Annotated in this window: 42 protein-coding genes; 24 read left to right on the plus strand and 18 right to left on the minus strand. The window is 50.9% G+C overall.

Annotated features, from left to right (window positions below; translation table 11 throughout):
- Positions 1-139: 139 nt before the first annotated feature.
- The 11 genes from AXW11_RS13295 to AXW11_RS13345 all read right to left on the minus strand — a co-directional run bounded on the left by AXW11_RS13295 (position 140) and on the right by AXW11_RS13345 (position 10493).
- A complete protein-coding gene (locus AXW11_RS13295) occupies positions 140-1837 on the minus strand; it encodes a hypothetical protein (RefSeq protein ID WP_091643581.1) in 1698 nt (565 codons plus the stop codon).
- Positions 1834-3444 (minus strand): hypothetical protein, encoded by a 1611-nt coding sequence (locus AXW11_RS13300; RefSeq protein ID WP_220387389.1) that lies wholly within the window; start codon positions 3442-3444, stop codon positions 1834-1836. The genes AXW11_RS13295 and AXW11_RS13300 overlap by 4 nt, the downstream gene beginning before the upstream one ends.
- 172 nt (positions 3445-3616) lie before the next feature.
- Entirely contained in the window at positions 3617-4123 is a 507-nt protein-coding gene (locus AXW11_RS13305) for a hypothetical protein (RefSeq protein WP_091643586.1), read from the minus strand.
- Between the two features lie 698 nt (positions 4124-4821).
- Positions 4822-5502: an antitoxin Xre/MbcA/ParS toxin-binding domain-containing protein gene (locus AXW11_RS13310; RefSeq protein WP_143071167.1), complete on the minus strand. Its 681-nt coding sequence runs from the start codon at positions 5500-5502 to the stop codon at positions 4822-4824.
- A complete protein-coding gene (locus AXW11_RS13315) occupies positions 5459-5845 on the minus strand; it encodes a type II toxin-antitoxin system TacA family antitoxin (protein WP_228210970.1) in 387 nt (128 codons plus the stop codon). The genes AXW11_RS13310 and AXW11_RS13315 overlap by 44 nt, the downstream gene beginning before the upstream one ends.
- Positions 5846-6095: 250 nt before the next feature.
- Positions 6096-7346 (minus strand): replication initiation protein, encoded by a 1251-nt coding sequence (locus AXW11_RS13320; protein WP_091643594.1) that lies wholly within the window; start codon positions 7344-7346, stop codon positions 6096-6098.
- 224 nt (positions 7347-7570) lie between these two features.
- A complete protein-coding gene (locus AXW11_RS13325) occupies positions 7571-7894 on the minus strand; it encodes a HigA family addiction module antitoxin (RefSeq protein WP_158254302.1) in 324 nt (107 codons plus the stop codon).
- Positions 7895-8049: 155 nt separating this feature from the next.
- Positions 8050-8433 carry a hypothetical protein gene (locus tag AXW11_RS13330; protein WP_091643599.1) on the minus strand — a complete coding sequence of 128 codons (384 nt, stop codon included), beginning with the start codon at positions 8431-8433 and terminating at the stop codon, positions 8050-8052.
- A 103-nt stretch (positions 8434-8536) separates the two neighbouring features.
- Positions 8537-9139 (minus strand): helix-turn-helix transcriptional regulator, encoded by a 603-nt coding sequence (locus tag AXW11_RS13335; protein ID WP_091643602.1) that lies wholly within the window; start codon positions 9137-9139, stop codon positions 8537-8539.
- Positions 9127-10107, minus strand: a complete 981-nt coding sequence (locus tag AXW11_RS13340; RefSeq protein WP_091643606.1) for a response regulator — start codon at positions 10105-10107, stop codon at positions 9127-9129. Before AXW11_RS13340 ends, AXW11_RS13335 begins: the two co-directional genes overlap by 13 nt.
- Complete coding sequence (locus AXW11_RS13345) at positions 10104-10493, minus strand: hypothetical protein (protein ID WP_143071168.1); 390 nt, start codon at positions 10491-10493, stop codon at positions 10104-10106. Before AXW11_RS13345 ends, AXW11_RS13340 begins: the two co-directional genes overlap by 4 nt.
- 140 nt (positions 10494-10633) lie before the next feature.
- Between AXW11_RS13345 and AXW11_RS13350 the strand changes: the two genes are divergently transcribed.
- The 23 genes from AXW11_RS13350 (at position 10634) to AXW11_RS13460 (ending at position 35872) form a co-directional block, all read left to right on the plus strand.
- A complete protein-coding gene (locus tag AXW11_RS13350; RefSeq protein ID WP_091643611.1) occupies positions 10634-11536 on the plus strand; it encodes an alpha/beta fold hydrolase in 903 nt (300 codons plus the stop codon).
- Positions 11514-14534: an ATP-binding protein gene (locus AXW11_RS13355; protein ID WP_177190647.1), complete on the plus strand. Its 3021-nt coding sequence runs from the start codon at positions 11514-11516 to the stop codon at positions 14532-14534. The genes AXW11_RS13350 and AXW11_RS13355 overlap by 23 nt, the downstream gene beginning before the upstream one ends.
- Before the next feature lie 178 nt (positions 14535-14712).
- The gene (locus tag AXW11_RS13360; RefSeq protein WP_091643616.1) at positions 14713-15024 is read left to right on the plus strand and encodes a hypothetical protein; all 312 of its coding nucleotides are present in this window, start codon (positions 14713-14715) and stop codon (positions 15022-15024) included.
- 141 nt (positions 15025-15165) lie between these two features.
- Complete coding sequence (locus AXW11_RS13365) at positions 15166-15477, plus strand: hypothetical protein (protein ID WP_091643619.1); 312 nt, start codon at positions 15166-15168, stop codon at positions 15475-15477.
- A 319-nt stretch (positions 15478-15796) separates the two neighbouring features.
- Positions 15797-16498, plus strand: a complete 702-nt coding sequence (locus tag AXW11_RS13370) for a DsbC family protein (protein ID WP_170005834.1) — start codon at positions 15797-15799, stop codon at positions 16496-16498.
- A gap of 2 nt (positions 16499-16500) precedes the next feature.
- Entirely contained in the window at positions 16501-16866 is a 366-nt protein-coding gene (locus AXW11_RS13375; protein ID WP_220387390.1) for a hypothetical protein, read from the plus strand.
- 24 nt (positions 16867-16890) lie between these two features.
- Positions 16891-17160 (plus strand): type IV conjugative transfer system protein TraL, encoded by a 270-nt coding sequence (locus AXW11_RS13380; RefSeq protein WP_091643629.1) that lies wholly within the window; start codon positions 16891-16893, stop codon positions 17158-17160.
- A 3-nt stretch (positions 17161-17163) separates the two neighbouring features.
- Positions 17164-17745 carry a TraE/TraK family type IV conjugative transfer system protein gene (locus tag AXW11_RS13385; protein WP_091643631.1) on the plus strand — a complete coding sequence of 194 codons (582 nt, stop codon included), beginning with the start codon at positions 17164-17166 and terminating at the stop codon, positions 17743-17745.
- Positions 17738-18490 carry a TraK domain-containing protein gene (locus AXW11_RS13390; RefSeq protein ID WP_091643634.1) on the plus strand — a complete coding sequence of 251 codons (753 nt, stop codon included), beginning with the start codon at positions 17738-17740 and terminating at the stop codon, positions 18488-18490. The genes AXW11_RS13385 and AXW11_RS13390 overlap by 8 nt, the downstream gene beginning before the upstream one ends.
- Entirely contained in the window at positions 18490-19665 is a 1176-nt protein-coding gene (locus tag AXW11_RS13395; RefSeq protein ID WP_091643636.1) for a TraB/VirB10 family protein, read from the plus strand. Before AXW11_RS13390 ends, AXW11_RS13395 begins: the two co-directional genes overlap by 1 nt.
- Entirely contained in the window at positions 19665-20255 is a 591-nt protein-coding gene (locus AXW11_RS13400) for a TraV family lipoprotein (protein ID WP_091643639.1), read from the plus strand. Before AXW11_RS13395 ends, AXW11_RS13400 begins: the two co-directional genes overlap by 1 nt.
- Positions 20252-22753 carry a TraC family protein gene (locus AXW11_RS13405; RefSeq protein ID WP_091643642.1) on the plus strand — a complete coding sequence of 834 codons (2502 nt, stop codon included), beginning with the start codon at positions 20252-20254 and terminating at the stop codon, positions 22751-22753. Before AXW11_RS13400 ends, AXW11_RS13405 begins: the two co-directional genes overlap by 4 nt.
- The gene (locus AXW11_RS13410) at positions 22753-24687 is read left to right on the plus strand and encodes a hypothetical protein (RefSeq protein ID WP_091643644.1); all 1935 of its coding nucleotides are present in this window, start codon (positions 22753-22755) and stop codon (positions 24685-24687) included. The genes AXW11_RS13405 and AXW11_RS13410 overlap by 1 nt, the downstream gene beginning before the upstream one ends.
- Positions 24657-26129, plus strand: a complete 1473-nt coding sequence (gene traN, locus AXW11_RS13415; RefSeq protein ID WP_091643647.1) for a conjugal transfer protein TraN — start codon at positions 24657-24659, stop codon at positions 26127-26129. The genes AXW11_RS13410 and traN overlap by 31 nt, the downstream gene beginning before the upstream one ends.
- Positions 26095-26673, plus strand: a complete 579-nt coding sequence (locus AXW11_RS13420) for a hypothetical protein (RefSeq protein WP_091643649.1) — start codon at positions 26095-26097, stop codon at positions 26671-26673. Before traN ends, AXW11_RS13420 begins: the two co-directional genes overlap by 35 nt.
- A 72-nt stretch (positions 26674-26745) precedes the next feature.
- Positions 26746-27732, plus strand: coding sequence for a TraU family protein (locus tag AXW11_RS13425; RefSeq protein WP_198412809.1), 987 nt, complete (start codon positions 26746-26748; stop codon positions 27730-27732).
- Complete coding sequence (locus AXW11_RS13430; RefSeq protein WP_143071169.1) at positions 27719-28486, plus strand: type-F conjugative transfer system pilin assembly protein TrbC; 768 nt, start codon at positions 27719-27721, stop codon at positions 28484-28486. Before AXW11_RS13425 ends, AXW11_RS13430 begins: the two co-directional genes overlap by 14 nt.
- On the plus strand, positions 28476-28943 hold the full coding sequence (locus tag AXW11_RS13435; protein ID WP_091643655.1) for a S26 family signal peptidase: 468 nt from the start codon (positions 28476-28478) through the stop codon (positions 28941-28943). The genes AXW11_RS13430 and AXW11_RS13435 overlap by 11 nt, the downstream gene beginning before the upstream one ends.
- An 11-nt stretch (positions 28944-28954) precedes the next feature.
- On the plus strand, positions 28955-29785 hold the full coding sequence (locus AXW11_RS13440) for a conjugal transfer protein TraF (RefSeq protein ID WP_091643658.1): 831 nt from the start codon (positions 28955-28957) through the stop codon (positions 29783-29785).
- Positions 29785-31164 carry a conjugal transfer protein TraH gene (locus AXW11_RS13445; protein ID WP_091643661.1) on the plus strand — a complete coding sequence of 460 codons (1380 nt, stop codon included), beginning with the start codon at positions 29785-29787 and terminating at the stop codon, positions 31162-31164. The genes AXW11_RS13440 and AXW11_RS13445 overlap by 1 nt, the downstream gene beginning before the upstream one ends.
- Positions 31161-34424: a conjugal transfer protein TraG N-terminal domain-containing protein gene (locus tag AXW11_RS13450; RefSeq protein ID WP_091643663.1), complete on the plus strand. Its 3264-nt coding sequence runs from the start codon at positions 31161-31163 to the stop codon at positions 34422-34424. Before AXW11_RS13445 ends, AXW11_RS13450 begins: the two co-directional genes overlap by 4 nt.
- Positions 34421-34888: a lytic transglycosylase domain-containing protein gene (locus AXW11_RS13455; protein WP_091643666.1), complete on the plus strand. Its 468-nt coding sequence runs from the start codon at positions 34421-34423 to the stop codon at positions 34886-34888. The genes AXW11_RS13450 and AXW11_RS13455 overlap by 4 nt, the downstream gene beginning before the upstream one ends.
- 3 nt (positions 34889-34891) lie before the next feature.
- Positions 34892-35872 (plus strand): S49 family peptidase, encoded by a 981-nt coding sequence (locus tag AXW11_RS13460; protein WP_091643668.1) that lies wholly within the window; start codon positions 34892-34894, stop codon positions 35870-35872.
- Here AXW11_RS13460 and AXW11_RS13465 read toward each other — a convergent pair whose 3' ends face one another.
- Genes AXW11_RS13465 through AXW11_RS13485 form a run of 5 tightly spaced genes read right to left on the minus strand, consistent with a single transcriptional unit; the run spans position 35873 to position 41625 of the window.
- A complete protein-coding gene (locus AXW11_RS13465) occupies positions 35873-36238 on the minus strand; it encodes a hypothetical protein (RefSeq protein ID WP_091643671.1) in 366 nt (121 codons plus the stop codon).
- Positions 36239-36242: 4 nt separating this feature from the next.
- The gene (locus AXW11_RS13470; RefSeq protein ID WP_091643674.1) at positions 36243-36707 is read right to left on the minus strand and encodes a hypothetical protein; all 465 of its coding nucleotides are present in this window, start codon (positions 36705-36707) and stop codon (positions 36243-36245) included.
- Between the two features lie 11 nt (positions 36708-36718).
- Positions 36719-39508: a MobF family relaxase gene (mobF, locus tag AXW11_RS13475; RefSeq protein ID WP_091643676.1), complete on the minus strand. Its 2790-nt coding sequence runs from the start codon at positions 39506-39508 to the stop codon at positions 36719-36721.
- Complete coding sequence (gene traD, locus AXW11_RS13480) at positions 39508-41343, minus strand: type IV conjugative transfer system coupling protein TraD (RefSeq protein ID WP_091643679.1); 1836 nt, start codon at positions 41341-41343, stop codon at positions 39508-39510. The genes mobF and traD overlap by 1 nt, the downstream gene beginning before the upstream one ends.
- Entirely contained in the window at positions 41344-41625 is a 282-nt protein-coding gene (locus tag AXW11_RS13485) for a hypothetical protein (RefSeq protein WP_091643682.1), read from the minus strand.
- A gap of 303 nt (positions 41626-41928) precedes the next feature.
- Between AXW11_RS13485 and AXW11_RS13490 the strand changes: the two genes are divergently transcribed.
- On the plus strand, positions 41929-42210 hold the full coding sequence (locus AXW11_RS13490) for a hypothetical protein (RefSeq protein ID WP_091643685.1): 282 nt from the start codon (positions 41929-41931) through the stop codon (positions 42208-42210).
- A gap of 87 nt (positions 42211-42297) precedes the next feature.
- On the opposite strand, the gene AXW11_RS13495 is transcribed toward AXW11_RS13490, so the two are convergent.
- Together AXW11_RS13495 and AXW11_RS13500 are read right to left on the minus strand one after the other, a co-directional pair.
- Complete coding sequence (locus AXW11_RS13495) at positions 42298-43164, minus strand: ArdC family protein (protein WP_091643687.1); 867 nt, start codon at positions 43162-43164, stop codon at positions 42298-42300.
- Positions 43165-43262: 98 nt separating this feature from the next.
- On the minus strand, positions 43263-43462 hold a 200-nt coding region (locus AXW11_RS13500; RefSeq protein ID WP_286792358.1), incomplete at its 5' end, for a hypothetical protein.

The raw sequence follows: 43462 nt of genomic DNA on the forward strand, positions 1-43462 counted from the left end.
ATCACCATCATTATGAGCGCAGCGAGTAATTGATCGGTATGCAGCACCTTGTTTCGCATTTATGTATATCTTGGCTAACAGGAAAGCTTTTGAAATGCCCAGGCATTAAACCGGGCCAACGAAGCATCGTTCCTTTTTCCTACCTTTCTAAAAGCCAAAAATTTGGAGGTATGGGCAATCGGTAGTGTCTACACGCAGTCAAAAACAAGGGGACTAGGCCAGCCTTAATTGCGCTAATTTCACTTATCGCCGTACAAGTCTCAATAGCTTTATTTAGTGTATCCACCAATGCTTCATGGCCATCATGAGGTGACACATCGGTCACACAAATTCCATGATATGTCTCGCCACACCAAATAAGATCATCAGAGTCTTCATCCGGAAACCATGCCTGATGGGTGCAGTTCGGTATCTTTTTCTTTAGCCGTTCTGTGAACTCCGTTGTCTCTTTCTCATTGGCCATGTACTGCATCCAGAAATAGACATAGGGATATAAAATACTCCCCACACATGCTTCATCAAGGTACGATTGATCTGAATTTTCTGGGTGTGCCAGAAGGTCGGCATAGTCCCTCAGACATGTTGGATACTGGGAGTTTATGATAAGAGCAAAAGTTGTTCGGTAGGAGATGGATTTTAGCCAAGGTAGGAAACGAGACTCTGACTGGGTTAGCTGAGCAAGATACATGACTAATGCAATCTCAATCATGTGATCATCTCGAATTGGCGAACTGAGAGTCGGATTAGAATTGATAACGGACACCATCGTATCCAGCGTGTGTTTAGTGCTCTCTGCTAAAGATTTCGAAAAATCCGGGTCGGCCTCCGGTAAACCCCTAGAGAAAAGATCGGTCCAAATACCGCGCATTGCCAATCTACCCAAGAGTTCAAACATCGCCAGATTAACATCAACAGACTCCCTTGATCGCACAGCTACAGATAGTGCGTGCGGTGTCCGACCATGGGTGTATGCCGTTTTCTGAAAGTACATCTCCGATGCTGTGAGGTACAGTTTCAGGAACTGATCCAAAACGAACATCAAGGACTCGTCATGCTTAGTCGGCCTTTTCTTTTGTTTTCTCTTTCGAATTGTATTCCAGCAAAACAGCATGCCAAGCTCGGAAACCTTGTAAGTGCTCTCCAGGTTTTCAGCCTCAATCGCCCAAGCTATCACTGCGTGCAAACAGATAAAGGATTGGCGTAACCTGAGAAGTTGGTCTTTGTCAGTGCAATGCTCTTCTGACAGGAGATTTCCGAGAAAGGCGCGCGCGTACTCGTAACAAGCATTAGGTTCATTGACCATTGCCACAGCCTTTTGAAAGTTCCGCCTCGGGTCCTCATCCAAAAGCTCACGGGCTAGGAGAGATCGCATCATGAGGTCAGCTAGTCGATCTCCATTCCACTCTTCGTAGCTGACTTTTTCCGTCGTGTACCGATCAGTGTATCCCGCCCAATTCATAAGAGCTGTTTCCTCCAGCTCTCCTCCGCAGCACAGGCAAATCTTGATCGGAAGGTCTGCGTACTCTCGCGCTATGTTGCTCCTTAGATAAACGTCTCTGATCTCATCCAGTTCTGGACGGACAGCCTGAATTCCAGTTGACCAATCGCTACGCGAAATGTTTCCCGCTTTGATACAGAATAGATATAGATATCTCTGTTTATCCTCGCCTTTTATCTTTCCAACCGCTGCTATATCTACACCGTTCTGCCTCGTCCCTATCATTGGCGTATTCAGTACGCGCAGTCCAATTTCAGAAAGTAAATTGGGCAAAACCGATTTATCTAAATCGCCGCGCTCCCTAAGCGACGCGAGGTACTCTTTCAAAATTATCTTCATTGCGAAACCTTTCGCTCAACTCGGAAAGCCATGAGCATTTCCTGAAAACCTACAGGGTCGATTACGGAAAGCCTGGGTAATTCAGCGCTGTAAGAGATCTCTGATAATGGCGTTATGTTGGGAAGTTTCTTTCCTCCTTCTCCCTGAATTATGGAAAGCGTTTTCTTGCCGTAAAGAAGCGTTTGGTGGGAAATCAATTGGGAGAATATTGACATCCTGTGTGCTTGTTTTTGGATATCCTTATTGCGCTCACGATCCTTCATCGCTGCGGCACGGCGCTGCGCAATTGTAGGAAGAAATTCGACCAGGTGTTCTGTTTGTTCAAGACCCGCAAGATAAGCGTCATGACGTTTTATGAGGCGCGCAATGCAGTCAGAGACCCGCTGTGATGGGTTTTTCACCTGTTCTTCAAGGAAATCTCGAAGATCACCACTGTAGCTAAGCAATAGCGGGTCATATAATAGTTTCTCTGCCTCTTCTCGCGCGGTCTTTTTTCCGTTTCTCACGATACTCAATAGAATTGAGGCGGCTGTTACCTCATGAAACCATAGAAAACCAACGCACTTCCGTGCCATGAAAAGCTGATCGACCAATTCACTCGGTAAAATCGCACTAGGAATGTCAACAGTTGTGTTTTTCTTGCCGCCTTCTCCAACCATACTCGCGAGAAATGCGCATAACTCATACTGACCACTATTAAGCCAACTGGAAAAAAGCTGAGCCGAATTGCCTGGATCCTCCCAAATCCATTGAGAAAAGTTGTAAAGCATGTTCGGCTCAATTGATTCCTCCAGCTTCGGGATTTGCGCAGCGAGGATATCTATTACTTTAGCAAGATCGCAGTCTCTTCTCTTGGAATGTAAAACGTGATCCAGCCAATGAAGGATTGCACGGGGATTCGAAACCTCTCCAGCGAGAGCCCCCAAAATTTGATCAATGCTCTCTGCTGCCAAGCCTTTTGGGTGATAAAACAGAGCAGCTGATATCTGAACTAACTCGTCACCCTCGTTTGCATTGATAACAGCTTCAAGGAACTCTTGTTGCCGGTATGATTCCGCCGGATCAAGCTTTTCCCATGTTATGAAAGCGGTTTCGATAGCGGAAGACCTGACGTTTTGATCGAAATTCAGTTTTATGGCTTGGCAGCATTCGTCTATGACGCGCTTTGCAACTACTTCGTTGTCTATATCAAGCCTCCCAAGAGCACCCAGCCCCACCGCGACAACGCTTTTGTTTGGGTGCTCCAGCAACTCGAAAGCAAGCGCTGTGCTCCCAAGGCCTTGGATTGCAAATACACAATGTGAAAGACACAATTCGTCGCAAGATTTAGCCTCCTCGACGATCAGCTTGGCCTTTTCAGGATTAGTTTCACACCATCTAACCAGTGAAGTATTTGGTAAGCCTGCTGCGCCGTCTGATCCCGCTTTACTTACAAGGGTGTGGACCAAGTTCAGTATCTCTTGATACGAACAATCTAGTTCGGGGATCGCCTGGTCAAACACATGTACAATCGACCAATAATCATTGTGAGAGAGGGCCTCAATAGCGGCCAGAGTGTCATCTGAAACCAGCGATATTTTTCCTGAATTATGAAGTTTGCATAACATAGGGCCGCATTCCCGCCTACGAATACGACTCTCAAAGGAAAGAATACAAGAGATCAACTCACCACGATGACCAGCATCTTCCAGTAGCTTGTGGATAGCGGATAGGGTTGTCACTAATCAATCACTTTAGTCGTCTACTCTTCGTGGGCAACGGGATAGCATAACGTTTTGCTTATGCTTTTCCTTTCAACCTGTCTATTTCAGAGTTGGCCTTTCGAATGATTTGTTCTTCGGTTGCGTGTCCGGCCGTCGTGACCAAATGCATCAAACTATCCGAAATGCCATTGTGAATCGATTTGGCCATATTACGGAAAACTAGTAATTTTTTAGCAAACTCGTCCCTGCCATGATCTGTATACAAATCCTGTCCATTCTCCCTCATCGAATTATGAACAACCCATTTTCTTAACGAGTTGAATTCTTTGAGATCGGAGAGCATTGAGTTTTGGACACGCCCAGTTCGCTCCAGCAAACCGATAAGCTGGCCCAAGGTTTTCCGACTAACTTTTTTCTGGTTCATTTCGGCATTTTCTCTGGTGATCCCATCGCAACCAAAGTGAATGCAGATAATAATGTAGAACTTGCAGAGAGAATCTTCGACATATTGCAGTTGCCAGATAGCCTCACCCGTAGCTCTATAGAAAAAGCCCAGCTCCGCAGAGTTAATCTCTCTTCTCATTTCTGCTCTCTACTTCCGCATAATGCAAAGTGAAGCGGCTCTCGTCAGGGGCGTCCGCCTTACGCGATCATTACTTGTATCCTATACTTTGGCGTGAAGCCTGATTCTGAGTCAAAAAAATACCGCTTTTCTTTTTCCTGATTCGCTTATCCAAGATCGCCTTGTTCCACTATTTCATAAATTTCATATGACTTGTAAGCCCTGTAAAGTTCCGTCGACGAAGTTTGTTGACAACTGTCGTCGATCTCCGCAAGTCAGGAAAGCTCGCAAATAGACACTGAGAACCAAATCTGAATGTTCGCTTTTGTTTAAAAACCGGACAGTTGCAGGCAGACTGAACCAGGCATGGGTTCAGCAGATCTAACTTACTGTTTTAAAGAACTTTGTCGGGAATCGAGAAAGTACCAAGGCCCAATCGAACAACTTCCGACTCGTTACGACCTTTTTCAATACGACGGCGGCCTGCACGAAAGGTACTGGCTCAATGGCTCTGGCAACTGCTATCGCTGGCTGGTACACGGGCCATGTCGTCTGTGACACAGGAGATCACGTGGCCAAGAGGGGGGGGGAAACTGGTACACAACCTGGTTTCGAAACTTGATCCAGACGCTGAGCATGTCATTTCCCCCGATAGCGTAAAAACAGCTCTGGAAGCTGAAACTGATCTGTAAATAAGAATCAGAGCTGAGGCGCCGCCTTCAGCTCTCATAGATCGCATCTTCCAGAATGCCGACGCCACCGACGACATCAATCATCTTTCGGGGCGACAGGCCACCGAACAGTGAATCAGGTGTATCAAACCAACGCTCAGCTTTCGTTCTGGAGCCGAATTTTTCCTCAGCCCCCAGGAGCAGATCCGCTTCAATCATCTGCCGGATTTTTCTCATCGGCAAATAGAGAGTTTCTTGACCATGGAACGAGCGCCCAATTTCCTGAAAATCATATTTCCGGAAAAAGTCTTCACTTTTCTGGGTTAACGGGTCAACGACTACGGCAACACCTAGCTGAGTGTGGGTAAAAAGCTCCCAGGACTGAAGCAGTGCCTCCACTAGCAGTTCTTCACCAACGCGCATTGGCGTGCCCTGATATTCATTATGAACACCGAACCAGGCTAACTTAAAAGCGGGTAATGGATAGTGGGGGTAGTTCCCCTGGATGTCTGTATGAGCCACCGTACAACTGGTTAGAGTGTAAAACCCAACTATTGGCGCTGGATGGCGATCCACCATTTCATCATCGAGTGCCACCCAGGTTCGATTGATGGATTGCTGGGCTTGCCGACTCGCCCGCTTTTTCAGGAATTCATTGACGTCAGCAAGCCCACAATCAAACGCTTTACGGTCGTGAAGTTTCTTGTTCAGTTCTTCTATAAAAAGCACTTTCCTGTTTCCGTTTATGTCGGCGGCGCATGGCTGCTGACAACGCTTCATTTGCTGTCTCTGGTGACTCGCATGTCGCCTTAAAGGCAGCAAAGGCCTCGCTGTTCAACCGCACAACTTCTGCTTCCTCGATTGCTCGACTGGCTTTTTCGCGAATTGCTTGCACTACAAAATCGCTCAAAGTTTTCGAGCCCACTAAAGCAGAAGCCCGCGCCGCAAGGTTCTTGATGTCTGGATCCAATCGTAGGTCCAGCCTTGCGACTTTATGCTGCATTTTTCCATCTGCTGGGAATTGCTCTGTAAAAGAGTTTTCCTCAGCATCTCCCGTTGTTGTGTTAGACAATATTTCTCTCTTTCTCCCGTGCCTTTGAAAGACACACATGAATTGTACGGATAATTACCGTACAGAGCAAGAAGCCATTTATTGTTTGAAGGATAGACCGCGCTCCTCAGCCTGTAACACACACCAGGCAGGTTCCAGTTCTCATAGCAGCGCCGAATCGAAACCAAGTCAGGCAACAACACCCTTCTACCCCACTTTCTAACACAATGGTAAAACGGTGTTGGACATGCCCCGTCCACGTGAACACAACCTAACTGGTGTCCAAGCCCATACCGTTGTCCCCTTCAGACACACTTACTAAAGCAGGTTCGATTGTAAGAATCCGCGACGGCACTAGGTAACAACCACGATCAAAAAGCAAAGGAACCGAAAGCCGAGCAGCTATCTGATAGACAGCATTTTTAACATTAGATTTGTTGGCGTTGAGCCGCTGCTTTTCCGAGAGAAAATCGACAACATTGCGGCCGGTGGGCGTGAGTAGGTGTTTGTGTTTTGCAACGGTTTGGCGGGAAAGTCCTGAAGCTTCTGCAACTGCCTTCTGTGTCAGTGCAACTCCCTGAGCTTCGAGATTGGTGACGGCTGTGCGAATCTTCTCCTCGGTTTTCTTGACGCGCTCTTTGTGCGTGTACCTGGCTGCTAAACGCTGCTTTTCTGGAAGCGGCATTGCGCGGTCTAACAGCATGGTGCCACGAGCGCAATCGGCGGCGCCGTAATACTTTGACCAGGTCCAGCGAGTAATTGACTTTACCGTCGCACGAACCTGGCTCTGGCGAAGCTTGCTCGATTTGTAGTGACGCCCGGAAAACCGATTTTTGCTCCGTGCGTACTGCTCTACCCTCTTTATAAAAGAGCTTTCAGAGCCCTGTTCGCGTTCCTGCCGCACGATCGCGTAGGCATAAAATCGAACCTGTTCGAACAACGTGCAATGTCGAGAATGGCTGACGGTTTCCAGGTCTGGAACACCTCGCCAGGGCGGCTCATATTCAAGCTCGCTCGCTGGCTGCAGCTCGCCAAGCGAATATTCGAAATTATGAAGCTCAGTAGTCTCCCACCAAGGGTGGCCTGGCGTCTTTGCCACAGGACCGCTGTATGCGAGATCCGCCCGTAACTTCTGTGCCAAGGAGCGATACACCGCTTTCATGAAATCAACCGGCTTCTGTCGAGCTCCTGGGCCGGAAAGAACCGGAGTGATCGCGTAGTAGAGGTGGGCACTGCTGGTTTTTGGGTTTCGCACGATCAGATTCGGGGGCGGCAATGCTGCGTCCTCCCAAATCATCGGATTATCATGGTCTAGATCGAAAACCAGCCAGGACACGACGTTCTTGCGATTGACCTGCATGTACGGCCAATTAACCGCATTAGCCCGCGGCTTAACGTAAGCTGCCGTTTTATTGTCGGAGCATCGACAAAGGTACGGCGCCTCGTTGAAGACACGAAATAAAGAGGAGCCTGGCTTCGAAAACGCCTCGTTCTCAGGCCTTTTATTAGGTGATGTCGCCACGCTGCATTTCCCTTTCCATGGGCAAACAGAGCGTGTAGAGAGGTGCTGTCGTCATTCTCTACCCTTATTTCTTGCAAAAGGGAGCTATGACGCGCTAATATGAAGGCTGTTCGTGTGGTCCTTCGTTTAGCGCGGAGCTCGCACATCAGGCACTCAAGTTGCAGCTTGGTGCCCATTTTTCTTGAAAGGCCCGATTTACCAGATCGGGCCTTTTCTTTTGCCTATTAGAAAATCATATTTAATTCCTGCTGAGGCTTGGATTCGGGCTCTACCAACCGAGGGATTCGGGAAACATCCGAACCCGTCTTTTCGTTTCGCCATCGATCATAATCTGCCTGCATCTCTAGCCATTTCACCGCTGGAACCCCGAAACCCGCTTCCAGGCGCAACGCCAAATCAACGGTTATATCGGCTTCACCCTTAATCAGACGGTAAAGAGTCATCCTTCCAATTTGGAGCGATTCGGCGGTCTGGCGCTTGCTCAATTCATGGCGCTCAACTTCGTGTCCCAGATGAATACCGGGGTGGATCGGGGCGGCGCTGTTCATTATTGCGGTTCCTCCGATGACAACCTTTCTGAAGTGTACCATACGCGATACACCGCGCAAGAATGTCTCAGAGAAACAACCCAAAGAAGGTTTGTCACAACCAGATGACGGCCCGCAGCAACCCAAAAACGGTGAAGAGCAACCCAATGACGGCCCTAAGCGCTTAGTTTTGTTGGCTCCATCACCGTGTTTAAACTGATTTCGCGAGCCCAATCTTTGACAACCTCGCAGGGCAGATTTCCGCCCTCCTCTGGCATGGTTGAAAGCACTTGATCAGCGAACAACTGATGGAGGCTCACAGCAATTGTTGAGCAGCGTCCAACTGGGAGCTCTATCTCTTCTCCAGGAAAGGCAATTGCCAGAATATTCAGTGCGATCGAATTCAGAACGTCGTTACTTCGGTTAGGCGTGCTAAACGATACCGAGGGATCCACCGAGACCGCTTGATAAAAATTGGTGGTGAACCCGCCCGTCTTCGCGTCCCGAAGACAGACAAACAGCGAGGTTGATACTGCGCGTCCTTTCGTCAGTGCAATCATCTTCATGCTTCCTTCAATATATGTCCGTATATACTGGAGAAGTCTATGTTACGGATTGTAAAGTGTCTGTAGTAAGAAACAGGCAAATCCTGCCTTAAAAAACCTACAGCGTTTTATCTCTCAGCCGGTGGCTCAGTAGAAAAATCCCGTTACGTGACTCCACACCGAGCTTTTCACAGAGGCGATTCACATAGGAACTAACGGTTTGCTGTTTCACTCCCAAAAAGTCACATATTTCCTTATTCGTCATGCCATCCCAAATCAGTTTTAGGGTTTGGCTTTCCCGCTGTGAAAGGGTATCCAAGGTGCTTTCACTGGACGACTTGGAGCTCGACAAAATACCCCCGGTCGCACCTCTGCCAACTCTGGTAATCAGGTGGAGAGCCTCGTCAAATCCTCGATGAAGGTCAATGTAACCAGCACAACCTTTCATTATCAGCACTTCAGGCGCCGACACTATGCCAATCACAATTATGTGTACGCCGGGAAAGCTAGCCATGATTTTCCGAATGTCTCTGAAACAAGATTGTTTGAGAAGATCGGCATCCACCAGGATTAAATCGGTCTCTTCCACGCTTTCCCAGAGTTCCACCAGCGATTCAACTTGGTTCGAAACGTAAAAGTCCGGTAGCTTGTTGATGCTGGAGCTAAACGCATCTGCAAGTATGCGAAAGGGATAGACGATAGTGACGCTTACATAGCCCATGTCGCCCTCCCTGATTCGGGCCCCATCAGGAGATCCCCTTTGAACCTTGCGTTGTCTGGCACCAGGAGTAGGCTGCCACCTAGCGGTTGGAGCTCCTGGATAACCAAAAGAAGAAGAGCGTTTCGCCGTATGGTTTTAGGATCCCGATCACCACACGGATCAAAAATGCTGTCCCCAAAAGGGGCGCCAGCATCAAAAGACAGAGATATCGTCCCGTTCGCGTGGCACTGTTTGAAAAAACTACTTCCCTGCCCTTCTGGGCATGCTTTGAGTAGCATCCACCAGTAAAAAAGCGCGCGTCGGCATGGATCGTTAAACTCTGACCCGAGCAACATCAAAGATTCGATGGATGAAAGAAAGTCGAGGATCAGCTCCTGTTCAGATGACGAATCTATCAGCAGCAAATCAGACCAATCGAATGGCCTGAAGAAGGCAGAAAGCTCCAAGGCCTGATAAAAAGAAGTTTGTACCGTGGAATTGAAACCCAAGGCCTCGCACATTTGTGCAACGCCTGAGATCCTGGACTTTTGAATAGATGACCAGCGATCGTTCCCCGCCGCAATACGCCGCAGCTCTCGGCTTCGCGCCTGCAGAAGTCTACCGTATGCCTTTACTATAAAATCTCGGACCTCGGCCGGATCCCAAGGCTTTTCAAGGTATCCGTCAATACCCGCCTCATTCACACAAATTTGAAGTGGGCCCACATCCGCATAGGCCGTCATAACCAGCCTGCGTATTGGCGGATAGCGCTTGCTAACCTCTTTTAAAACCTCGTCGCCAGTCATCCCAGGCATGCGTTGATCACTGATCAATACGTCAAACTGTTCACCGGCGTCCAGCGCGGTCAGCAACTCACTCCCTTCAAGAAAGGTCTTAATGTGAAAGTGCTCACCAAACTCCCATTGGAAAGCTCGCAAAGTTCTTGGTTCGTCATCAACAAAGGCCACTCTAATCTGAGGGGTGCTCATACGGCACGCCCCTCCACCATACGTTGAGCCGCCATAAGCGCGGAGTCTCGGAATAACTCTTTAATGGCTTTTGAGAGGCTGGCCAAATCAGAAATTCGAACCACACCGATCTGATTAACCGCGAGCTTGATCGCACCGGCAGACGGGTTTTCCGCGAGCAGTATTCGGTGTGTCGAAGTTTGGATCTGAGCAGGGTTCTTGAGCCAGGCTAAAGGCGGCTCATGCAGTATAAGGATCGCGCCGACCGGAAATGACGGTAGCGGTTGGCCATAGGAGTGAAAAATGACGTCGTCGCCAGGGAGGTGACGACCGATCACATCAGGTTGCCCTGAAATACAGTGAATCACGCACAGTCCTTGTGGTGTTGGACGGTTTAAGGCGTCCATTTTTCTGCATCAGCAAAGTTAAATCTGCTGACTAGTGCCCATTTCAGCGATATGTTGTCCCGAATTGTGGCTCCGTGCCCGGAAATACCAATCGCCATCTAGTATTTTACACGCAAAGGATTTCAAAGGAAGATTTGGATATGGCGCCTCTGCCCCCAAGGGAAATAGCGATCAATGGTTTCAGATGCCTTGCATTCAATGAGAACGCGCCAGGCACTCCCGTTGTATTAATCCATGGTCTTCTTTGTTCTATTTATTTTTGGTGGCCTTCCCATCTATCTGTATTCGGCGACCGCCCAATCTTCGTCATTGGTTTGCCTGGTCACTATCCATCGGCCTCACTTAGCCCTTCATCAAAACTGTCCACTGAGAGTCTTGCCAGTTCGGTACTTGAACAAATTAACCAGCTACTTGGATCCACGACATCGTTTATCCTGGTAGGACACTCAACAGGCGCGCATGCTGCGATAGCGGCCGCAGCCGTGGTGCCCGAGCGAGTTCGAGGTCTCGTATCAATAGGTGGAGCAGTAACCGGAAAGGAAGAAGGCGGCATCTACGCTGCTTTTCAATGGATGGCAAACAAGCTGGGCGGTTTAGGCCGAGCTTTGATTTCACCAACGTTGCGGGTCAGCTCCCTAACTTTGGGCGTTCACAAACTGTTCATTGGTGATGTACTGGCAGAGCCCAAAAGCGTCATCAATCGACCCGACTTTCAAGCCTACTTGCCCTACTATTTCCCCGCTCTTCAGAAAATCAGCGGCGTATCCATGGGCATCTATTTTAGAGACTTGGCCAACATGGACCTCAGCCACATCATTCCGAGCATTCAATGTCCAGTGTTGGTAATGTGTGGCAACCGCGACCCGTATGTGTCCCTAGAACGAACTAAAGAGCTTTCAGATCTATTCCCCAACAGTAGTCTGGCGCTCATTGATGGGAGTGGGCACATGCCGATGTTTGAAAACTGGCCTCAATACCAGTCCGCTATTGAATCCTTTATGGCCAGGGTGGGCCAAAGTAATGCTCAAGTCGCTCACGCGTAGCCTCACGCAGTTCAGCCCGGCTTTCGGTGATGTATCTCACTTAGAGCATTATCGCCCCGCTTATAAACAGAAAAACCTGGCTGATCGAGCTTACCTCAATCGAATTGGCTGCCTGATCTCGATTGTGATCGTAACTCTCGGCATCCCTCTGGATTACGTTGTTTACCCTGAGCAGTTTGTGCAGTTTGCGTTCCTGCGTGTCGCAGAAGTCGCTTTTCTTATGGCGATGTACTGCATTACCACCTTGCCATCCGTGAAGCCCTATCTATTCCTGGTCACAACAGCCTTCACTTCATCGGTTATTTTAACGGTAGTGATCATTATCTATCAGACTGATGGAGCGACTTCGACCTACTATGCCGGCATCAATCTTGTGTTGCTCGGCATCGGATTTATGTTGGGGCTCTCATTCAAAGAAGCGCTGTTCTACACCTGTTTAACCCTTGCAAGCTATTTGGCTGTAAGCGCAGCCTCCGGAATCCCTGACGGTGCTTGGCGCATCGTGATTAATAACTCTTACTTCATATTTCTCACCGGTGTAGTTGCCAACATTGCTGCTTACTTTTCAGAGCGAGAGCGTTTTTATACGTTTTGCCAAGAGCAGGAAATTCAGCGGAAGAATTCCGAGCTGAAGGAAATGGATCGCCTGAAATCAGAATTCCTTGCTAACGTCTCCCACGAGCTCCGCACGCCCCTTACAGTCATCGTTGGTCCTGCTAAACACCTGCTGGAAAACGAGGGCAACCAACTGTCCGAGCATTCCCGCGAGGTTATCGAGCGAATCGTCAGAAATGGCTCCCGATTGATTAAGCTGGTGAATGATGTTCTTGAAGTGATGAGCTTTGAGTCCGGCAAAAAGCACGCGAAACTCTCACCACTAGCCTTTGATCGCGTCGTTAAATCCACGGCGGACCAACTCTCGGCTCTATTCCACTCTCAAAGTGGGCGGAAACTCCAAGTAAACATTGGTGATGAGGTCATTCCCGTGATGGGCAGTGAAATGCAGCTGGAGCGTGTCTGCTTTAACCTCATACAGAACGCCTACAAGTTTTCGCCAGCAAAAAACGGAGAAGTCAGCGTGTCCCTGGTCAGGCAAGGGAGCAAGGCGGTGCTTACCGTGAAAGATAATGGCATTGGCATTGACCCGAAAGACCACAAAGTAATTTTCGAGAGATACCGTCAAGCCGACGGATCGCAGACCCGCCGGTACCACGGAACAGGCATAGGATTGGCCCTCGTTAGAGAGATCGTCTCAGCCCATGGCGGAAGCATCGATGTTTCCAGCAAACCCAATTTTGGAGCGACGTTTACTGTCTCCTTCCCTATTACAAACCAGTTAATCGATGAAACCTTCTCGACAGAGGATGAAAGAGTTGACCTCTTCCGAAGTGCAGAAGTTGACTGTCTCTACAGCTTCGAACAACGATCTGCCGTGAGCGCCGGCAATAAGCCATTGTGTCTCGTTGTTGATGATGAGCCAGATATGGCCGCCTATATCAGAACAGTGTTGGCGTCGGAATTCGAGGTACAGATCGCCGTTGACGCCTACGAGGGCCAGAAGCTGTTTGAGCAGACCAGGCCAAGCTGCGTGATCAGTGATCAGATGCTTCCTGGAATGAGTGGTGCGGAGTTTGTCGCCTGGTGCAGGCGCCAGCCGAATGGCCAAACAGTCCCGATCATTATGCTGACCGCTAAAAACGATCCACTGACAAAACAGGCGGCGATCGATGCGGGATCCGATGCATTTCTAGGAAAGCCGTTTGATGCAATCGCTCTCCGTAAATCGCTTGCCGACCTCATGAAAAGTTCGGATAGAGGCGTCATCGCCCGCTCGAAACTCGTAATCGTTGATGATGAGGACGACATCGCTGCAGTCCTAGTAGACCTCTTCCAAAGCAGCTACGACATTATTCGTGTTGCCGACGGGGGATCCGCGGTTGAAACCATACGTGAATGCCAACCCTCGGCTGTGCTTCTCGACCACATGCTGCCAGACAAAGATGGCATCGACATACTTACAGAGTTGAAAGCAAGCAACGAGCTGCGATCAATTCCCGTAATACTTCTCACAGCGAACACAAAGAGCAATGTTAAAGAGCAGGCTCTAAAGCTTGGCGTTGATGACTTTTTATCAAAGCCGTTTTCTGGCCCAGAACTCACCACGCGAGTTTTCAATTTAGTGCAACGCACTCGCCTCGAAAGGCTGCTGGAAAGCAAAAACAGCGAACTCGAAAAGGCAATCTGCGAACTCAAAGCCAGTGAGGCTCAACTAATCCACTCAGAGCGCTGGAGAACACTCAACCACTTTGCCGGCGCACTCATCCATGAAATTGGGAACCCTCTGAATTACGCCCTGTCTGCTGCGCGTGTAGCCGCTAACCACAGTGACGATGCCGTGCGGGTTGAAGCTTTGGCCGACGCCACAGAGGGGCTTCAACGCATTCAGCTAATGGTGCGCGAGCTTAGAGATTTCCTTGCCCCTACCGCAACGCCATCTTTAGAGCTGAGACCGATATCATTGGTGGAGGTAATTGCGCGGGCAGCAAAACTGAACGCAGATCGTATGAGCCAGGTGACGCTCTCTGTGAGGGACGTCGAAGTAGAGGTTGTGGCGTCTGACTCCGCGCTTATGCATGTTCTCGGGAATCTGATCGATAATGCCCTTTACGCCATTTTGGAGAAACCAGTGGCTGACCCCCGCATCGATATCCAGGGGGCAATTGATGAAGAAGGACGATTTGTAACCCTCTCAGTTTCCGACAATGGCCCAGGTGTCCCTGCACATCTTGGCTCACAAATCTTTGAGCCCTTCATCCACTCCAACAAATCAAGCGGCCTCGGCCTCGGCCTATCTATTTGCAAGACGCTAATCGATAAAATGGGTGGGCTTATCGTTCTGGAACCCACTGACCATGGGGCCACCTTTAAAATAACGCTGCCTCTCGCACATCAGAGCCAGCCATCCCCGCTACTTACTGCATTACCTGAGACCATCTAGCCTGCATGCCCTTTGGCGCTGGGTTGTATATCGCAAACGGATTAATTCATATAAAATTAATTGGTTTCGTACACAACTATAAATTCAATCGTAATTGATTGGATTGAATTCTCTAACCAGTTGCAGCACCGGACGCCGCCATGATTGCCACGCCGGTGTGCAAACAGTGAGGCAGTAGATGACGACCGCGAAAAAAGCTGAGAGAACCCTTCAACAAGTAAAAATGCCAGATGACCTTCACAGAGCAATCAAAATGAAGGCCGTGCAAGATGACGTTTTAATGCAAGAAGTGTTCGATGAAGCAATGGAGAAACTAATCGCGGACAGAAAAATCAAGAAGATCCAGTACCTTGCCTCCCCGCGCGAGGGCAAATCCAGATCCTTTTGGCTACGGGACTCTATACTTGCCGAAGTACAATCGGCGGCAGAGCAAGACGACGTGCCTGTAAACCGGGTCGAATACACTGCCCTGGTTCGCTTTTTCGAATAGCTCCCAAAATGTCAATTTCCTCGATAGTCTCGCAAAGTAACATTTTATTTTAGACATTTTCATATAATGCTATATAATTCCTGTTGATCCGTCGCGGCACGCCATGGACGGTGCCCATCAACTCACCAGGAAGCGACACCATTGGACACGCATGAGACTCTCAAGCAACTAAAGTTGGGTGAAGACACTCGATCTGCGTTGAAATCCTATGCTGCTCAAGAAGGGATTTTTTTAAAGCAACTCTACCGCGATGCCGTGAGTTGGTTTCTCGCATCAAACGACCCTGAATACCTTGCCTCTCCCCGCGACGGCGTCTATATCAGCATTTGGTTGCCGAACCCTATCGTCATGGAAGTGAAAACCCGAGCCGAAGAAGACAGTCAGCCGCAAAACCGCGTCATTTACACCTCCCTGGTGAAGTACCTCGCGAAGAAGTCGAAAAAAATCATATAAAACTATATACGAGCGTATAAACCTATCATATACTCCATCTGTGTAAGTCACCGCCTGTAGGTTGCACAGATTATATGAAAACGACTAACTCTATATTACTAGCGGCCGCACTCCTGAGCGGGATTACCACCCCCGCTCTGGCCAGCAAGCCCAAAAGCGAAGTGGTTTTCGATGAAGGCACTTGGGTCATTCTGGACCATGCTCGCCTCCCCAAGCCCAAGTTAGAAAAAATCGCGCGCGGTGTTCATATCGATCCTCGGCTCTTGCAGGAGCTGACCAAACCTCAATCACGGAAGTCTTCCAAATGAAATGCTCTCGAATGATCTCGGCAATCCTTCTGATTGCGCTCTCAATCACAGCCCATGCAACGACCATCGAAGAGGTTAAGAACACCCTGGCTGCAAAGTTCACCAATTCTAAGATCCACGATGTCAGGCCTGGCCCTATCGATGGCCTTTACGAGGTGACGTTGAGCGGAGCCCAGGTGATTTACTTCTCGGCGGAAAATAATGCTCTGGTGTTCGGGGAGATTTATGACCTTGAAGGTCAATCGCTAACTGCAGAAGCCATTGCGCGAGCAAACCGCCTCCGGCTTGAAGACCTCCCTTATGACCAGGCGCTCGTTCTTGGCCCCGAGAACGGCGTTCCCATTATCGAGTTCACAGACCCGGATTGCCCCTATTGCCTTCGCTACGACGAATTCATACGCGATTCGGCAGTACCAGTTAAGCGCGTGATTTTCTTCATGACAGCGATTCATCCTCAAACCGCACCGGCCAAAGCCCAACACATCCTGTGTTCGGAAGACAAAGCCGCTGCCTTTGATGACATCTATTTGCGTCGAATCAAGCCTACAGCGACCTGTGACACCGGTGCTGAGCAGCTTCAGGTTCACGCCAACGTATCGAGTCAGTGGCGAGTTCAAGGAACACCGACACTGATCCTCGATGGGAGCCCTGTGACGGGCTTTAGGAAAGAGGTAATCGCCAATTACCTCGCCAACAAAACCAAGGAGAGTTAAAAATGAAAGTGTGTGCTTCTCAAACTGCTCACGCAGAACTGTCTCGCCTGAGCGCCATTGCCAAAGCCCGTTTTGGCTCATTCCGCTCCGCTGCCCCGGTAGCTGCCGTACCCATGCTCGTGCTGGGTTCGATGACTGCCAGCGCAATCACAGCTCCAGCTGCCGGTACCTTCGCATTTGACCTGTACGACGTGGCTGTAAACGACATGCTGAAAGGCCCTGTCGGGTTCGTCGGCGGCCTGGCTGCGATTGTTCTTTCAGCAGTCCAGATCACCAAGAACTGGATGCTTGCTGCCGGTGGCGTTCTGGGCGGTACCGCCATGATCAAGGCTGACAGCATCACAACTTCGCTTGGCATGATCATCTAAGCGAGCAATGACCGGAGGCCGACCATGAACGAATCACGACTACCGATTTACCTTCATCAGCCGCTTCAAGTCCTTTGGTTTGACGCGCATGAAATGGCGATCATCGTGATTTTTTATCTTGGCGCCGCCATCTTTGGTGGCCTCGCCTGGATAACGCTGTTCATTGGTCCGGCCCTCCTTATTCCTATGAAACGAAAACGCGCCCGAGGCTGGTTCAGCCATCTGGCCTATGCCAACGGGTTCTTTGAACTCAAAGGCTATCCCGTTCCCACTGCCACCAAATTTCACGAGTGACCCATGAAAAGTCTCTTCTCCAATCTGTTTGTCCAGGATTCGAGCAATGTCTTTGCCGAAAACCGGCTGCTCAAATTTGGGTTTGTGGCTGTGGTGATTTTTGCTGGTCTTCAGACAGCCACAATTTCATCGAAGCTAGATGAACAACGCGTTCACCTTATCCCCATTGGTGGGCAAGGCGACTTCGTTATATCAGGATCCACGGCATCTGATGATTACTTGCGCTCGATGAGTCGTTACATCGTTCATATGGCGGGCGACCTTTCAGCCGCCACTGCCAGAAGGCAGCTGAATGAGTTGTTGCCACTCATTCACCCCGACGAATACTCCCGTTATCGCGATCTATTTACCCGACTGGCAGATGGTATTGAGCGCTACCCGACAGTCTCCTATGTCGTTCAATGGCGCGGTAATCGAGACATTAAAAAAGTAGGCGACGACACCATTCACGTTGCTGGCGTGAAAAAGCGGATTGTTGGTGACTCGGTGACCAGCACGGAAAACGTCACCTACCAGATCTCTTATTCATTCGAGCAAGGAAGATTTTGGCTTACCGGCATCAAGGAGGTATCGAACGATGCTTAATAAACAATTTTTCAACGCGGCACTGGCCGTGATGTTAGTAAGCTTGCCGGCGCTTGCTCACACCCAGGTAGTGAAGCCTGATGTTGTCACACCAGTGGAAATGTCCAATCGAGACATCAACAGAGTTACCTGTGTCGACGGTGCAATTAACGATGCTTTTTTCTCTCAAGAGAAAGGGATCGTGGTTGAGAACAACGGGAATAATAGCTTCATCAAATTTCTGATTCAGGATGATGGGCTGCACCAGGAATATGTTTCAGCGCGATCCGAGTTCTATCTGGTTTGCGCCGGCGAGATTTACACCTTAATGGTGTCTCCAAAGGACATTCCCGGGCAAACAATCCGCCTTTCTACAGGCGCGAAAAACCGCATCAAAGGCAACCAGGAACTGCTCTCTCCCCTTCCCGATGAAGAGCGCGCAGTCTATCTGACTATGGCGGCCCTTGAGGACGACATCCCGGACAGCTTTTCGGTCAGCACAAACACGAACAGTGAATGGGTGTCCCGCATGACCGCCGGCAAGCCAAACACACAACTTGCGTTGCGCCGGACTATTCGAGTGGATGGGTTGGGGCTTTCCTTAAAAGAGTTTTTGGTCAGAACCAGCACCACGACCACCTTCAGCGAGACGGATTTCCTGAGCTCGGCCATTGGCGAATCGATCTTTGCGGTAACCATGGATCCGCTGAGCTTGGAACCTGGCCAAGTAGGCCGTTTGTTTGTGGTCTCTAAGGAGGGCTTCTGATGAAGACTTGGTGGAATGGCCTCGGAGCCGAAGACAGACTCAAGTACCGGAAATATAGCATTGCCGCTGGTTTCCTCGCTCTCTTGCTGTTCGTTTACTATGCCTCCGGTCAAGACGAAAAAGAGCCAGTCAAAGAGGTTGAAACGACAGACCTATCTCTAGGTGCCGATCTCCTGGAAGACGACATCCGTGCAAAAGTAGACAAGGATTTGAAGCACGTCGGCGAGACACTTGCCGAAATGGAGCGTCGACAACGCCAATATGACTCTCTGCTTGCGGCGCTTGAGACCTCTCAGAACGATTTGAAGCGGCAGGGTCAGGGTGAAGAAACCGGAAAAGAGGAAATGGTGAATCCCCTTTCCGACTTCGAAGCCCCGGAAGCCGGAGGCGAAGTATCTTATCCGGAGCCTCCAACCTATGTTCCCAGTTATAGCGCGTCCGAATCCTCCCTCAACGATATTCCGGTTGAAGCGAGAATTGTCGGCGGTATTGGCCGTGCCCCTGGTGCCGACTTTCAACCGGAGACAGTTTCAAAAAAAAAGAATTCGATCTACATGCCACCCAGCCACATGCCTGCAATTCTGCTGACTGGTATTCGTGCCCTTACTTCGGAACTAGGTGACGCAAACCCTGAGCCTGTAATGCTTCGGGTTCAGGCGCCGGCGGTGCTTCCAAACAGTGTCAAAGCCAACCTGAAAGGCTGCTTTGTCATCGCCAATGCGACGGCAAATCTCGCTCAGGAGCGTGTAAACCTTCAGTTGGTCAGTCTTTCCTGCATGAGCCTGGATGGAACAGCGGTCATTGATCAGCCAGTTCAGGGGTTCGTCGCTGACAGTGACGGCGTGCGCGGGCTTACCGGTCCAGTTGTTTCAAAGATGGGCGCTCATGTAATGCGGATGATCGTCGCAGGCCTCTTCGAGGGAGCAGGAAACGGCATTGCGGGTGCGGCTGCTACAACCTCGACTTCGGCGCTTGGAACAACACAAATCGTCGACACAGACTCAATCGTTCAATCCGCCGGCGGTCAAGCTCTCAAGTCTGGCTCTGAAGCCGTCCAAAAACTGTTTTTGGATCTCGCAAAACAAACCGTTCCCATCATTGAGGTCGGCGCAGCCAAAAGGCTGACCGTGGTCATCCAGAAAGGAACGGATCTCAGCATTATGGAGAAAGGCTAATGAAAAAATTTACTCTGCTGTTAGCGGTTAGCCTCTTGGGCGGCTGTTCTCTGGTGCCTTATGAAAACGAGTTCTCCTGCAACCTACAGGACAACTTTGGAAAATGTATCTCTGTCGAAGATGCTTATGAGGAGGCGGTGACGGGGGTAGAAAAGTATCCGCACATGACCAGGGCGTCCGAGCAAGCGCGGCAAGCCAGAGCGGAGCGAAAAAACAAGTTGGCTGGATCCCAGCGTGTAAAGGAGCAACCAATCGCTGTGTCGACATCCTATGACGCGCCGACGCCCTCTCACACAGAAGATCCTTCTTTTGCGCCCCCTCAGTCAGCATACAGCGGCTACCGCGACCAGGTTTATGATCAGCTTGGAACCATGATTCAGGCGCCTCGGACGCCTATGATCAAACCTCCGCGATCAGTCCGCACCATGATTCTTCCCTACTCCAGTGAACTGAAACGCAACCGGCTATACATGCCCCGATTCGTCTACAGCATTGTCGAGGAACCGCGTTTCGTTATGGGCCAATACCTTTATAAGAAGCCGGAGCTTACTGACTCTCTGATTGACCAGGTGCAAGGGAGCAACCAATGACCGCTGAAGAGAAAGTAGGCCCCCTCTCAAGAATCTGGTCGTTGATCGTTGGCGACAATGGCGGCATCACGCACAGGGACCTTAAGCAAGAGCTTCGCCGAAACAAATTTTCTGACTTTTTACCATGGGTAAGTTTCGATGAAGAGCTGGGCGCCTTCCAGACCCTGGATAACCGCTACGGCTACCTTTTCGAGATCTGCCCTCTCACCTTTTTGGGCGGGCGTGACCTTAAACAATTAGAAACGTTTTTATCGGTCACCTACCCGAAAAGAACCCAGATCCAAATCATGCTGGCGCCTGATCACAATGTGAACGGCATCCTTCAGGCCTATTCGCGCAACAAACAGCGCCGAACACCTCTGCTCCAGAAATCCATCGAGCAATACACCAGCTTCCTAAAAGCCGGCACAAAGGGAATGCGGTGCTATCACGGCATTCCCGTTCGAAATTGGCGAGCGTTTGTCTGCATCAAGACTGTGAAACCTCTATCAAGTGAAGTGCTGTCGATCGCTGAAGAAACCTTGCAAGCCGCCCATCTTGCGCCCGCGCGGATGGGGGCAAATCATCTAGTTGCCTGGGCACGGCAGTTTTTCAACGATGCCGACGCCGATCCGAACGGCAATGTTGATTCCCGGCTTCCGCTGCGAAAGCAGATCATCAATGCTGAAACCAAAATTGAGTTCTCAGGTGGCGAAAAACCGTTTCGCTTGGGCAAGCGCTTTGGTCGAGTGATTACGCCAAAGGTTAACGCAAAATCCATCGATACCTTCACCACCAACACCCTGACCGGTGGCGTAATGGGCGCACCGGATGATCCCGATCAGATAACCACGCCTTTTATTTTCAGTCTCAACATTGTTTTCGAAGACATAAAAACCTCTCTGCACCAAAAGGCCAGCGCCACCATGGCGCAAAAAGGCACAGGCTCTTTTGCAAAGGCCATTCAGAAAAGAACTGAGGAGTTTAGCTGGGCTCTGGACAAGCTCGAATCGGAACGGTTTATGACAATCATTCCATCCTTGGTCATCCTCGGAGATACCGAAGCGGAATGCATTGATTCGGTGTCGCGCGCCCGTCGACTCTGGGAATCCAAAGATTTCGTGATGCAGGAAGAATCGGTGCTTGAGAAACCGATGCTGATTGCCTCTTTGCCGTTCGGTCTCTATGACATCGATAAAAACATCGGCTTGCTGGACCGACATTTCTACGCGCCACTGAGCGCCGTGGCTCGTTTCATGCCCATTCAAGGCGATTTTCGAGGATCCAGCGACCCCGCCCTACTCTACGTCGGGCGCAAAGGGCAGCTGGTCGGCATGGACGTGTTCGACAAGCGAGCACCCAACCATAACTTCCTCATTGCCGCCGGTTCGGGTGCGGGCAAGTCCTACACGCTCAACGATCTCTGCAAAAACTATTACGCTGCAGGCTCATTGGTTCGAGTAACCGACATTGGTTACAGCCTTCAGAAGCAATGCGATATGGTCGGCGGCCGGTTTATGGATTTCGGCAAAGAGCGGATCACGATCAATCCGTTCAACACCAACTCCAAGGATGAGGATGACCGAAACGCGGACCTCATGACCACCGCCAACATCCTCGCTGAAATGGCATATTCCGCTTCTCGCCAACCGCTGCACGAAACGGAATGGACGTTGATCAAGGAAGCCGTTCGTTGGACTGCAGACCGCGGCGACATCGTCAACGGAATCGATGCTGTTCAACACTACTTGAAGTCCTATCCAAAACTCGCCTCTGACCAGGGCGAACCGCTGCCTAGTGCGGTCTCCAAGGCTCACGAACTCGCCTTCAACCTGCACGATTTCACGACGAAAGGCGTGTACGGGCGTTTTTTCAATGGCGCCGGCGGATTCGATATTTCGAACGATGGTTTCGTAGTCCTGGAGCTTGAAAAGCTTTCAGGTCAAGCCGAGCTGTTCAACGTGGTGATTATGCAGGTGATGAACTCGGTCACCCAGGATCTTTACCTTTCCGATCGCTCCGAACAACGCTTCGTGCTATTCGAAGAGGCCTGGCGATACTTTTCAGATTCCCGGGGGGAGGAGAACAACCGACTCGGCAACCTGATTGAAGAGGGCTATCGCCGCGCCCGCAAGTACTCCGGGGCCTTTGGCATTGTTACGCAGAGCCCGCTGGATCTCCGGAAATTCGGCCCTGTCGGACAGGTCATCAAGAATAACGCTGCATTCAAGTTTTACCTTGAATGCGAGGACTACGCGAAGGCTGTAGATGAAGGGGTTCTCGACTACGAGGGCCTGGCTGTCGATCTCCTGACCTCCGTAAAAGCCAACAAACCCAAATACTCTGAGATCTTCTTTGATACACCGTTTGGCCGGGGTATCGGCAGGCTGTCTGTGGATCCCTGGAATCACTGGATCGCAACGTCCGACGGCAAGGAGGTTGCCAAATATAACGCACTGATTGCTCAGGGTATGACGCCAGCTCAGGCGGTGTCCAAACTATCCGGAGTGCCACTTTAATGGATCGCTGGATTCTGCTCGTCCTCATAGGACTTTTACCGGGATTTGTATCGGCAGATCCGGCATCCGTCACTGAGGCCGAGACCACTGTGGGCAATGCTAGAAGCAGCTACGGAAGCGCCGAAGCCATCCAACAGAACTTCACTACACCTCTGATGTCTGCCGACGCCATGAAGACGTTCGATGGCCAGAGCTTCGATGCCAATTTGGGCTGCAGCGGCTCTCAGAAGTTTTTGGAAATATTCGTTGCACCCTCGGCCAGCGGTGACATTGGCACCTTGACGGTCTCTCAAGATAGCGACCTGGACGGCACGATTGATCGGGTATTTACACCAGGGGTTCCGGTGTCCGGTGTATGTGCAAACGGAGCTGTTTCGTGTAACGCAGGGACCTGGGACAACTGCTCGGGACTGTCTTGGGTGGTGAACGGCTCAGGCGAAATCGGCATGACCCCGATTCCCCTAAACAAGCTGGGCGGGTGCTATTGCGTGAATAACTCATGCGGGACTGGCCTAGTTATGAGCAACTTGGACAAAGTCCTTAATGATTTGGGGGGAGGCGCAACCGGTGCGCTGACATCGCAAATGGACTATCTCACGGTTTCCGAAGTGGGTGTGACCGGACCGATGATTAAGTTTTACGCACAGAAGGCCGGTGACTGCGCTGCGGGCTCGCCAATGCTGAAAGCCTACAACAGCACGCCGGGTAACCTCGCCAGCGATGCTTTCTCCGCCTCTGCCGCTGATCCGGAATTTAATTTGATTACGACATCTCCGGCCGCTACAGCGGACCCTGTCCAAATCAAAAGCTGCCAAATAACCCGGAACGTGCCAGTGGAAGAAGTCACACTGAACGACATCATTGAATATGCCGGCGGTTCTGGAAACATTTTTCCATGCGGCCCAGATTGCCTTCAGCTTTCATTAGGGCAAGTTGGCGACAACTATTGGGCGGGTAGCTGCAAAATGTATGAGCGCCAGGTTCAATTCAATGTCTTGGACCCAAGCCGGATTTTGGAAGCAAAAATCAACTACGCAAAATTCGATGACTGGATGCAGATCTACGCCGATGCCGACCTGCTTTGGAATGGCCCCTACGGAAACTGGACAGGTACCGGACGACCACCGGGCGCTTGCGAGCTCTCAACCAACTGGGTCCGCTCGCCAAATGTCGACTTTAAGAGTTATCTGACGGGTGGACCCGTCGACTTCAAAATTAGAGTGGAAGTTACGGGGAATGGCGAAGGCTACGCGCTCGCAAAAATAAAGGTCGATACCGACTGTAAACTCAAACCTGACACCATTTCAAACAGCTGTAGTGCATACCAAAGTGACCCTGAATGCACACTCATGGAAGAACAAGTGGACGGGGTTTGGACATATCAGAATTTCGTCAATACCGGTCTTACTCCGTTGCCGTCCACCCAAGTGATCAATGGTTCAACCTGCTCGTTTACACCTACACGCCCCTGGTGGCAAAAAACGCGCAAATATCGCTGTCAGGTCACCGGTACATACGATTTCGATGACGCCCTCGAACGGGCTGACAACGTTCAAGCCAGCACCACGAACACTGGCTATCAAGACTATTTGAAGCAGTCTAACGGTAGTGTTCTGACGCCGACAGAAAGCCTTTCTGTTCTGGAGGAGGTTTCAGTGCCTGCCTGCACACAGGCATGCAAGACCAGAAAGCCGCGCTTAGCAACTGACGCGGTTCAGAACGGCGTCGTGCAGGAGAACCGCACAGACCCCAATACCTTCGATTACTTCTTCCACGAGTGTTCCGCTGGCGTTTGTCCGGCTGGACCCGGAGAGACAGTCGTTCAGTCGTGTGGATGTCTTAATGAATTCGCAGAAGCCGCAGCAACATTGCAGGCCGTTCGCCAAGCATCAAGGGATACGATATGCAGTTCAGGCACAGCCAACCCGCTTTAATTGGACTTTTAAGCCTCTTTCTCCCTCTCGGCTCAGTTTATGCGGCCAACTGGTCCTGTGGCCAAGATCTCAATATGAATGGTGATCTTGGCCAACCAGGTGAGACGGCTTCATGTTTTGAATCGCCAAGCGGGGGAGCGCTATGTCCAATTTCCGCCGTTGACTGTAGCTCAAGTCAACAAATGGTCTGCACGAACCCGGTTGCTTTGAATTTTGATGTAAAAGTCGCTCGGCAATTCGGGTCCTTCACGGTCGGATTCGATCTCAAGACTGGTGCCGTAACATCAGGCCCCACTGGCTTGGTCGCACAGATCCCAACGCTCGATTTCGACAGCATTTGCACAAACAACAATCCGATCAGTGCTACTGGTTCCACAACTTGGGACGCCCCGAGCCTATCCGGTACCAACTTCCTGGGCACAACGCTTGTGAACCTAGTGACCGCCCCAAGCTGTGCAAACGGTTTAGTCGGCACAATCCAGATCACTGACAATTACACTGGGGGCCTCCCCTCACAAGCAGGCGGACAAGTTTCTTTCTCTACCACATCTGAAACCTGCGCCCTAGAAACCCAGCACGCCTGCCCTTTAGGTAACAGCTATTCCTGCATGGAAAACGCCGCCGGACAACAACAGTGCAGCCCCAATGCCTGTGTTGATCTGGCAACCCAAGTGCCGGTGGTCGACGACATCGATACTGGAATGTATCAGGACGATGGCACGACCGCAGCCGATGGAACCTGCCTGGGACAGATGATGATTTTTGCAGGTAGAGCAATGAGGTGTGATAAAGCAGGAGTATCTACCGCGTTTCAGAATTGCTGCAAAAACACAGGCAAAGTGCTTGCGGATGACACCGGCGACTCTGGTTCCCCGACCCAGATGATTACTTCAGTCTACGACTCAATTACGCAGGGTAAATCGGAGTATGAAGCTGCGTTGGCCGCCGGCGCACCTACGATGGTGGCGGCGAATGCGGCGGCCACGGTGGCTGGGGATGTCATGGCAAACTATGGCGTAGTCGTAGATCCAACGGCCATGGTCGGCGCTGTAATCGACTACTTCACACAGTCCTGCGATCAAACATCTACGGAAACGGGTGTTCTTAATGGCTCAGGGTTTTGCTACGAGATTGGAGAATACTGCCGGGAAGAATGGGAATTTGTTGGGTGCGTCCAAAAAGCAAAATCGTATTGCTGTTTCAATTCGAAAATGGGTCGCATCATCCATCAACAAGGCCGAGCGCAGCTCAACTCTGTGGCCGGCTTCGGTACCCCGGAAGCTCCGAACTGTCGCGGGCTGACACCCGAGGAGTTCCAATCAATCGACTTTTCTAAGATCGATTTCAGCGAATATTACGGTGACCTGGTACCAGACACCATGACTCAAATTGAAGGGAAGATTTCTAATGGTGTTACGGATTTTTATAACAGTAATCAGTAGCTGTCTTGCCGGATCCCTGATTGCCGCCGAATCCCACGTTCTTGGGCGCACCTATGAGATTGTTGAACCGGATGCACTGACTGAGATCCAGAGCAAGGTGGCTCAAGTTGATTGGGAAACAGTGATGAGTGACGGTGTTGCGCGCAATGCTGCCGCGCAAGCCGTGTCTCTGCCTCGCGCGCGGGAAGACCGCATTCGGTACCACATTCCTTATTACACGGCCGAATTCGATGTTAAGGACCAAAATGGGCAAATCATCTATCCAAAGGGATTCCAATTTAATCCCCTGGAGCATGTTCGTCTTCCCCAGCGGCTTATGTTTATCTCAAAAGATGACCTTGCCTGGGCACAGGATCACCTGAAATCCACGGATATGGTCATGATCACCTCAGGTGATTACCGGGCTATCGCCATGGCTTTGCAGCGCCCTGTTTTCATTCTTACCCCTCCTGTTCGCGACCGACTCTCACTGCAGTTTGTTCCATCGATCGTGACACAAGAGGGCAGCACCCTCCGAATCGAAGAACACTCAATCAATCTCTAATTTTCATATAGTGCTATATACTCACATATATTGTTAGGCTAAACTTAGGGAAATTCCCGGACGTTTCTAGCCATGATGAGTATTCGAGCAATCTTGCTTCTTTTAACACTGATAGGGGCTTACACGGCCCCTCAATCAGCCCTCGCGTCCAAATGCCCCTCTGGCGTCCTGAATCCTGTTACGGACGTCTCTTGGCAGTGCATCTTCCCGATTCGCATTGGCGGGCTGAGCATCGGTAAAGGCGATTCAGGAATGCCCGATCCTGGTGCTGACTCCCCTTCCGTGCTCTGCAGCTGTAATTCAGGAGCGATCAATCGATACGGCATTGGTATTTCTATGTGGGAGCCCGCACGGCTCATTGATACCGTTTCAGATCCCTACTGCATGATGCCTCTCGGATTCAAGTTGATGAACACCGGCGGGAAACTGGGCGGATCGCACATGCAGGAAGATGGTCAGTCCAAAACCTTCCAGCAGATGCATTACTACTTCTTTCCCGCATTTAGCATCTTGGGGCTGTTCTATGACATCCCCTGCATAGCAGAGCGAGAATTCGACGTAGCGATGATGACTGAACTCATCCCTACCTGGAACAACGAAATTCTCTCGCTGATGATTCACCCCGAGTCGTTGCTGTTCGCCAACCCGGTCGCTCAACTGGCGTGCGCTGCGGATTCCTCTGGCGCCTTGGTTGGAAGGCCCGTTAATTCCCTCTTCTGGTGTATGGGATCGTGGTCAGGAGCCTATCCCCTGGCCGGGTCAATAACCGGCACGGATTACGTGACGGCGAATGCCGGGATCGCAGCCCGCGGAATCTACTTCATGGCCCGGATGGGACTACTAAAAGAATCCTCCTCAGATGGCTGCTATACCGCGCCAGTTCCCATTTGGTCCAAGGACAAATACAAGCTGCAACTGATGAAGCCTGTTCGGGACGATAGCTGCCGGCCGATCGGTCAAACCGGTTTGTTGTGGAGCCATTACAAGCACCCCCCCGCAGGCGGTGACAATTTTTCATGGATGGTGTTTAGGAGGCTCAACTGCTGTGTTTCTTATTAAAAGTAACCTGGGGTTTGCCCTAACCCTCTGTCTAATGAGCCCATTAGCCTCTGCGGAATCGGATGCCATTCCCACACTTCCCGATCAGATCAACGTGCCGGAGGAATACCTGGCGATCGCGAAACAGGCCAAAGAACGGGTGATGGATTCACCGGCGATGAAGGCCCGCGTCTCCGAAGTCATGCAGGAGGTGAACAGCGACCAATGGCAAGCCCGAAAGAATGAATTTCTCAGTCTGCTTCGGGCCGATGCTGGCCTCGATGCTGGCGATCCTGAAAACCCAGACCCTAAAGCAACTGGCTCCCGCGCCCTGCTATTCGTCTCAAGCTCCATTCCGGAAATCACCTTGCGGAATTACGCCAGGGATCTCGAAAAGGTCGGTGGTGTGATGGTGATGCGCGGCATGATCGGTGGTCTCAAGAAAACACAGCCCACCATGGAATTCATGGCCAAGGTTCTTCGCAAGAACCCGACGTGTGAGGGGCCAAAGTGCGCAATGCGAGGGCTTGATGTCGTCATCGATCCCATCCAATTCAGGAATCACAACATCACCAAAGTCCCCGCCCTGGTCGTTGAGCAGAACTTTGATTTTCAAAGTTATTGCGAGAAAGGCGCTGCAACCCCCGGAATGCGACTGCCCGTGGTTTACGGGGATTCAAGCCTACAAAGTCTCCTGAAACGCTTAACCACGATGACCGGCGGCGCACCGGCCGAATCCATTCTTGCCAAGCTGGAGAACCCAAATGCTCAATAATAAAGTGAAAAATGTCCTTCTCACTTTGCTTGTAGGGGCGCCTCTTGCCTTTGCAATCTCCTTCGTTTCAGACCACCTCAATATCACGGTCTCTGAGTCTGTCGATCACAGAATTTTTTGGGAAACCGACGCCATTGCCGGGCCAGGCGACTATGCGACATTCGAGCTTTCTCATGAATTGGCGGGCCATGAACCTGTGTTAATCAGCAAAAGGCTCATGTGCTGGGAGGGTCAAACAATAACCCAAAAGGATCTTGAGTTTTTTTGCGATGGAGAGTCTCTGGGGCGCGCCAAGACTGAAACGCTCAAAGGCGATCCTTTACCCCTATTTTCCTATTCGGGAGTAGTACCTGCCGGCAAAGCTTGGGCCTATGGATCGCATCCCGATTCTTTCGACTCACGGTATTGGGGTTTTGTGGACGTCTCCAAAACCAAGCGCCTCAAAGCGATCTTTTAAGGAGCCAACCCATGAAATTTGTACTGACACTGCTCTTGCTCGCTCTTGCTGCCTCACAGGCAAACGCCATCCAGCAGCCGAACCAGGATACTCAGATCAAGGGGTATCACTGGTATGAAGAACCGGTTAAGCCTTCTAGCGAAGAAGATCCCGATAAGAAGGAGAGGCAACCACTTCCTCCACCGCCACCGGCAGCGGAGATGATGGATATGCACCCGGATGACTTAAAAGCCATGCTCGAAAACTACCTGAAGGAAGCTGTTTGGCTTAGAACTCCGGAGAGTGTACTTGCTTATTATCGAATTCAGGATGTCGTGCGCCGCAAGGCTGCCGGATTTACGGCCGTGTCCAACATGGTCATGCTGCAAAATCCAACTCTCAGCGGTGCATCACAATACCCGATTACTTCCCCAGGCCGAAAAGCGGAACTTCAGCAGCGCGCCAATAACCAGGCTCAATACCTAGAAAACTTCAGGGGCAAATATGCCCTAGCACTTTTCTCGACTGAAGAGTGCCCGTACTGCTCGCCTCAAAGAAACATTCTCAAGTTAGTGTCAGATCGCACCGGGCTTGAAACTACTGAAGTAAATATAAACAAAAACCCATCTGCTCAAGCGCGATTCGATGTCCAAGTGACCCCGATGGTTATTCTCATCGAGCGTAATAGCGAACGCTGGATGCCAATTGCAGTTGGGGTGGAATCAGCCACCAAAATCACCTCAAACGCATATCGCGCCATCCGCTATTTGAGAGGCGAGACATCCCCAGAGCAATTCCTCACCCCCGAATATCGTCAGGGTGGATTCTTTGATCCGGGCGCGCCAAAGGGAGAATCGTTCTGATGAAAAGGCTTATCCTCCCAACCCTAATCCTTTCGCTTTCCGCGCCAGTGGCCTCCGCAAACTGGACGGATGACTGGTTTGCTTCATCCACGTCCAGTGGCGCGTCAAGCTACAAGAACCAGCAGCGCGGTTTCTACTCTGCAGGCTCCTATTCAGCCCGCTTCAACGTGTCCAACGACCCGCTTCTCACTATTTCTCCCCCCAGGGTATCTGCAGGGTGTGGTGGTGTTGATCTTTTTCTTGGCGGGATGTCGATGCTCGACCCGGATTACCTGGTCGATAAGCTTCAGAACATGATTCAGGCAGCTCCTGCCGTCGCTTTCGACACAGCAATGAAAGTGATGAGCAAAGAACTCTCTGAGACGATGAAAAGTTTCGAAAAAATAATCAACGACTTGAACGGAATTCAGATCAACGATTGCCAATTTGCCAAAAAGCTTGGCGAGCCCGTTGGCGATTTTATCGGGACCGCAGCCAGCAACCGTCTCAAAGCCCTGGATAGCAAAGCGGCCACCGCACTTGGGTCAGTTACAAGCTGGTATGAAACGACTGAAAATCAAGTAGCAGCCAACCAGGAGCCATCCGTCGACGTCAAGCAGCTTACTGCCGATTGCCCGACCCAATTCAATAACATCTTCAAGACTGGCTCCCTACTACAGAATGCCGCTGACGAATTCGGTTTCCAGTACGTCGATACCATGCGTGGATTCGTGGGTGATGTGATGATCAACGCAACGGCAGCCGTAAAAGCCCCCGTCATCGAACCGATTAGCTCATGCCCCAATAACGACGAATCCAGCATCGATGATTTCGTTGTCGGCAATGCCGAAAAGAAAGTCAACGGTGCGGGTGGACCTGTTTGCCAAACGGATTCAGCGACTCCAGGCGGTCTTCTGGCGCTAGTGAGCAATCAGATGAATGCGATCGCCACCAAAATCGAGAACAAAACCGCTTTAAGTGCAGCAGATGAGGCGTTCCTGACCTCTTCTCCGATCCCAATCCTGCCAATTATTGTCGATTCCATTGCACTGGGAGACAAAGCAATGGCGATCGCTCTCACGGAAGAAGTCGTCGCCTATGCCTATGCGTTTTATATGGTCGATGATCTCTACAACACTATCGACAACATGATCCGCGAAATCGACGCGGTTATGAACAGCACAGGCGCCGCCGGCCCACAATGCGACAGAACAGTTTACGCCGAGGTTGCCGACCATCTAACCGGAATAAAAAAAGACGCTTACCAATTCCGAATGGCCGCGCGAACCAGCTATCTCAAAAAAACCCAAGAGCAGATGGCACACATCGCATTTACCGCTGCCCAGGCTAAGCGACAAGAAGAAGTTCTTCGGCGCAATGCAGAGGACATCACTCAATGAAGCGCACACTTCCGATAATCGCTCTGATCCTCGTGGCAGCGCTACCAAGCACAGCGTTTGCCCTGGATATGGATTTCTATACCTATGACGGCTTCACGGAAACGGTAAACGCCTTTAAACGCATTTCACTGGTATTTGCGAATAATCAGTACACCACATTATTCGCCGTGGCCGTGGTACTCGGCCTGTTACTCGGTGGTTTGTTCACAGTCGGTAAAGGCATCATTAATTTCCAACAGTCGGCCACTGGCCTCAGCCTGTCCTGGTTAATGACGACCTTAATTGGCGTGGCTGTCTTTAAAGCATTGATCACTCCAACCGGCACTGTGCATGTATATGACCCGGTCCGAAATGCCTATGAAGCTGTGCCAGACGTTCCTGATTTGATTGTTTTGGTCGCTGGTATGACCAACAAAGCGGAGCGGGCAGTTCAAGAGATTGTGGATGCCTCGGCCGCTCATCCCTACGGGACAGAGGGAATGGGTGTTGGCTTCGAGCTCCTGCTCAACGCAACGTCGGATAAAACCTTTTCCTCCGATTATTACCTCCAGAAGTCTATCCGACAGTATTTCAAAGACTGCTCAAAGCTTGCTCTTGTCCTTCCCAGCTACGCAGTGGATCTTGCCGAGATTAAAAGCGGCACGGACGACTTGCTGAACCAGTTAGCCGATATGAAATCGCCTGCGATGTTTACGACCATGTATTCCTCTGGCGCGGGCAAGGCCGGCACAGTGATGAGTTGCTCAGACGCTTATGACAATGTCCTGGCGCCGGCTCTAAACGCCGCGCCAACATACGATGAGCACCTGAATTCCGTTTGTACCAAAACCGGCTTTGATATAGCCGTACCCGCACAAAAAACAGCGTGCGAAACAAAGATTCAAAACATGAATCTTAACGTGTTTGGAGCCGCAGCCGCCCCACCTGCGCAATTGCTTAGAAACGTGGTCATTAGTAATGCAATCGCCAGCGTTATGCTTGATGAAAACCCAGATGCGGGGATCCGCGCCTTAACCAACCGGTCCATGGTCAACAACGGACTTGGAATTGCTGTTAGCGCGAACGAGTGGATGCCAAAGATTAGGGCTTCAGTTACCGCCATAGTGTTGGGACTGATCCCGATTCTGGCACTTTTCATTGTGACGCCACTATTCCCCATGGCCCTGAAGCTTATCGTGGCTCTTCTCGGCTGGATAATGCTGTGGGGGGTCATGGATGTGATCTTGGCACAAATTGCGGTCGACCAGGCCTACGATGCCGTTGACGAAATTCAGCGTCACAACATGGGGCTATCCGCAATGTTCCTTGCCCCCGAAAGTGCAACCCAGGCGCTTTCTCTTTTTGGAAAAGCCCGCGGCATGGGTATCACCATTTCGGCTTTCATCGCCGCCATGCTCTTCAAGATGTCGCCCTATGGCCTGACGTCTCTGGCTGGAAATTGGTCGGGGCATGCTGACGGCGCAGGCTCTGACGCAGCGAACAAAGCTCAGTCCCCTGTAGAAAGCATGAACCATTTGAATTCGCTTGCGAGTGCTCGCGGATCCGCAAACCTCATGGCCGAGACCGGGTGGAACAATATCGCCTCTGTTTCTGAGCACAATCAAGCAGAAAGCCACTACCGAGGCCTCGAAACGATGTCTGGCATGGCAGATCTTAGCCACACCAATCCGATCACCTCAGGTAAAGCATTGGGCGCATATGGAGCCGGTGGGGTTGTGGGTGGCGTTGCTGGCGCCGTCCAATCCAACGGTGGAGATAGCTCCCCTGAAGCTCTATTCAAGCAGGGGCTAAACACCTCGAATGTAGAAAGCCAATCCCGTCATGGGTCTGCCGCTGGACGCCAAGAATCAGCAGCGACTATGGGCTATGGGTCTGTCCACGCCCAAGCTGCCTACGACACCGCTCTTGCCGTTTCCAATACAAGCGCCGACAACTTGCGCACAGGCACTATGTTGGATCGGATCATCCAACAGCATCCTGGAATGGAAAAAGGAGAAGCTTTCGAAGCTCTTGCGATGGCGAGAAACGCCGATCTTTGGGGGCAACTGGACTCTACGAATTGGCACCCGAGTGAGTTGGTTACTTTGGCTGAATTTACTTCCAATTTAAATAACTCACAAACCAGGGGTGTAATGGGTTATATGGCCGAAACTGGAATAACTCCCTCTGAGATTTATGAGTCTGTGGGTGCTAAGCGAGCGGCTACCGCTCACGGCGAAAAGGTAGCCTTGGATCAGCTAACACCGCAACAGTTCGCAGTGGCTAGCGCCTTCGAGAACATCAAGCAAGTTGCGTATGCCGAAGCAGGCGTTAACCAGGGAATCAACCAGGAAAATGGTGTTGAGGGTTACTTGCGGGATTCTGCTCGTCTTCAGCACGCCAGCACTGGCGCTGGCATTGAGCGCGCAAACACCCTTGAAGGGAAAACCGGGTGGTCTTGGGAAGAACAAGCACAAAGAGAAACATCCGCCAATTTTGGCTCCTTTTACTTCTCCCAAGAGGAAATGCAGAAGGGAATTGATACAGGCTGGTTTACAGAACAACAGGTTGCTGCAAGTCCTAATGGGGCCCGAGTCACCCTGGCCACGGACGGCAGCGGTGGCGTGATAAATAGCAGCGCCCTTTCCGGCCATAGCGCTACCCACGACGATCGTATAACCAAGGATAGCCGTTATTCTGAAACTGACTCTGTCTACATCGACACTGGCGGTCGAGTTGACACACCAAGTCTTGCCCACCTCGCTCTTAGCAGCGATCCGGAAGATACCCGTAACCTGGCCAATATTCTTGAGAAAATTCAGGGAGACGGCGAAGAGGGTAACCGCTTCGCCGCGATATCCCGCCTTACCCAAGTCCTGGATTCTATTAACACCAGCACAATTACTGGTGACGACAGTATTGGTACCCGAGCTGAAGGCGGTGTTTCCACTGGCATGCTAGAAAACTTTGGTATCACTGGATCGATCACGGGCCACACCAGTACCGGCATTCAAGAAACAGAAAGTACCAACATGAACCGCGAACGAATTACGCGGATGGCTGAGCAAACCTTTGAAATTTTGAACGGCGATGAAGTCCGTCCTGGAGAGGATGCATCAATGGCCGCCGCAAAATATGTTCAGTCAGAATTCCAGTCCTATAAAGCCGAAAGCCGAGATGAGGCTCAAACAGCATTCGATTTCTTCTCCAACCTCGATGACCCGGAAATCAATCCCCAGCAGGAAGATAACGGCGTTGACAGGCGAGGACGGCGCCGATGAGAAAACACTTTCAGGCATTCTTATCAGTTGCACTAACCCTAACTCTCTCCGGTCACGCCATCGCTGACATTGATAACTGTTTCATGGAAGCCGCCGGCCGCTACAAGGTCCCGGCAAAGTTATTGAAAGCAATTGCTCTTGTGGAAAGTAATAACAAGACCGATGCGATCAACGGCAAAAACAGTGATGGCTCCAGGGATTATGGATTAATGCAGATCAACTCCCAGCATTTAGAACGGTTGCAGCCCTACCGCATAACAGCTCCTGTTCTGGTTCGCGATCCTTGCACCAATATCCATGTAGGCGCCTGGATCCTTGCCGAAAACCTCGTCACCACAAAAGGGAACCTGTGGGCCGCCGTGGGAGCCTATAACGCAGGATTCTCAACCAAACCAAAAGTACAGAAAGCCCGCCGACAGTATGTGGCGAAAGTCCGCAATGCCCTTCAACGTATTGGAGAATAGAATATGGAACCGCAAAAAAGCACGGAACAGACCTTGATTGAGGCCTTTACGCAACAGCAACGGGCGTTCGCCGATGCAATAATGACAGAGACTCGAAAGACGCGGCGTAGTGCGAACTGGCGAACCTTTGCGTTCGTTCTGGTGATTGTGTCCATATTCGCAATCAACTTGCTCTACAGCACAGGGATTGTTGGGGGCACCACAATTCCAAAAGACGGCAAATACGTCTCACTCGTGCGCCTGGACGGACCTATCGAAGCAGGCAAGCCAACTTCGTTCCAGCAAATAGAGAACCACCTTTACCAGGCGTTTCACGACAAGGACGCTAAAGGCGTTCTTTTGGTCATTAATTCGCCGGGAGGCACGCCTGTCCAATCGCATAAGCTCTACAAATATCTGCAGGACTTAAAGGAAGAGACTGGCAAGCGTCTGGTCGTTCTGGGTGATGATATGCTCACTTCAGGCGCCTATATGGTCGCAGTCGCAGCCGACAAAATATTCGTGAACCCTTCAACTCTCACAGGGTCGATTGGCGTGTTTCAGCAGTCGTTTGGATTCAAAGATCTTGCTGATAAGGTTGGCGTTCATGCCCGCACCGTTGTTGCCGGTGAAAATAAGCGCAGACTGGACCCTTTCCTTGAAACTGATCCAGAAGACCTTCAAAAGGTTCAATCCGTGCTGAACGACATACATCAGCAATTTATCTCAGTAGTGAAGGATTCTCGCGCTGACAAGCTAACTAGCGATCAGAATCTGTTTACCGGGGATTATTGGACAGGACACGAAGCTGTAGAGCTGGGATTAGTAGATGGAATCGAAACCTATCATGGCGTTCTTGAAAAAGAATTTGGAGCGCAACATGCGCTAGATTACACGCAGAAACCAGGCTTATTTTCAAAGCTGCCAAGAGTGGCTGAGGCTTGGCTGGAAGATGCCACGCTGAACATTCTAAACAGCGCTACAAATTCGATACCACGCCTCTAATCACCCTTGCCAATTACAAGCCTCACGTAAGTGGGGCTTTACCCTTTCCATAGCATTAGTCGATTTCCACTCACGACCATAAAGGATATTTTTTTCGATTTCTTTGTACTCACCGTAACTAATGAGCTCCCCGAGCTCATACACAACACAAGCACACCGCTGTTGATCCACTAATGAAATCTCACGACTCGCACCGGCAAGCCCCTCCAAACAGACCTGGTTGAGCTTGGTAATGCTGGTAACTTCCTTTATGGTCCGCACATCGTAGACCCCATCAGAAGATCTCGTAGGTTGTTGTCCCGATACTTGAGAAGTGCCAATGAGCAGAGTCACACACGCCACCCATCGCGCAATTTTCTTTGGCATATCCTTATCTCCTGTGTTTTCCCGTGTTTCCATTGGAGTCTTCTAATGCTACCTGCACTCCACCTCTAACGATGTCACCTTGTATCGCTAGGATTTCTCTAGGGTAAATCACTGGCCAGAAGCAAAATCCAAAAAAGCCAGTAAAAATAACCATCATCATCGGCGGCAAGACCAGGTGCATATCTGCCAGCATAAAATCTGGATTATTATCTGAAGAAAGCCCTGGTGTGAAAAAAAGGATGGCGATCACAGCCGCAACCACAGCCACTGCACGCAATATGCCCCGGGTGAAGTGACAGAATACCCCAAACACCACGGCCAAAGGCACTGCCATTAAAATACCCGCTATAGCCGCCTCATTTACGCTCAGCTCAGGAAAAACCACAGCTTCGGTTACAAACCAAGCCCAAAACGCCATACCAAGCGTCGGCGCGACGACACTTTTCATAAACCCTATTGTGTAAAACATGCTCCATCCTCCTAAAGCGACATTCCTTTATCTGGACTACTCTTGGCCTTTCCAAACGTCTTATCGAAGACATCCTTAACTTTTTGAGCAACCTTCTCCATCCTGGTTTCTTTCACCAGGCCATCAGCAGCAAACATTTTCTCGACGCTCACGTTGCGACCTTCCAATGCACTCGTTTTCTCGCCGGTACGCTCTTCAATACCTTTGGTGAGCTTGGCTCTATCGTCGGTATAAATCCGAGCATCTTCTTTAGCCCTGGACAATCCAACATAGAATGATTTCTGATTAACGAGGTTGCGCCGCCAACTTTCTGCCAATGCCATTGCGGATTTGTAGGTCTGCCCCTGGGCAGAAACAATTGTTGAGGCATAAGCATGGTCCCAATGTTTATCCTCTTTCAGGTCCAGCGAGATTCGACGCCCATCCTGAAATTTTATTATGGCCGTTGACCCATCGATCCGCTCAATTTCCCCCTTTGCACCGTTCTTAAGATCCCGGTCCTTGTCAGTCTTGGTCCACCTTATGCGATCACCCTCTGCCAGGCGCTTATCTTCTTCACGATAAACCTCGACCCCATGCTTGGCACGACCAGCAACTTTATCAGGTCGCCACTCAACTTCCTGACCGTCCTTGTTAGCAAATATTACCTTTTCGCCGTCAACACGAAGGACTTTGACCAATTCATTTCGTTCAACCCCAATGGTTTTAAAATCCCTCGCAAACTGAACCAAATCACCTTTCTGGTAGCCCCGTGAACTTCCTTTTTCTACCCTTGTAAGCCCCAGACTCACCAACGCCTTTAATTCGGCTTTATCTTTCCCCAGGTCGCCAGATTGTTGCAGCTTCTCTCGGATGCCCTGATTCACAACAGCCCGCGTTTCATTATCCGGAACCATCAAAAGTGTGTCTGAGCGGTCCCTGGCGGTCATACCGGCATAGTCATCAATCACTCGTGTCACCAAAGTTTCACGATTCGGGTCTTCGTGAATCCGCCCCGCGACGTTCTTCATTGCTTTAGCAACTTGACCAACCATCGCATCTTTCACTGCTTGCAGAAGAATCGGATTGTTCTTCTGCCGCTGGATTTCAGTCATCTGAGCCGTCTTCATGCCGCCTCTTACGAGCTGCGCGAACGGTTTACCCCACTCAACTGAACCGATCTGCGCGTGGTCACCAACCAACGCAACTCGGGCACCTTCCTTTCGAGCGTAGGTGAGCAGATCAGCCATTTGATTAGCGTTTACCAGAGAGCCTTCATCGACAATCCAGAGCTTCTTCTGATCCAGTCCCTTTCCGCCCTTCCCTTCCTCTTCCCGCGCCAATGCGTAGAGGTGGCTGGCAAGCGTTTGACTCCGAATCCCAGAGCCTTCCATTAGCGAATCGCTTGCAGATCCTGTTGGGGCAAAACCACGGACCGAGTATCCCTTCCCCTCTGCGACCTCGCGCACCGCAGATAGCATGTAGGTCTTACCAGTACCGGCATAACCTTGAACGCCAACGACCCTATCTTTCCCATTCAAGATGGTTGTTGCACCCTCCATCTGACCCCTGGTGAAACCCAAAGATTGTCCGTATTCCTTGACCGCTCCTTTGCCGGATATCGGCTTTAATTCATTTTGGCCAGTCTTCACCAGATCTACGATATACCGCTCTTTCTTTAGAGCTTGGGGGGTGGTGAGATACGCCTCATCCCGCGAAACCCCAGTGGCGTGAAGCAGGACTTTTTCCTGCTTCAGGCTGCGTACTGCCTGTTCTACGTCCTTAATACTGTGGTTGCCTACGCCCCACGCAAGGGTCATCTTGACCAGTTCACCTTCTGAGAAAACGGCCTCACGTTCCGCCAATTTCTTATAAGCAAAAATCGCGTCGTCTTTAGCGCGATCAGGACTGTCCCTTTCAGCACTTGGCCGCGCCTCGGGGATGGTAGGAACCGTCAAACGAGCTTCTTGAAGCTCGCTCCGCCACCGTTCCTGCAATACATCTTCTGTCGTGTACTGCTTCGAATCGCGCGTCATTAATGATGCCCTATCCATGGCTTTGGCACCCTCCAGACCCCTTTCCTTTGCGGCAGCCTCAATATCCTTTCGCCGCTTGGAATAAAGATCTCGAAGCTCCTGAGACACCTCTTGAAGCTCAAACGTGCCGTTCTTGCCGCGCTCAATTGTGTAACCGAGCTCCTGGGCTTTCATGGCAAGTTCAGATCGGTATACCTGTCCTGCAGCCACATTCGGATCGTACATTTTCCTGCTTTCGATGGATCGCCACTGACCATCATTCCTCAGCGTAGCGTTCAGTATCACGCTATGCGTATGCAATTGAGGATCCAGCGCCCTACTGGTCGTGTGCGTAAATGTCGCCGCAGCGAGGTTCTCAGTGCGTACAAACTGCGAAACCCCTTCTGAGGTATTCCGGGCTCCAACCAGCCTATCTTCTATGTAACCGACAGCCGATTTGACCGCTTCTTTATGAGCGGCCATCAGCCGCTCATCACCTCCCATCAGCGCCATAATCGAAACGGATTTAGGAGCTGAAAACGTAAAATCCCAACCTGGTTTATGTTCCAAGCCACCTTTCCCGTCCGACCGCCCCAGCGTGTCTCCAGTTGGCAACCGGCCCTCCAATGCCTGCTGAAATACCTTAATGTCCACCGGCCCTTCCAGGCCCATTAAGGCGGCACCCTTACCTACCCATTCGCTGGGAATTACCTCTTTCTCGCCGTTTTCATTTTTGCCGTAGTAATCCGCATCCTTGTAATAGGAACCAGCCTGTTTCGCGCTCCCGAGCGCCTTAATCGACAACATCAGAACAGCGCTCCGTCGACGTAATCATTTTTCTTCGACTCAACAGGTGCAGTCGTCTCTGAATTCCCATCCTTCGCCTCCGGAGCGGCTTCGACCGCTTCAAGCAGATCACCCTTCAAATCGCGGTGGATGAAGCCCTCGGCAATTTTCTTCAGCGGCTTTCGCTTAAGTTTGAACTGTGCCACCGGGAACGAACGCCCAAGCTTTAAATAGCCCACCAGATCTGGCAAAAACTGGATCTCCGTGGGCAGAACAATGGGACGAACATGACGCTGACGATTCAACGAAACACCATCACGAATGTCATTTACGCCGTAAGAAATGCCTTCATTAGTCTCCAATTGTTCGATGCTTCCTAAACCAAGACTGGCCCACTTGGCCGATCGCTCTTCGTTGAACCGAAATACAGCCCAGGTCGAACACATGCCGGCCAGTGTGTCGGCTTCGTCGCGACCATAGATCGACACCAATTGGGGGTAGCTCTGGACTCCCAATACCCCGCATCCACCGAACTTCCTGGACTGCGCCAGTGTGTCCGTAATCGTGGGAAGCCTGTTCAAGCTTGGCAGCTCATCGATCAGCAACCAGATCCTCCGGTCCCTGCATGGTTCCATACTCAAAATCGCAGATGATGCAGTATCCAACCACGCGGTTATTAGCGGCTTAACAACGTCCTTTTGGTCGTCTTTTCGAGTGATAAAGACCCACTGATCACCATCGTCGTTGCGCACCCATTCCTTGATAGAAAACGTCGGCCCATTATCCTGGAGGTACTTCAGCGGTCTGATGTAAGTGGCCATAACCGCTCGAACGGATGACGCCATTTTCTCAGCACCTTCAGACAGAATTGACGCGCCTTCTGTGCCTTTCAAAAAGCCGATAATTTCCTCCATATCGGCATTCAGAATTTTGTCCACTAGCAACTTATTTGATCGCTGGGGATGGGTTGCCAGCTTTCGAGCCATAGCTGCAAAAACAATCCGCGCGGCGGTAGCCCAGAAAGGATCGTTAGACTTCTGATCAGGAATGAACGAGGTCGCCAGCTGATCAAACTCATAATCCTCTTTACACTCGGTCCAGATGTCCCAAGCACGCCCCCTGGCGTCAAAAGGACTCAAGATCACGTCATGCCCTTCGCGATAGAAGTTCTCGACCATTTCGCCGGATGGGTCGTAGAAAATCGCACGCTCACCCCGTTTCCGAATAACCTCCGCCATTTCTTTATAGGTGACAGATTTGCCTGTCCCTGGCGCACCCACAATCAAAAAGTGAGCCGGCTCTGAATCCTTGGGGATCGGTATATTCGCGACGGTCATTCCGCCTGTTTTCGTCGTGCGCTTTATCGCTTTTGTCAGCTCCTTTGAATCGACTAGCTTCCCGCCACGAACAAATTCCTCGTTGGCAAAGTCCTCACCAGTGCTATTGAGGAATCGCCAGGCCACAAAACCAAAAACCGCCAATGCCAGAAACCCAAACACCACGCCAAAGGCCAGAGCATGTGTGCTTCGATCTAGCACTCGATGAATTTCCTGGTTCCGCAGGAAACCCACCGCCGGAATAGTCCGGCTACGACCGTCGGGGTAGGTAACAGATACGGTCGCATCGTCAATCTTCAGCCCTTCATATTTCACATAGGCTTCGATGTAACCGACTGCCAATGAGCGCTCAAGGGGCGTCGTTTTGACCCAATAGGTCGTCGCAATCGCCAGTACAAATAAGATCAAACAGAGCCTGGAGAATTGGACGACAACCTGCCAGATCATGCGCAAGTAATGGATGGTTGTCTGGCCACCGCGCGTGAAGTTACCGATGTTGGAGCCCCTGAAAATACTCATCTAGATCATCCCCATCCGATCAAGCATTGAGCGAGCATCCTCTCGCGCCTCAGCAATCAAGCTTTCGTTTTGAGCACCCGCGAACCTCTGTGTAAGACATAGGGATTGGACCCCAATCTTTATAAGCGCGTCGATCTGCGCCTGGGTACCCTCGCTGGCAGCGACACCCCGCTCAATCAAGATGCGCCACATTTCCGCCTCAGTGGCGATCCCTCGTTTTTTCGTTTCCTGTTTAACGAATGCGATCGTTTCTTCCGACACCCGAATTGAAACAGCTCTCACGGCTACAGCTCCTTATAGCTTTATATTTATTCATATACTAGTATAAAGAGCGTATGCGCGCCAGCACTACTGAAATCAGGGCCCGTACTCGGAGGCGCATACCGCATCGCCCACAGGGCGTATGCGCTCTAGCCCTTGTGCCACAAGGGATAGAGTAAAGCAGCGTCAGCTGCGTAGGGTGTGACGAAACCAAGGCGACCGCGTCGCTGAGGTCCAATCCCCTGCTCCATCCTGGTGTTTTAGGCACCGGGATCTTTATCAGTAAACCAACGGTAAACCACAGGTAGACCAGGAGAGTTCGAAATGGCAAAGCAGTCAGTATTTATTAAGTCACGCGAGGATACGGTAACCGTCTCAGCCAAGGTGCCACGCTCGCTCAAACTCCGAGCCGATAAGCTACGCGATCAGATCCAGGAAATTGACGACGAACTATCGTTTGATCTTTCTGTTTTGATCAGAGACGCCATTGAGGAAGCTGTCGACAAAGGTGAGAAGGAATTAACCAGGTTAAAGAAGACGGTGGAGAAAGAATCGAACAACGCGTTCGGATCCTCTAACACTGAGCAACCGACGGAAACGCTTTGATCGGCGTGGCCGCCGTCCAGGTGGCCACGCCCAGCTCAAAATCCAGACACAAAAAAAGGGCCTCGCGGCCCTTCATTGTTTGCCCTCTCAGGCGGCTTGGTCCTCCCTTTCGCTTTCATGGGCTGCCAGGTACTCAAAACACAAATCGTGTGCCTTCTGTGCCAACGTGGCCGCTTTGAAAAGGGCTTTCCTGTCAAAGTCCAGGATTCGGATCCAGTGCGCCAGATAGCTCTTGTGCTGCAAATCACCCTGTAGACCAATCCGGCTGCACATCATCCAGCTACCCAACTCGGCGACCAGCTCCTCAAAGGCGTACGCGTCAGAGCCAAACTTACCGACCAATTCCCGATTCAGGCGGCTTTTGTGACCAGTCGCGTGAACCATTTCATGCAGGCGTGTGCAATAGTAATCCTCGCCCTTAGCGAACTGTTCACGGGTTGGCATTCTGATGATGTCGAGGCTTGGGATATAGCAGGCCTGATCGCCACCATGGCGAGTCTCGATCGGAAACGCCTCACAGATCGCTTCTGCATCTTCGATGGGAGCCCAGGTCGGCTCAACCTCAGGTGTTTCAAAGCCTTCAAACTGTTCGCGATTGAATACCGTGAAAGCCTTCATCACGGCATAGGATTCTTTCTCGCCGGTGTCGCTGTTCTCTTTCTCCATCGGCTTAAAGAAAATACAGGTTGTGCCCTTCTCACCTTTACGGACAAAAGCGCCTTGCTGCTTGCCCTGCTGGAAGGTCATCCACTGGTTTGATCGGTAGCCTTCAGCGCGTGCGCGCATGGCTAACAGAAGAACGTTCATACCGTTGTACGGCTTGCCAGTCGTACCGTTTACCGGCATGGCAAAAGATCCGTTTGATGTCCATGGACAAACCCAGGGCTTAACACCTTCTTTCAGGGCTGCCAAAAATTCTGAAGTGATTTCTTGATAGAGGTCGCGCTTTGCCATCGTGGGAATCTCCTAACTCGCCTCGATAACCGGCGGCGAACCCGGAGGCCAGCACCCCGCTGACCATGTGATTATTATCGGTTTTCCTTCCCTGTCTGTCAATCTCTTTGTATACCTTTCAAAGAATAAAAACCCATATAAATCAGCTCTCTTTGTGCATCTTCGTCTAACGCCATACTTGTCTTTTGCAGTGCGATGATCTTGATTGTCCGGATGCCGCCGGGATCGGGCAGAGCCCGACTTAGATTCAGCGCGGCTTCGCCGCCACATCGTTGGTGAATGCTGACCAGGCCCCTGC

The sequence above is a fragment of the Marinobacter sp. Hex_13 genome, from assembly GCF_001566815.1.
Lineage (GTDB): Bacteria > Pseudomonadota > Gammaproteobacteria > Pseudomonadales > Oleiphilaceae > Marinobacter > Marinobacter salarius.

What these genes read in the sequence shown, in the direction of transcription:
- mobF (WP_091643676.1), bottom strand. Translation starts at nt 39,508, where the DNA reads ATGTTGTCGATTAAGGCGCTCGGGAGCGCGAAACAGGCTGGTTCCTAT.
- AXW11_RS13425 (WP_198412809.1), top strand. Translation starts at nt 26,746, where the DNA reads ATGATGAGTATTCGAGCAATCTTGCTTCTTTTAACACTGATAGGGGCT.
- AXW11_RS13440 (WP_091643658.1), top strand. Translation starts at nt 28,955, where the DNA reads ATGAAATTTGTACTGACACTGCTCTTGCTCGCTCTTGCTGCCTCACAG.
- AXW11_RS13350 (WP_091643611.1), top strand. Translation starts at nt 10,634, where the DNA reads ATGGCGCCTCTGCCCCCAAGGGAAATAGCGATCAATGGTTTCAGATGC.
- AXW11_RS13465 (WP_091643671.1), bottom strand. Translation starts at nt 36,238, where the DNA reads ATGCCAAAGAAAATTGCGCGATGGGTGGCGTGTGTGACTCTGCTCATT.
- AXW11_RS13460 (WP_091643668.1), top strand. Translation starts at nt 34,892, where the DNA reads ATGGAACCGCAAAAAAGCACGGAACAGACCTTGATTGAGGCCTTTACG.
- AXW11_RS13410 (WP_091643644.1), top strand. Translation starts at nt 22,753, where the DNA reads ATGGATCGCTGGATTCTGCTCGTCCTCATAGGACTTTTACCGGGATTT.
- AXW11_RS13450 (WP_091643663.1), top strand. Translation starts at nt 31,161, where the DNA reads ATGAAGCGCACACTTCCGATAATCGCTCTGATCCTCGTGGCAGCGCTA.
- AXW11_RS13385 (WP_091643631.1), top strand. Translation starts at nt 17,164, where the DNA reads ATGAAAAGTCTCTTCTCCAATCTGTTTGTCCAGGATTCGAGCAATGTC.
- AXW11_RS13370 (WP_170005834.1), top strand. Translation starts at nt 15,797, where the DNA reads ATGATCTCGGCAATCCTTCTGATTGCGCTCTCAATCACAGCCCATGCA.
- AXW11_RS13340 (WP_091643606.1), bottom strand. Translation starts at nt 10,107, where the DNA reads ATGAGCACCCCTCAGATTAGAGTGGCCTTTGTTGATGACGAACCAAGA.
- AXW11_RS13330 (WP_091643599.1), bottom strand. Translation starts at nt 8,433, where the DNA reads ATGATTGCACTGACGAAAGGACGCGCAGTATCAACCTCGCTGTTTGTC.
- AXW11_RS13300 (WP_220387389.1), bottom strand. Translation starts at nt 3,444, where the DNA reads ATGTTATGCAAACTTCATAATTCAGGAAAAATATCGCTGGTTTCAGAT.
- AXW11_RS13355 (WP_177190647.1), top strand. Translation starts at nt 11,514, where the DNA reads ATGCTCAAGTCGCTCACGCGTAGCCTCACGCAGTTCAGCCCGGCTTTC.
- traN (WP_091643647.1), top strand. Translation starts at nt 24,657, where the DNA reads ATGCAGTTCAGGCACAGCCAACCCGCTTTAATTGGACTTTTAAGCCTC.
- AXW11_RS13380 (WP_091643629.1), top strand. Translation starts at nt 16,891, where the DNA reads ATGAACGAATCACGACTACCGATTTACCTTCATCAGCCGCTTCAAGTC.
- AXW11_RS13335 (WP_091643602.1), bottom strand. Translation starts at nt 9,139, where the DNA reads ATGGGCTATGTAAGCGTCACTATCGTCTATCCCTTTCGCATACTTGCA.
- AXW11_RS13375 (WP_220387390.1), top strand. Translation starts at nt 16,501, where the DNA reads ATGAAAGTGTGTGCTTCTCAAACTGCTCACGCAGAACTGTCTCGCCTG.
- AXW11_RS13470 (WP_091643674.1), bottom strand. Translation starts at nt 36,707, where the DNA reads ATGTTTTACACAATAGGGTTTATGAAAAGTGTCGTCGCGCCGACGCTT.
- AXW11_RS13455 (WP_091643666.1), top strand. Translation starts at nt 34,421, where the DNA reads ATGAGAAAACACTTTCAGGCATTCTTATCAGTTGCACTAACCCTAACT.
- AXW11_RS13395 (WP_091643636.1), top strand. Translation starts at nt 18,490, where the DNA reads ATGAAGACTTGGTGGAATGGCCTCGGAGCCGAAGACAGACTCAAGTAC.
- AXW11_RS13420 (WP_091643649.1), top strand. Translation starts at nt 26,095, where the DNA reads ATGGTGTTACGGATTTTTATAACAGTAATCAGTAGCTGTCTTGCCGGA.
- AXW11_RS13495 (WP_091643687.1), bottom strand. Translation starts at nt 43,164, where the DNA reads ATGGCAAAGCGCGACCTCTATCAAGAAATCACTTCAGAATTTTTGGCA.
- AXW11_RS13490 (WP_091643685.1), top strand. Translation starts at nt 41,929, where the DNA reads ATGGCAAAGCAGTCAGTATTTATTAAGTCACGCGAGGATACGGTAACC.
- AXW11_RS13405 (WP_091643642.1), top strand. Translation starts at nt 20,252, where the DNA reads ATGACCGCTGAAGAGAAAGTAGGCCCCCTCTCAAGAATCTGGTCGTTG.
- AXW11_RS13295 (WP_091643581.1), bottom strand. Translation starts at nt 1,837, where the DNA reads ATGAAGATAATTTTGAAAGAGTACCTCGCGTCGCTTAGGGAGCGCGGC.
- traD (WP_091643679.1), bottom strand. Translation starts at nt 41,343, where the DNA reads ATGAGTATTTTCAGGGGCTCCAACATCGGTAACTTCACGCGCGGTGGC.
- AXW11_RS13435 (WP_091643655.1), top strand. Translation starts at nt 28,476, where the DNA reads ATGCTCAATAATAAAGTGAAAAATGTCCTTCTCACTTTGCTTGTAGGG.
- AXW11_RS13445 (WP_091643661.1), top strand. Translation starts at nt 29,785, where the DNA reads ATGAAAAGGCTTATCCTCCCAACCCTAATCCTTTCGCTTTCCGCGCCA.
- AXW11_RS13400 (WP_091643639.1), top strand. Translation starts at nt 19,665, where the DNA reads ATGAAAAAATTTACTCTGCTGTTAGCGGTTAGCCTCTTGGGCGGCTGT.
- AXW11_RS13325 (WP_158254302.1), bottom strand. Translation starts at nt 7,894, where the DNA reads ATGAACAGCGCCGCCCCGATCCACCCCGGTATTCATCTGGGACACGAA.
- AXW11_RS13305 (WP_091643586.1), bottom strand. Translation starts at nt 4,123, where the DNA reads ATGAGAAGAGAGATTAACTCTGCGGAGCTGGGCTTTTTCTATAGAGCT.
- AXW11_RS13390 (WP_091643634.1), top strand. Translation starts at nt 17,738, where the DNA reads ATGCTTAATAAACAATTTTTCAACGCGGCACTGGCCGTGATGTTAGTA.
- AXW11_RS13345 (WP_143071168.1), bottom strand. Translation starts at nt 10,493, where the DNA reads ATGGACGCCTTAAACCGTCCAACACCACAAGGACTGTGCGTGATTCAC.
- AXW11_RS13360 (WP_091643616.1), top strand. Translation starts at nt 14,713, where the DNA reads ATGACGACCGCGAAAAAAGCTGAGAGAACCCTTCAACAAGTAAAAATG.